Genomic DNA, 41,307 nt, shown 5'->3' on the forward strand with positions numbered 1-41,307 from the left:
GGTGGCTCAGGATCGCTGCGGCGCGGCCTACTGGAACTCTGCTCAACCTGAAAAATTGGAGTGCGAGCGCTTGATTCGGGCGCATTATTGGGATGTCCATGCCGTTTCCAAGGAGCAGCCCTGAGAAACTGGCATGGAGCTTGCATTGATGTTGTACCGCTTTCGGGCGGATGCAGACATGCATGGTTGCACGCTCGTTGCCTGGCAGCTTGTCCGGTGCGGCGTCGCTAAACTGAAATCCGTGGCTTGCCTGCGTGAGCAGCGGCAAAAATAGAGAGGACAAGATGCGCACATTCGATGAGATGTATCTGAGCTTGCCCGCCGAAGGTGGTGCGGTGCGAGACCACTATCGGGACTATGCGCAGTGGCTGGGCAAACAATCGCAGGAATATCTGCGAGCGCGCAGTGCCGAGGCGGAAATCGTTTTTCGCCGCGTGGGTATCACCTTTGCCGTCTATGGCGACAAGGACGAGAGCGGCGCCGGTACGGAGCGCCTGATTCCGTTCGATTTGATCCCCCGCATCATTCCGGCCCATGAGTGGGCCAGCATGCAGGCCGGTCTGGCCCAGCGCGTGAAGGCGCTCAACTGCTTTATCCGCGATGCCTACCATGGCCAGGACATGGTGCGCGCCGGTCTGATTCCGACGGAGCTGGTGCGCGGCAACAGCCAGTACAGGCCCGAGATGGAGGGCATTCAGGTGCCCAACGATGTCTACGCCAATATCGCCGGCATAGACATCGTGCGCGCGCCCGATGAGCAGGGCAACGGCGTCTATTACGTGCTCGAAGACAATCTGCGCGTGCCATCGGGTGTTTCCTACATGCTGGAGAACCGCCGCATGACCATGCGCCTGTTCCCCGAACTTTTCGGCAAGCATGCCGTGGCACCCGTGGCCCACTATCCCGACATGCTGCTCGACACCCTGCGTGCCAGCGCACCGTCGGGTGTGCTGGAGCCCACGGTGGTGGTGCTGACGCCGGGCATGTACAACAGCGCCTATTTCGAGCATGCCTTCCTGGCCCAGCAAATGGGGGTGGAGTTGGTCGAAGGGCAGGATCTGGTGGTCGAGAAAGACGTGGTCTATATGCGCACCACCCAGGGGCTGCAGCGTGTGGACGTGATCTACCGCCGTGTGGACGATGATTTCCTCGACCCCGAGGTCTTCAGGCCCACATCGACGCTGGGCTGCAAGGGCCTGATGCGGGCCTACCGCGCAGGCAACGTCAATATCTGCAATGCCGTGGGCACGGGCCTGGCCGACGACAAATCGGTATATCCCTATGTGCCGGAGATGATCCGCTTCTATCTGGGTGAGGAGCCCATTCTGCAGAACGTGCCGACCTGGCTGTGCCGCAAGGAGGACGACCTCAAATACGTGCTCGACCACCTGCATGAGCTGGTCGTCAAGGAAGTGCATGGTGCAGGTGGCTACGGCATGCTGATCGGGCCGGCGGCGACCAAGGCCGAGATAGAGGCTTTTCGCCGTGTGCTGGTCGGCAATCCATCGGGCTATATCGCGCAGCCCACGCTTTCCCTGTCCACCTGCCCGACCATGGTGGAAAAAGGCATAGCGCCGCGCCATATCGACCTGCGGCCCTTTGTGCTCACGGGCACCGAGGTCAATATGGTGGCCGGTGGACTCACGCGTGTGGCGCTCAAGCAGGGATCGCTGGTGGTGAATTCGTCTCAGGGCGGCGGAACCAAGGATACCTGGGTGCTGGAAGATCAAGGGGGAGCTCGCTGATGCTGTCACATACCGCAGATCATTTGTATTGGATGTCCCGCTACACCGAGCGGGCGGAAAAAAATGCTGCAAGCATTTTTTCACCAGAATACGGCGCGCGCGTTCAGCGCGTGCGGGGTTCTCTGCCCAAGGAGGGCCTATGCTGAGCCGTACTGCCGATCATTTGTATTGGATGTCCCGCTACACCGAGCGGGCGGAGAACACCGCGCGCATGCTCAGCGTGGCCTATGAAACCGCCATGCTGCCGCAGGCCATTCATGATGCGCACCGTGGCTGGCAGAGCGTGCTGTCCATCAGCGAGCTGATCCCGGCTTTCAAGGCTCAGTTTCCCGTGGTGGATCGTGAGTCGGTGCTGCAGTTCATGGTGTCGGACGAGGCCAATCCGTCCTCCATCTTTGCCTGTCTGAAGGCTGCACGCGAGAACGCGCGTGCCGTGCGCGGTGCGCTGACCACGGAGTCCTGGGAAACGCAGAATCAGACCTGGCTGGCGCTGCAGCGCCACTTCGGCAAGGATGCCTGGAAAAAGGATCCGGCGCAGTTCTTCGAATGGGTCAAATACCGCTCGCACCTGTGGCGCGGTGTGTCGCTGGGCACCATGCTCAAGGACGAGGCGCTGCACTTTGTGCGCCTGGGCACTTTTGTCGAGCGGGCCGACAACACGGCACGTTTGCTGGATGTGAAGTTCCATTCCATAGAGCGCGACTACCACGGCATGCCGCGCGGTCGCGCCCTGATGAACTTCGACTTCTATCACTGGAGCGCCTTGCTGCGCAGCGTCTCGGCCTTCGAGGTCTACCGCAAGGTCTACCGCGATGTGATCACGCCCGAACGCGTGGCCGAGCTGCTGATGCTGCGCGCCGACATGCCGCGCTCGTTGCTGGCTAGCATGCATGAGGTGGTCAAGAACCTGGAGCGCGTGGCCAACGACCATTCGCAGGAAACCACGCGCAAGGCCGGACGCTTGCTGGCCGACCTGCAATACGGTCGCATCGACGAGATACTGACCACCGGCCTGCACGCCTATCTGACGCAGTTTCTCGACCGCGTCAACGATCTGGGTTCCGGCATCAGCCGGGACTTCCTGATGCCGACCTGAGGCCGGGGTCTCCAAAGCAAAAGCGGCCCTGAGGCCGCTTTTGTCTTTCAGCGTGAAGCCGAAATTATTCGATCTCGCCCATCAGCGACTGCAGATAGTTCTGCGTGCCGACCTTGTCGATCAGGTCGAGCTGGGTTTCGAGGAAGTCGATGTGCTCTTCGGTGTCGTCCAGAATCTTCTGCAGCAGATCGCGCGAAACATAGTCGCGCACGGATTCGCAGTGTGCGATCCCGTCCTTGATGGTCTGCTGCGCCGCTTGCTCCAGGCGCAGGTCGCAGGCCAGGGCTTCCGGCACGTCCTCGCCGATCTGCAGCTTGCCCAGGTCCTGCAGATTGGGCAGGCCGTCGAGCATGAAGATGCGGTCCATCAGCGCGTCGGCATGCTTCATCTCGCCGATGGATTCCTCATATTCCTTCTTGGCCAGCTTGTCGAAGCCCCAGTGCTTGTACATGCGGTAATGCAGAAAGTACTGGTTGATGGCGGTCAGTTCGTTCTTGAGCTGGGCTTGCAGCCAGGAAATGACTTGTGCATCACCTTTCATGGTGGGACTCCTTCTCGGGCAGTTGTTGTCCGCGTCGATTGTCCATGCTTTATGAGGCAAATCAAACAAAGCCCATGCCCGCGCGAATTGGCTGCATCTGATGCGCGTTCTCGTTTAGCTTACGTGCTGCCTGACTGACCTTCCTCGCGAGGTTTGACTCAGTGATGACAACAAAAGCTATGAGCGTGATTGAAGGACTATTGGCTTGAACTACCTGGTTTCGGCCCACAATAGAAAGCTGAGCTGCACAGCGGTGCGGCTTGACTTCAGAAGCCGGGAATCTGGTTTGATAGGTTTTATAAATCAATTTAATGAAATCAATCGATTGGTTTTATTAAGCGGGCCGCTCTAAACTTCATCCTGTCTTCAAACACTAACCACAAGGAAACAGCAAATGTCTCTGATCAACACTCAAGTTCAACCTTTCAAGACCGAAGCCTATGTGAACCGCAACGGCAAGGGTGAATTCATCACCGTGACTGAAGAGAGCCTGAAGGGCAAGTGGTCTGTGGTGATCTTCATGCCCGCCGCCTTCACCTTCAACTGCCCCACCGAAATCGAAGACGCAGCCAACAACTACGCCGAGTTCCAGAAGGCCGGTGCCGAGGTCTACATCGTGACCACCGACACCCACTTCTCGCACAAGGTGTGGCACGAAACTTCCGACGCAGTGGGCAAGGCCAAGTTCCCCCTGGTTGGCGACCCCACACACCAGCTGACCAACGCTTTCGGCGTGCACATCCCTGAAGAAGGCCTGGCTCTGCGCGGTACCTTCGTGATCAACCCCGAAGGCGTGATCAAGACCATGGAAGTGCATTCCAACGAAATCGCTCGTGACGTGTCCGAAACCCTGCGCAAGCTCAAGGCTGCCCAGTTCACCGCCGCCAACCCCGGCCAGGTGTGCCCCGCCAAGTGGAAGGAAGGCGCCAGCACGATCACTCCTTCGCTGGATCTGGTCGGCAAGATCTAAGTCTGATACCTATCGGCTGAGCGTGCATGCGCTCTGAAAGCCGGACGACGTTCAGGCGAGTGCCGCCTGTCCGTCCGGCTTTTTTTCGCCCTTTTTTTGCTTTCATGGGCGGGCAAAGGCCTCAAAAGCACTTTGCTGCATTGCATCAACAACTCTAAATTCAAAGGAATCCACCATGCTTGACGATCAACTCAAAGCCCAACTCGCCGCCTACCTGGAACGCGTGCAGCAGCCGTTTGAGCTGGTGGCTTCTCTGGATGACAGCGAGACCAGTGCACAGATGCACGATCTGCTGAAGACCATCCAGTCCCTGCGCAGCGACAAGATTTCGCTGCGCACCGACGGCAGCGATGCCCGCAAGCCCTCGTTCACGCTGCAGCGCCAGGGCACGGCCACCCAGCTGCGTTTTGCCGGCCTGCCCCTGGGCCATGAATTCACCTCGCTGGTGCTGGCCCTGCTGTGGACGGGCGGCCATCCTCCCAAGGTGGAGCAGGATGTGATCGACCAGATCAAGGCTCTGGACGGCGACTTCAACTTCGAGGTCTATATGAGCCTGAGCTGCCACAACTGCCCCGACGTGGTTCAGGCGCTGTCGCTGATGGCCATTCTCAACCCCAAGGTCAAGACCACGGTGATCGAAGGTGGTGCCTTCCAGAAGGAAGTGAGCGAGCGCGAAATCATGGCCGTGCCCATGGTGTTCATGAACGGCAGCGTGTTCGGCTCCGGTCGCATGACCATCGAAGAAATCGTGGCCAAGCTGGACACCGGTGCAGCCTCGCGTGACGCAGCCAAGCTGTCGGCCAAGGAAGCCTTCGACGTGCTGATCATCGGTGGCGGTCCTGCCGGCGCGGCAGCCGCCGTGTACGCGGCTCGCAAGGGCATTCGCACCGGCGTGGCAGCCGAGCGCTTTGGCGGCCAGGTCAACGACACACTGGCGATCGAGAACTACATCTCCGTGCTGGAAACCGACGGACCCAAGTTCGCCGCAGCCCTGGAAGCCCACACCCGCGCCTATGACGTGGACATCATGAACCTGCAGCGCGCCGAGAAGCTGATTCCCGCAGCGCAGCCCGGTGGTCTGGTGGAGGTGCAACTGGCCAATGGCGGCTCGCTCAAGGCCAAGACCGTGATCCTGTCCACCGGTGCGCGCTGGCGCAACGTGAACGTACCCGGCGAAGCCGAGTACAAGAACAAGGGCGTGGCTTACTGCCCGCACTGCGACGGTCCGCTGTTCAAGGGCAAGCGCGTCTCGGTGATCGGCGGCGGCAACTCCGGCATCGAAGCTGCGATCGACCTGGCTGGTCTGGTGGCCCATGTGACGGTGGTGGAATTTGCCGATCAGCTCAAGGCCGATGCCGTGCTGGTCAAGAAGCTGCACAGCCTGCCCAATGTGACCGTCATCACCAACGCCCAGACCACCGAGATCACGGGTGCCAACGGCAAGGTCAACGGCCTGAGCTACAAGGACCGTACAAGCGGCGCAGAGCACCATGTGGAGCTCGAAGGTGTGTTTGTGCAGATCGGCCTGGTGCCGAACACCGAATGGCTCAAGGGCACACTGGAGCTGAGCAAGTTCGGCGAAATCATGGTGGATGCCAAGGGGCAGACCAGTCTGCCCGGGGTGTTCGCCGCCGGTGACTGCACCACGGTGCCTTACAAGCAGATCGTGATCGCCGCCGGCGCCGGTGCCACTGCAGCGCTATCGGCCTTCGATCATCTGATCCGCAACTAAACGGCCTGCATCGCTTGCAAGGTAAGCGATGGTAGCTATTAAAAAAGGACTGCTTGGGCAGTCCTTTTTTCTTATGGACGGCCGCGAAGAGGGGCATGGCCGCCGGGATTGTCAGGGCTGCAGCGTTCATCGGGTCGGGACAGCCGCCTGAAAACAGGCGATGGTGCAAGCCGCAGCCTTGCGCCAAGACTCAATTCCCGGTTTTGTAACGAATTCATTTGCGGTTGAGAATTATTCGCATATACTTTCTCCATTCAGCCAGCCAATGCCGTGCCAGCTACAGGCCGCGAAGCCTCTGACGTTTCGACCTGTGGCCATTGAGGTACCAATCAGAAGCCAGCTCTTGTCCATTTCTATGAATAAAGAGGGTTTCTGGTATGGCATCCGCCACCGCTTTGCACGCCCGCGCCATGCTGGCGCCACGCTCCAATCTCCGTCCGCTGGCTCTGGCCTGCGCACTGGCCTGCGCTGCCATCTCGGTTCAGGCGCAGCAAAAGTCTTCCGAATCCATTCAAGTTGCAGCGGCCCGCACCGACCGCAACACTCCCGTGCTGCGCGATGTGGTGGTCAGTGCCTCGCGCGACGAGCAGGATGCCGACAGCCTGCCCATGACGGTGGACGTCATCGATGCCAAGCAGATGGAAGAGGAGCAGATTGGCGACATCCGCGAGCTTGCAGCCAAGCTGCCCAATGTGACCGTGCCGCGCAGTCCTGCGCGTTTCACGTTGGCCGGCTCTCCTACCGGGCGCGACCAGAACAGCGGCTTCAATATCCGCGGCCTCGAAGGCAACCGCGTACTGATGCTGGTCGATGGAGTGCGTCTGCCGCGCAGCTATACCTTCAGCGCCAATGCCTTTGGCCGTGACTATCTGGACCTGGGTCTGGTGCAGCGCGTGGAAATTCTGCGCGGTGCCGTGCCTGCGCTCTATGGCTCGGACGGCATGGGCGGTCTGGTCAACTTCATCACCGTACAGCCCAGCGATCTGCTCAAGGACGGCAAGACCATTGGCGGCCGGGTCTCGGCCAGCTATGACGGCTCGGACAACGGCAAGCGCCTGGGCGCAACCCTCGCGGGCAAGGCCAGCGATGAATGGAGTTGGCTGCTTTCGGCCGGTGTGGGCCGCTCCAGCGCGCTGGAGAATATGGGCAGCAATAACACCGTGGGTGCTCTGCGTACCACGCCCAATCCCGAAAAGGACAAGAGCCATTCGCTGCTGGGGCGCCTGGTCTATACGCCATCGGCCGTGCAAAAACATGTCTTCACGCTGGAAAACGTGGACAAGCGCGCCGACTACGACCTGTTGAGCGCTCGCAGCGCCACCGTCCGTGATTCGCGTGCCGAGACCACCATGAAGCGCTGGCGCGCTACCTGGCAGGGGCAGTGGCAGCAGCTGGATACGGCACTGGCCGACGAGCTCAAGCTGATGGCCAGCTATCAAAGCTCGAGCTCGCGCGAGTTCGTGACCGAAACCCGCACCCCACCGCTGGCCTATCGCGAGCGCGATGTGACCTATGACGAGGATGCGCTGCAACTGCACGCCCAGGCCGGCAAGATGCTGCGCTGGAGCAATGGTCTCAGCGGCAAGTTCAGCTATGGCGTCGACTATCTGCGCGGCAAGGTGGTCAACGAGCAGAACGGCATCACGCCGCCGGCGGGCGAGAGCTTTCCGCTCAAGCGCTTCCCCGACACCACGGAAACCTCGACCGCGCTGTTTGCCCAGGCCGAGCTGCACTATGGTGCTTTCAGCCTGACGCCCGGATTGCGGGCCGAGCACTACAGCATCAAGCCCAAGCAGCAAGGGTTTGGCGGCACAGCGGTCAGCAATTCGGACTCTGCCGTCTCCCCCAAGCTGGGCGCCATGTTCCAGATGAACGATGCCTGGTCGGTCTACGGCAACTATGCCGCCGGTTTCAGGGCGCCGAACGCAGGGCAGATCAATGCCTTCTTCGAGAACCCGTTCATGTTCTACAAGAGCATTCCCAACCCCGATCTCAAGGCGGAAAAAAGCAATACCTTCGAGCTGGGCCTGCGTGGCCGCATGAGTGCGCTGCGCCTCGATGCCGCAGTATTCACGGGCCGCTACAAGGACTTCATTCAGGATCAGGTGCAGGTTGCGGGCGAATACGGCGATCGCAACAACCCCGCGACGTTCCAGTCCGTCAATCTGAACCGCGTGCATATCAGCGGCTTCGAGCTCAAGGCCGACTATGACTGGGGCCGGTTTGCGGGTGGCAACTGGCGCACCAATGCCGCCTATGGCTACACCAAGGGTACGGACAAGAGCACCAACAAGCCGGTGGACACCATCTCGCCGCAGCAACTGGTGCTGGGCGTGCGCTATGACCGCTCGAATGTGGGCGTGCAGCTCAGCGCCTCTCACTGGGCAGGCAAAAAAGACAAGGATGCGCCTGATCTTTCCACTGGCCGCCCCTTGCTCAGCCCATCCGCGACGGTACTGGATTTGAGTGCGCAATGGCGTATCCGTCCAGGCACGCGTCTGAATGTGGGCATCTACAACCTGACCGACAAAAAGTATTCGCGCTGGGCGGATGTACGTGGCTTGAGCCGCACGACGCAGATTGCCGATGCCTTTACCCAGCCGGGCCGCAATGTGCGCGTGTCCCTGGTTCAGGACTTCTGATTTTGTAGCTGACAGCGCTTGATGGATAAGCGCTGGAGGCCTTTTTGCTCAAGAACTACGGGAGTGTGCCATGTCTGTTTTCGAGAACGCCGCCAATGCCCAAAGTGCATCTGGCAGTCGCGATGAGGAATATCTGCTCACCGAGGGCGAGGCCCAACTGGCCACGGTGCTGGCGCTGATGACCGGTTTCAGCCAGGCCTGCTGTGCGGCGCACCGCGCGCCCATGGCTCAGAGGGTATCGACGCAACTGGGGCGCATGGCCGAAGGCCTGGACGGCTGTGAGCGCTCTGAGGGCATGCGCCACTTTCTGCAAAAGCTGGAGCAGCGTTGGGCCACGGTGGCCCGGGTGCTGGCCCAGCCTGAACCAGAGCCCGAAGCCCAGGCTTCGGCTCCCCGCTTTGACGACGAATTTTCCAACCCACAACCACATTGGCATCACAGCCCGGAGACCCTGCAATGAACGCCATCACATCCCCTGAAATCCAGACCATGACTGCGGTGCAGATCCGTGAGCAATTCGCGCAAAAGCGCGAGCAAGGCCTGCGTGCCAAGGATGCGGCCGAGGCGCTGCAGCTGAGCGAAGGCGCGGTCATCGCGGCCCATGGCGGCGAACATGACCGCACGCTCAAGGCCGTTCCGCTGCGCGCCGAATGGCTGGACATTCTTAAGGGCCTGGAAGCCTGCGGCACCGTGATGGCGCTCACGCGCAACGAATCCACCGTGCATGAAAAAGACGGTATCTACCAGAACCTCTCGGCCCAGGGCCCGGTCGGTCTGGCGCTGAGCCGCGAGATCGATCTGCGCCTGTTCTTCATGCACTGGCATGCCGGCTTTGCCGTGACCGAGGAGTCCGCCAACGGCAATCGCCCCGCCATACGCAGCCTGCAGTTCTATGACGCCGCCGGCCGTGCCGTGCACAAGGTGTTTGCGCGCGAGGTCACGGACATGGCGGCCTGGAATGCACTGGTGGAGCGCTTTGCCGAGCCCTCCGCAGGCTATGTGTTCCGCGAGCCTGCGGCCAAGCCGGCGATCAAGGCCGACGCCGAGATCGACGTGCCCGCGCTGAGCCAGGCCTGGACCGATATGAAGGACACGCATGAGTTCTTCGAGATGCTGCGCAGGTTCGGTGCCGAGCGCCAGCAGGCCTTCCGTCTGGTGCCTCAGTACTGCGAGCGCCTGAGCACCGACGCGGTCGCGCAGCTGCTGGGCGATGCGGCGGTGGACGGTGTCTCCATCATGGTATTTGTGGGCAGCAGCGGCTGCATCCAGATCCACACCGGCCCCGTGAGCAATATCCAGCCCATGGACGGCAAGGACGGCGTGCGCTGGATCAATGTGCTGGACAAGGGCTTCAACCTGCACCTGCGCACCGACCTGATAGCCAATGTCTGGGTGGTGCAGAAACCCACCAGCGATGGCGTGGTGACCTCGGTCGAGGCCTTTGATGCCGAAGGCAACAACATGGCCATGTTCTTCGGTGAGCGCAAGCCAGGCCAGCCCGAGCTGCAAGGCTGGCGCGATCTGGTGGCCGGCCTGCCGCGCAAGACTGCAGTGGCGGAGGCCGTATGAGCACGCCAGGCATTTCCCGACGCCAGGGTCTGCACTGGCTGGGCGCGGCCGTGGCGGGTACGGCCCTGCCGGCCCTGGCACAGACCGCCGCTGCCGCGCCAGGAGCGAAGCGGCTGGTGTCGCTCAGCGGCGCACTGACCGAGGTGGTCTATCTGCTCAATGCCCAGAGTCTGCTGGTGGGCACCGACACCACCAGCCTGTTTCCCGAAGCGGCGCAAAAAACCGCCAAGGTCGGCTATGTGCGCCAGCTCTCGGCCGAAGGCCTGCTCTCGCTCAAGCCCGATGCGGTGATCGCAACCAGCGAGGCCGGGCCTCCCGTGGTGCTCGATCAGATCCGTCAGGCAGGCGTACGCGTATCGCTGGTTGCGGCCAGGCACAACTGGGCCGAGGTGCAGGAAAAGGTCAAGGTCGTGGGGCGCGAGACAGGTCGTTCCAGCGAGGCCGACAAGCTGCTGGCCCAGCTCGATGCGCAGTGGAGCAGCGTCCAGGCCCAGGTGGCCAAGGCCCAGCGCAAGCCGCGCGTGCTGTTCGTGCTCTCGCACAGCGGCAGTCCGCAGGTGGCGGGCAAGGGCACGGCAGCCAATGCGCTGATCCAGTACGCGGGCTGTGTCAATGTCATCGACCAGTTCGACGGCTACAAGCCCTTGACTGCCGAAGCCATGGCCAGCGCTGCGCCCGAAGTCATCATCAACACCACGCAGGGTATCGAGGCTCTGGGTGGCGAGGCCGCCTTCTGGAAGCGGCCCGAGCTGGCACTGACGCCCGCCCATGCCAAGAAGGCACTGGTGACGCTGGAAGCCAGCCATTTGCTGGGCTTCGGCCCGCGCCTGCCCAGTGCCGTGCAGGCTTTGCATATGCGCGCTTTGCAGTGGGTGGCCTGAGCATGAGCGCAAGCATGGGGAGCGTGGCACCAAAGCCAGCAGTCGAGCTGCCCGTCGCATCACGTTGGCGCACTCCTGCTGGGCGGCTCAGCCGCAGCGCAGCCCTGCTGCTGGGGGCGGCTCTGGTGTTGCTGGCCATGGTGTGGGGCGCGGCCAGCGGGGCCTATGCCATTGCACCGGGGCAACTGCCCGGGATTGCCTGGGACGGGCTTCGCAGTCTTTTTGGCGCTGCCGTGGACAGCGGCCCCGAGCATCTGGTCTTTCTCAATATCCGCCTGCCGCGCCTGCTCATGGGCGTGGCTGCGGGTGCAGGACTGGGGCTGGCCGGCGCATTGATGCAGGGGCTGTTTCGCAATCCTCTGGCCGACCCCGGGCTCATCGGCGTGAGCAGCGGCGCGGCCCTGGCTGCCGGCATCACCATCGTGCTGGGCGGCCTGTATCTGCCCTGGCTGCCGCGTCATCTGGGCAGCTGGGCCCTGGTGGCCATGGCTTTTGGCGGCGGTCTGGCCGTGACCGCCGTGGTTTATGTACTGGGCCAGGTCCAGGGCACGACCCGCATCGGCCTGATGCTGCTGGCCGGCATTGCCATCAATGCGCTGGCCGGTGCCGGACTGGGCTTTCTGAGCTTTGTATCGACGGACGAGCAACTGCGCAATCTGCAGATGTGGTTGCTGGGCAGCCTGGGCGCCTCGCGCTGGAGTGCGGTGGCCCTGGTGTCGGTGGCTGTGGCCGTCAGCGCGGCGGCGGCGCTGGCGCTGGCCAGGCCGCTGAATGCGATTGCCCTGGGCGAAGCCCAGGCCAATCTGCTGGGCGTGGCCGTGGAGAAAACCAAGCGCCGCGCCGTGATGGTGGCTGCACTGGCCGTGGGTGCGGTGACCGCGACCACCGGCATCATCGGCTTCATCGGCCTGGTCGCGCCGCACTGGGTGCGGCTGATTGCCGGTCCCGATCATCGCGTGGTGCTGCCGGGGTCAGCCCTGCTGGGTGCGGCGCTGGTGGTCAGCGCCGATGCCGTGGCGCGCACCATCGTCAAGCCGGCCGAGCTGCCGCTGGGCGTGCTCACCGCGTTTATCGGCGTGCCGCTGTTTCTGGCCATGCTGCGCCAGTTCAGGAGCAAGGTATGAATGCGCACCACAGGCTGTCCAGCCTCGAATGCCGCAATCTGGGCGTTGGCGTAGCCAAGGGGCCGCGCCTGGCGACGGTGGATGTGCGGATTCAGGCCGGGCGCTTTACCGCCATCCTCGGCCCCAACGGCGCCGGCAAGTCCACGCTGATGTCCATGCTGGTGGGCGAGCGCGCGCCGCAGTCGGGCCAGGTTCTGCTCGACGGGCTGGAGCTGTCCGGGCATGCGGTGGAGGGCCTGGCACGTCGGCGCTCCGTCATGCCCCAGGATTGCAGCGTGGCCTTTGACTTCACGGCCCAGGAGGTGGTGGAGCTGGGGCGTTATCCGCATCGTCATCAGCCCGGCAACGGGGAGGCGCAGATTCCGGTGCAGGCCATGGAGTTGACCGGGGTTGATCATCTGGCGCAGCGCAGCATCAACACGCTGTCAGGCGGCGAGCGGGCTCGCACCCATCTGGCCAGGGCTCTGGCGCAGATCTGGCAGCCGCCCGCCGACGGCGCGGCGCGCTGGCTGCTGCTGGACGAGCCTACAGCCGCTCTCGATCTGGCTCATCAGCACCACGCCATGCGCCTGCTGCGCCAGTGGGCTGGGCAGCAGGGCGCAGGCGTGGTGGCGGTGATCCATGACCTGAACCTGGCGCTGCGCTATGCCGACGATGTGCTGGTGCTGGGCGGTGATGCCGGAGTGCATCACGGTGCGGTGCTGGATGTGCTGCAGCCTGCGCTGGTGCGCCAGGTCTGGGGCATGCAGTGCGACCCGGTGCACAGCAGCGACGGCGCGCTGCAATATATTTTTGTAGCGGATACCGCTTTGTCAGCTTGAAATTTCAGTGGACTGCATTGAATTCTGAAGCCAGTCATGCGCAGGCTGCTTCAGATTCAATAGTTCATGACCTGGCTGTCAATGGCTGTCAATGTGTATGCACGGTCAGCGCAACCAGCTTGAGCACCAGCGGCCTGACCATCATCACGCAGAAGAACGCCACCGGCATGGCCAGCGCATAGGCGCTGAACACTCGACGGACGTAGCCGGCATCAAAGCCGGTATTGGCCGCCACAATGGTGCAGCACATCAGGAAGGCCATGATGGCGGCCATGAAAAACGCGAAAACAAACGGCGTGTAACGCCTGTGCAGCTTCAGTGCGGAAAGTCTGGAGGAGAAGGAGCTGGAGTATGAATTCATGGGAACGATGCTGAAAATGCATTCGGCGTCATGGCGACTTGCGTTGCTGTGTCAAAGGCTTGAGGCCGAATGCATGGATGGGAAACAGGGTTGAACTGTAAGCACCACAGGCGGTCTGCGGTAGAGGTCCGGGGCTTGTTGTACTCATAAGCAGAACTTTCGAATTCAATTGGAGATACATTCGCAGTCATGCCGAATCTGCGAGCCATAGAAACCTTTGTCAAAGCGCTGGAGGGCGGCTCCATCGCCTCGGCTGCGCGCCAACTGGGCATTTCGCCCGCCGCTGCCAGCCAGAACATCGCGCGGCTGGAGCGCGAGCTGGGCACGCGCCTGATCACCCGCACCACCCGGTCCATGGCCTTGACCGAGGCCGGCGAGAGCTATCTGGCGCGCGTCGCTCCGGTGCTCGACGAGCTCGAAAAAGCCCAGTCCGATCTCTCGCTGATTCATGGAGAGCTGCAAGGCCGCCTGCGCATTGCCTGCATGGCAGCCTTCGGCCGCCATGTGCTGGCGCCGCTGCTGCCGGCGTTTGCCGCGCTGCATCCGCGACTGGAGCTGGAGCTCTTGATCACGGACCGGCATGTGGATGTGCTCAAGGAGGATGTGGACATCAGCGTGCGCTACCGCGATGTGCTGGAGCCCGGCATGTCGGTGCGGCTGCTGGCCTCGGTGCCACGCATTCTGTGTGCCTCGCCGCAGTACCTGCAGCAGCATGGCCGACCGCAGTCGGCACAGGATCTGCTTGAGCATCCCTGTCTGCTGTATCGGCGCGAGCGTGACGGCCGGCTCATGCGCTGGCCCTTTATGCGCGATGGCCAGCGCACCGATCCGCAGCAGAAAATTGCGGCCATAGGCAGCGATATCGATGCCCTGGTGGAGTTCGCCGCTGCCGGTGGCGGTATCGCCTGGGCCGGCAGCTTCATCGTCCATGAGGAGATGCGCAAGGGGCGGCTGGTGCCTCTGGCACTCAAGCCGGCGCGCAAGGGCCAGTTGCAGTTCGAGGATGCTCCGCTGGACTTCTTCGCCTGCTTCAAGGATCGTAAATATGTGCCGGCCAAGGTCCGCGCCCTGGTGGACTATCTGCTGAAGGAGCTGCCGCAGCAGCCCGTCCTGCGTTGAGCGAGGACAATGCGTGGCGCCTGCATTGCCCGTAGTTCTTGACGCCGGCGCGGGCTAAAGGCACGGGCTAGGTAAGGGCGGCCGAGCAAGAGCCGCCTCGCAGCGAGGGCTGCGTCCCCTTGGGGAAGCGGCGAAGCCGCTCAGGGGGAGGCTTAATGTCCCAGATGCTGCGGCAGCACTTCCTGCAAGATGGTGGTGGCAATCTCTTCGATCGACTTGGTGGTGCTGGACAGCCACTCGATGCCGCTCCTGCGCATCATGGCCTCGGCCTCGGCCACCTCGTAGCGGCAGTTGGGCAGGCTGGCGTACTTGGAGTCGGGGCGGCGTTCGTTGCGGATGCTGGACAGGCGCTCGGGCTGAATCGTCAGGCCAAACAGCTTTTTGCGGTAGGGCTCCAGCGCGGGCGGCAACTGCTTGCGCTCGAAGTCTTCGGGAATCAGCGGGTAGTTGGCCACCTTGAGGCCAAACTGCATGGCCAGGTACAGGCTGGTTGGCGTCTTGCCCGAGCGGCTCACGCCCACCAGAATCACGTCGGCGCCGCTCAGGTCGGCATGGGTCTGGCCGTCGTCATGGGCCAGCGTGTAATTGATGGCCTCCATGCGCTCCAGATATTCCTTGCTCTCGCTGATGTCGGCAAAGCGGCCCACGCGGTGCAGCGACTTCTGGCCCAGCTCCACCTCCAGCGGGCGCACAAAGGTGCCGAACATGTCGAACAGCTTGCCCTTGCAGTTGGCTTCAAGGAATTCCAGCATCTCCTGATTGACCAGGGTGGTGAAGATGATGGGCTTTCTCTTCTCCACCTCGGCCACATGGTTGATCTGGCGCACGGCCTGATGAATCTTGTCCATGGAGTCCACAAAGGGGATGCGAATCAGCCTCGGCTTGCTCTCGAACTGGGCCATGATGGCCGTGCCAAAGGTCTCGGCCGTGATGCCTGTGCCGTCAGAAATGACAAAAATTGTATGGGTATGCATGGTGCGCGCAGTTATTAGGTGGGACCTGTGCAAGCAATGCCATGTCCCGGACTCTGAATCTGGTTTGAGCCACGCGACGCTCGCCGGCTCAGCCTACAATGGCGCCCATTATTCCCAAATTCAAGCCCATGCTCGTTGACGGTCGACATCCAGAACAGCAAAGCACTGCACTCAAGCAGCATGGGTTCGCGTGCCCTGGCCATTCAGCCCAGAGCCGCCTGCGTACCGGTTTTTAACTTTGGAGCTTCCCATGTCTCAACTGTTCGAAGCGACCGCTCTGGTCGTTCCGTTTGAAAAACTGAGAATGTCTGATGTCGAGTCCGTAGGCGGCAAGAACGCCTCGCTCGGCGAAATGATCTCGCAACTGCCCCAGGGCGTACGCGTGCCTACCGGCTTTGCCACCACGGCTCATGCCTTCCGCGAGTTCCTGGCATTTGAAGGTCTGGCCGGCAAGATCTCGGCCAAGCTGGCCGCTCTGGACGTGGACGATGTCCGCGCTCTGGCCGCTGTGGGCGCGGAAATCCGCGCCATGGTGGAGAGCCAGCCTTTCCCTGCCGATCTGGAGCAGGCCATTCGTGAGGAATTTGTCCGCCTGCAAGGCGGCAATGCCGAGGCATCGTTTGCCGTGCGCTCTTCCGCCACGGCAGAAGACCTGCCCGATGCATCGTTTGCCGGCCAGCAGGAAACCTTCCTGAACGTGGTGGGCATCGAAGACGTGCTGCACAAGATGAAGGAAGTGTTCGCGTCGCTGTACAACGACCGCGCCATCTCCTACCGCGTGCACAAGGGCTTCGAGCACGATGTGGTGGCACTGTCCGCCGGCGTGCAGCGCATGGTGCGCTCCGACAAGGGCGCTGCCGGCGTGATGTTCACCATCGACACCGAATCCGGTTTCGAGGAAGTGGTCTTCATCACCTCCAGCTACGGCCTGGGCGAGACCGTGGTGCAGGGCGCCGTGAACCCCGACGAGTTCTATGTGCACAAGCCCATGCTCAAGGCTGGCAACAAGGCGCTGATTCGCCGCAATCTGGGCTCCAAGCTGATCCAGATGATCTTTGCCACGCCCGAGGAAAAGGCTGCAGACGGCAAGCTGGTCAAGACCACCGATGTGGCCCACGAACTGCGCAACCGCTATTCGCTGACCGACGAGGAAGTGCAGCAGCTGGCGCATTACGCTCTGGTGATCGAGCAGCACTACGGCCGCCCCATGGATATCGAATGGGGCAAGGACGGCACCGACGGCCAGCTCTACATCCTGCAGGCGCGCCCCGAAACCGTGAAGAGCCAGGCCAAGGGCCAGGCCGAGCTGCGCTACAAGCTCAAGGGCACGGGCACCGTGCTGGCCGAAGGCCGCGCCATCGGCCAGAAGATCGGCACCGGCCCCGTGCGCCTGGTGTCCGACATCTCGCAGATGGACCAGGTGCAGGCCGGCGACGTGCTGGTGACCGACATGACCGACCCCAACTGGGAGCCCGTCATGAAGAAGGCTTCGGCCATCGTCACCAACCGCGGTGGCCGTACCTGCCACGCCGCCATCATTGCGCGCGAGCTGGGCATCCCTGCCGTCGTGGGCTGCGGCAATGCGACCGATCTGCTCAAGGCCGAAACACTGGTCACCGTGTCCTGCGCGGAAGGCGATACCGGCAAGATCTATGATGGCCTGCTGGAAACCGAAGTGACCGAGGTCAAGCGTGGCGAGATGCCCAGCATCCCCACCAAGATCATGATGAACGTGGGCAACCCCCAGCTGGCTTTCGACTTTGCCCAGCTGCCCAACGAAGGCGTGGGTCTGGCCCGTCTGGAATTCATCATCAACAACAACATCGGCGTGCACCCCAAGGCCATCCTGGACTACCCCGCCGTTGACGCCGACCTGAAGAAGGCGGTCGAGTCCGTGGCGCGTGGCCATGCTTCGCCCCGTGCCTTCTACGTGGACAAGGTGACCGAAGGTGTGGCAACGATTGCCGCTGCCTTCTGGCCCAAGCCCGTGATCGTGCGCATGTCGGACTTCAAGTCCAACGAATACCGCAAGCTGATCGGCGGCAGCCGTTACGAGCCCGAGGAAGAGAACCCCATGCTGGGCTTCCGCGGTGCCGCGCGCTACATCTCGGCTGAGTTCGGCGAGGCCTTCAAGATGGAATGCGAAGCCCTGCTCCGTGTGCGCGAGGACATGGGCTTGACCAACGTCAAGATCATGATCCCCTTCGTGCGTACACTGGGCCAGGCCAAGCGCGTGACCGAGTTGCTGGCCGAGAACGGCCTCAAGCGCGGCGAGAACGGCCTGCAGCTGATCATGATGTGCGAAGTGCCCTCCAACGCAGTCCTTGCCGAAGAGTTCCTCGAGTACTTCGACGGCTTCTCCGTGGGCTCCAACGACCTGACCCAGCTGACCCTGGGCCTGGACCGCGACTCGGGCCTGGAGCTGCTGGCCGCCGACTTCGACGAGCGCGACCCCGCCGTCAAGAAGCTGCTGGCTCGTGCCATCAAGGCCTGCCGCGACCAGAACAAGTATGTGGGCATCTGCGGTCAAGGCCCTTCGGATCACCCCGACTTTGCCAAGTGGCTGGCCGACGAAGGCATCTCGTCCATCTCTCTGAACCCTGACAGCGTGGTCTCCACCTGGCAGAAGCTGGCTGAATAAGCCTTGCGCATCGGCATGCAGACGCATCACGCGCCCGTGCATGACGATGCTGTGTCGGATGCTCCGCGACAGGCATTCGATGCTTTGGGCAATCCGGTGGAAGTCACCTTCCCGCCGGATCTGCACGATACCTACCACCTGAGACTCAAGGCCTTGCTGCTGACGGTCTGGGTGGTATTTTCATTTGGCATCTGCTACTTTGCGCGCGATATCCAGGCGCTGGTGCCCGACTGGCCCGTGGCCTACTGGATGGCGGCCCAAGGGGCGGTCCTGATGTTCCTGCTCATCATCGTGGTCTATTGTGTGGCCATGGATTATTTTGAACGCCAGCAGGCGCGTGACGAGGCGCGCAAAGCGGCTGAGGCTCACGACGCCTCCTCTGCCGCTTCCGATCTTCATGCCTGAGCGGCCAGTTCTGAGCCGTGCCTATCACTGGCGGCTGCATCGCATCCTGTTTCTCTATGTGCTGGGAACGGCAGGCTTTCTGCTGACCATGCTCTGGGCCGAGGAGCGCGGGCTCTCTCGCCACTGGATCGGCCCCATCTTCCTGTTCTCCACGGTGATGGTGTACGCGGCCATCGGCGTGTATTCGCGCACCAGCGATGCCGAGGAGTATTTCGTCGCCGGCCGGCGCATTCCGCCTTTCTACAACGGCATGGCGGCCGCTGCCGACTGGATGAGCGCAGCCTCCTTCATCAGCCTCTCCGGTGCGCTTTATCTGCAAGGCTTTTCGGGAACCGGCACGCAGCCCGGCGGACTGGCCTATGTCCTGGGATGGACGGGCGGGTTCTGTCTGGTCGGCATGCTGATTGCACCCTATCTGCGGGCCATGAATCTCTATACCGTGCCGGATTTCTTTCAGGCGCGCTATGGCGGACGTTGGCCGCGCATTATTGCTGCGCTGGCGGCCATCACCTGTTCCTTCACCTATGTGGTGGCGCAGATCTATGGCGTGGGCCTGATTGCTGCGCGACTGACCGGCGTGCAGTTCGAGATCGGCATAATGCTGGGGCTGGGCGGCGTGCTGCTGTGCTCGTTCCTCGGCGGCATGCGGGCGATCACCTGGACCCAGGTGGCGCAATATGTGGTGATCCTGCTGGCCTTCATGCTGCCTGTCTCCTGGCTGGCCTACAAACAGCTGGGCAACCCCTGGGCGCAGCTGGCCTATAGCCAGCAACTGGGCAAGATCGGCGCCATGGAGCAGCAGTTGCTTTCCTCAGAGGCCGAGCAGTCGGTGCTGGAGGCCTATCGCACCCGTGCTCAGGTGCTGCAGGCCAAGCTGCGCGATGTGCCCAATGTGCTGGCGGCCGAACGCCAGGCATTGAGCGAGCATATCCGCGAGCTGCGCACCAGCAGCGGCAATATCGGCGCCATCATGGCTGCCAGCCGGGAGCTGGCCGCCATGCCCAAGGACGAGGCGGCGGCGCGCGAGCTCTGGAGTCGTGAGTTGCACGAGGCCTATGAGCGGGCCAAGCCGCTGGGCGGCATGCCGCTGCAAAGCCAGCCTTTCGCGGGGGATCCGGATGGCTCTCCGGCCGAGCGGCAGGCCTATGAGGAAAGTCGGCGCAATTTTCTGGCGCTGATGTTCTGCCTGATGGTCGGCACGGCCGGGCTGCCGCACTTGCTCACGCGCTATTTCACGGTTCCCTCGGTGTCTGCCGCACGTACCTCCGTGGCCTGGTCGCTGTTCTTCATCGGGTTGCTGTATCTGGGGGCGCCAGCCTTGGCCGTACTGGTGAAGTACGAGGTCATGAGCAATCTCGTTGGCACGCATTTCGATGCCTTGCCGAACTGGATAGCGCAGTGGTCAAGGGTGGACGCCTCGCTGCTGTCGGTGGAGGACATCAACGGCGATGGCATTTTGCAGTTCGCCGAAATCCGCATGGGGGCCGACCTCATCATGCTGGCTACTCCAGAACTCGGCGGCATGCCTTATGTGCTCTCCGGGCTGGTGGCTGCGGGCGGGCTGGCGGCGGCCCTGTCCACGGCCGACGGTCTGCTGCTGACCATCAGCAATGCCCTGGTGCGGGATCTCTATTTCCAGGAGCGCCAGCGCCTGGATACGCGCAAGCGCCGCATCTCGCCTGAACAGCGAGTGATTCTTTCCAAATTCGCATTGCTGCTGGTGGCCCTGTCGGCGGCGTTTGTGGCGGCGCGACGCTCTTCGGACATTCTTCCCATGGTCTCTGCCTCCTTCTCTCTGGCGGGCTCGGCTTTGGTGCCGGCCATGGTGCTGGGCATCTTCTGGCGTGGCACCACGCGTCGTGGTGCGGTGGCCGGCATGTTGCTGGGCCTGGCCGTGACGCTTTACTACATGGCCTCGCACGTTCCGGGCCTGCAAGGGGTGCTGCCATCGGTCCTCCGTGGCGAAGCGCTGTGGTGGGGTATTCAGCCCATCTCGGCCGGAGTGTTTGGCGTGCCGGTGGGCTTGGCCACCACATTGCTCGTCAGCTGGTGGGAGCAGCGGCGGGCGAGAGTTTGAAAAACTCTTGATTGGATGGCCTTCAGCGATCTTTTGGGTCGGGTTCGAGGCAGTTTTCTGCTGAATATCCGCCGTGAGCTGATCTGGAGCATGGGCGGACCAGGCTTGCAGGAAAACCCGCTTTTCAGCTCCAGCCATAACTGCCACTCTGCAGGGCGGGAAGCAATTCAATGCACAGAGGGCGGGGTCGATGTATCTAGTCAAAACACCCGAGGGCCAGCTGGCCTTCAAGGAGCGCCATGCCGATCTGAGCCAGCGGCTGCGCTCGGCCTTTTTGCTGTTTGACGGTCGTCGCAGTCTTATGCAGGTGCTGGAGGCGACCTCGGCGCTGGGGGTGAACAAGGATGATATTCTGGCGTTGGTCGGCAAGGGCTGGCTGGCCACAAGAGAGTCGTCCGCTGCGGCCGATGCAGCAGCACAGGCCCATGCATCTTCGCTCTCAAAGAGCAGTTCGGCATCGTTGGCAACTGCTGACGTCGACCCTGGCAGCGCCCAGAGGCGCTACCAGAGGGCCTATCCGATAGCGGTGTCCATCACGGGGGCTCTTGGGCTCAAGGGCTTCCGGCTGAATCTGGCGGTGGAGGCGGCCATGGGTTATGAGCAACTGGCAGCGCTGGCTCCGCGCATACGAGATGCTGCGGGTGACAAGGCCTATACGTCGTTGCACAGGGCGCTGTTTGAGGCGGATGAGACATAGGCACCATCTGTGCCGAGCCTCTCGCAAAGAAAAAAGCGGCTTCGGAGAGCCGCTTTTTTGATGATCCAGCCTGTTTTTAGACAGCCAGCAGTTCCACGTCAAACTTCAGCGTGGCGTTGGGCGGGATCACGCCACCGGCGCCGCGCGCGCCATAGCCCAGGGCGGCGGGGATCAGCAGCGTGCGCTGGCCGCCCACCTTCATGCCCTGCACGCCCTCGTCCCAACCCTTGATGACCATGCCGGCGCCCAGGGGAAAGACGAAAGGATCGTTGCGGTCCTTGCTGGAGTCGAACTTGGCGCCTTGCACGCCATTGTTGTAGAGCCAGCCGGTGTAGTGCACGGTCACGTTCTGACCGGCCTTGGCTTCGGCGCCTTCGCCCACGACGGTGTCTTCGTATTGCAGGCCGGAGGCAGTAGTGTTGAATGCCATGATGATTTCCTTTCAGCGCAAAGCAGAAAAAGGCGATGGAAAAAAGGGCCCGCCAAGCACGCTTGGGGCCCTTGGATGATAGTGGTGCACCCGCTTGCTGCCAGTCCCCCGGCCGCAACAGCGGCAAGGTTTACTTCTTGGCGCGCGCGGCAACCCAGCGGTTGGCAAAGGCTTGTACATCGGACAGACGCTTGAGCAGATCCTGCCCGGTCAGGGTGACGGTGTAGCCGTCGCTGCCATGCTCGAGCAGGCCGCACTCGCGCAGCTCCTTGATACGGGTGTTCAAGGTGTTGGGGGTGATGCCGCCCACACTGTCTTGCAGCAGTCGGAAGGTCTGGGGATGACCATCCCGCAAAGCCCACAGCACGCGCAGCGCATAGCGGCATTCGAGCTTCTCGAACAGCTGGTTGATGGCGGCGTTTTCCTTGGAGCTCATGGACGCTTCTCCTTGCGCAATGATGTTGTCGAGCTGGGCGCACTAGGCGCTTTCAGTGCCATGTCCAATGGACTATAGCGGTTAATTTATTTTGCTACAAGTTTAGTAGCTTCAAATCTTCGACTGCAACGCCTTGAAGTGATAAAGGCCACAAACAGCGCGCAAGTGTTGCGGGTCAGCCACGAATCTGAGAGAAGACTCGCTTGCTTCAGGGTTTGTAGCAATAGGGGCAGAACTGAAGCAGCCCTCGGGACGGGGTGGCAAGCCATGCCGGAAGTGTTAGTACTGGCTTAGGTGTTTCCGGGTGTAAAAATTGACTCTAGCCATTGATTTGTCAAAGCAAGCAGCTATAGAAATCATAGTTCCTGCTTTTGTGCCGGCATTTGCTTGAGTTGCACCAGCACCTGCAGCAGACGGTTGATCGGCGTGGCAATGCCCAGCGCCTGACCGCGCCGCACCACATAGCCGTTGAGATGGTCGATTTCCGTGGTCTTGCCGCGCGCCAGATCCTGGGCCGTGGAAGAGAGCTGTCGGGGCATGGTGCGCGCTATGGCCGCTACAGCCTCGTCCACGGAGGCCGGCAGCAGCACGCCGTCGGCCAGAGCTACGGCCTTGCATTCGGCGGCAATATCCTGCATGACGGCGGGTACGCCCTGCTGCGCGATCAGCCAGCCATAGGGCTGCTGGGTGAGGGCGGAGAGTGCGTTGTACACGCAGTTGATGATGAGTTTTTGCCAGAGTGCGGTCAGCACGCCGTCCGAGGTCTGGGTGGGGATGTTTGCTGCGCTGAACTGGAGTGCAATCTCGTCACCCTGCGGACAGGGGGCGATGAGCAGCTCGCCCCGGCCGAAGTGACGCACATGGCCTGGGCCGGCCATGGCGGTGGCGACATAAACCACGGCAGCAGCCACCGGCTGCTGCCCCAGTACCAGGCGCAGGCGCCGGTCGTTGTCCACGCCGTTCTGCAAGCTCAGTACCTGAGTGTGCGCTGCCAGGTGGGGTTTGATCTGTGCAGCCGCTGCTTCGGTGTCGGTGGATTTCACGCAGAACAGCACCACATCGGCGCCTGCCACGGCACTGGCTTCGGTGCTGGTGGTGATGGGGATGTTCAGATCTTCTGTCGCCGTCTGCAGTCGCAGCCCGTGCTGGCTGATGGCCTGCATATGCGATGCTCTACCGATCAGCGTGACCGGGTGGCCGGCGCGTGCCAGCAGAGCACCAAAGTAGCAGCCCACCGAGCCCGCACCCATGACGGCAATGGACAGGCGGGCGGAGGCGGCGGTGTGGTTGACCATGTTCATGAGGCTATCTCGCAAAGAGGCTCAGCTCTTGAGCTTGAGCAGATAGGTCATCAGCTGGGCAGTGGAGGTTTCGACCTCCAGAAATTCATGCAGTGCCTTGCCGGTTTGCCAGGAAGAGTTCCAATTATTGCTGACCAGGGCTTGCTTCCAGCTGTCCTGGTTGCTTGCATGGTCGATAGCAGCCAGCAGTTGCTGGGCGCGTTCTGCCGGCAGATTCTTGCCTGTAAAGACGGCACGCCAGTTCGACATTTCAGCATCCAGACCCTGGTCGCGCATGGAGGCAATGCCGAACATGGCACGGCGTGACGAAACACCGAGGGCGCGCAGTTTGCCCGCCTGCAAGGCTTCTCTGAACTCGCTGTAACCCGAGATTCCCACTTGCACCTGCTTTTGCAGCAGGGCCTGGAGCACATCGTTACCGCCGGCAAAGGGTTTGTATTGCAGTTGCTCCGCATTGGCCTTGGCCAGGCGGGCCAGCATGCCTGCGTACATATGGTCCACACCGCCTGCAGAGCCTCCGGCAATGGTCAGTGCCGGCAGGTTCTCGCGCATGGCCTTGGCCAGTGCCTTGGGGTTGGCAAGCGGCGAGTCGGTGGGCACGGCCACCACCAGATAGTCGCTGGTCAGGCGCGCCAGGGGCTGCACCTGCTGCAGCTCTGCTGACTTCTTGTTCAGTGCCAGGGCGCCGACCATGACCATGCCACCGATCAGCAGGCTGTTGGGGTCGCTGCCATAGCGTTTGGTGTACTCGGCCAAGCCTATGGTGCCGCCCTTGCCGCCGATGTTTTCATAAACGACCTTGTCCACCATGCCGCTGCTGGTCAGCACTGCGCCCAGGGCGCGGCCAGTCTGGTCCCAGCCGCCGCCGGGGTTGGCGGGGATCACGATACGCAGCTGCGTGCCAAGGCGCTGGGGCGGATTGGCGATGGCTGCAAAAGGTGTAGACAGCAAGGCAGCGCAATAGCTTAGCCAGTGGCGGCGTGTCAGGGCATTTTCCGAGTGGGGGGTATTCATGTCTGTCTCCGTTGTTATGTGTCTTTTGGTGTGTTTGGCCGCAAGCGAAGGCTTGCTGACCTGGGCTGCATGCGAAAAAGCCCCGACCTGGGCAGGTCGGGGCTTTGAGTAGCAGGGAGCCGGCGAGCCGGTTCCTCGGACTGACTTTACAGCGAGTCGATGAAGCTGCGCAGCTTGTCGGAGCGCGAAGGGTGCTTGAGTTTGCGCAGCGCCTTGGCTTCGATCTGACGGATGCGCTCGCGCGTCACGTCAAACTGCTTGCCAACTTCTTCCAGCGTATGGTCGGTGGACATTTCGATACCGAAGCGCATGCGCAGTACCTTGGCTTCGCGAGGCGTCAGGCCGTCGAGAATGTCCTTGACCACATCGCGCAGACCGGCCTGCATGGCGGCGTCGATAGGCGCCGTGTTGTTGCCGTCCTCGATGAAGTCGCCCAGGTGGGAATCGTCGTCGTCGCCGATGGGGGTTTCCATCGAGATCGGCTCCTTGGCGATCTTCATGATCTTGCGGATCTTGTCCTCGGGGATCTCCATCTTGGCTGCCAGGATGGACGCATCAGGCTCGAAACCAAACTCTTGCAAGTGCTGGCGCGAGATGCGGTTCATCTTGTTGATGGTCTCGATCATGTGCACGGGGATGCGGATCGTGCGGGCCTGGTCGGCGATGGAGCGCGTGATGGCCTGACGAATCCACCAGGTTGCATAGGTCGAGAACTTGTAGCCGCGACGATATTCGAACTTGTCCACGGCCTTCATCAGGCCGATATTGCCTTCCTGGATCAGGTCCAGGAATTGCAGACCGCGGTTGGTGTACTTCTTGGCGATGGAGATCACGAGACGCAGATTGGCCTCGATCATTTCCTTTTTGGCATCGCGGCTGGCGCGCTCGCCGCTGTTCATGCGCTTGTTGATGTGCTTGAGCTCTTCCAGAGGCACGACCACGCGGGCCTGCAGGTCGATCAGGTTCTGCTGCAGCTCCTGCACGGGCGGGATGTTGCGCTCCAGCACAGCGCTGTAGTTCTTGCCTGCCGCCACTTGCTTGATGACCCAGTCCAGGTTCAGCAGATTGGGCGGGAAGTCCTTGATGAACTGCTCCTGGGGCATGCCGCACTTGTCCACGATGATCTTGCGCAGCTCGCGTTCCTTCTTGCGCACGTCGTCCACCTGGGCGCGCACCAGATCGCAGAGCTTCTCGATCGTCTTGGCCGTGAAGCGAATGGTCATCAGCTCTTCGGTGATGGCCTTCTGCACCTTCATGTATGCCTCGGTGCCGTAGCCTTCCTTGTCATACACCTTGTGCATCTTGTCGAAGAGTTCGCGCATGGAGTCAAAGCGACCCAGGGCTTCGTTCTTCAGCTCTTCGAGCTTCTTGGTCAGAGCCTTGGAGCCGCCCTTGCCGTCGTCGTCGTCTTCTTCGTCGTATTCGTCGAAGTCTTCCTCGGCCACATAGTCGTCGTTCTCGTTGGCATTGACGAAGCCGTCCACCACGGTGGAGATGACAACCTTGCCTTCGCGGATCTCCTCGGCCATGTTGAGGATTTCGGCGATGGTTGCGGGGGAGGCCGAGATGGCTTCCATCATGTCCATCAGACCGCCTTCGATGCGCTTGGCGATTTCGATTTCGCCTTCGCGTGTCAGCAGTTCGACGGTGCCCATTTCACGCATGTACATGCGCACGGGGTCGGTGGTGCGACCGAATTCGGAGTCCACAGTGGACAGAGCCGCTTCGGCCTCTTCTTCCGCTTCTTCTTCGGTGGTGGCCGACTGGCCGGTGTTGTTCAGCAGCAGGGTTTCCGCATCGGGAGTCTGCTCGTATACGGCCACGCCCATGTCGTTCAACATGGAGATCACGACTTCCAGCGTTTCGGCATCGACCAGCTTGTCGGGCAGGTGGTCGTTGATTTCGGCGTGGGTCAGGTAGCCGCGGGTCTTGCCCAGCTTGATCAGCATCTTCAGACGCTGACGGCGGGTGTTCATTTCCTCTTCGGTCAGAACAGTCTCGTCCAGGCCGAATTCCTTCATCAAGGCGCGTTCCTTCGCCTTGCTGATCTTCATGCGCAGAGGCTTGGCCTTTTCGGCAGGAGCAGCAGACGCTTCGGTCGATGCCTCCTCTTCGACTTCGCCTTCCAGATCGCTGTCGATATCCGACAGGTCTGCATCATCCATGTCCTCGTCGGCCTCCTTGGCCTTGGGCTTGCGGCCGCGCTTGGCGGGAGCCTTGTCGGCATCGGCACTGGCAGCTGGGGCCTTGACGGCGGCAGCCTTCTTGGCAGCAGGGGCCTTTTTGGCGACAGTCTTCTTGGCGGCAGGAGCGGCAGCTGTGTCGTCGTCTTCTTCGGCCTTCTTGCGGCCGCGCTTGGGAGTTGCCTGCGCCAGCAGCGCATCGGCCATGGCTTTGAGTTCGGCTTGTGACTTGGTAACCACGGTGGTGTCTTTCTTTGCTTCGGCTGCAGATGCAGCACTCTTCTTCACAGCAGGCTTGCTGGCACTGGCCTTTTTCGCGGGCTCTGCTGCGGAAGTGGAAGTTTTAGAGGTCTTGGGCTTTGCTGAAGCTTCTGGGGCCTGCTTGGACTTCACGGACTTTGAAACGGGCATGAACACCTCTCACGGTACGAACACACACAAACACACAAAGGAAAACGGAAAATGCAAACAAACGCCATGAAAGCTGGCGCAAGAACAGGCCTAGCCTGTCCGGTGGAGCACAAAGACTCCATGGCAAGATGTTGGGGCGATCATTTGGTATGCAATCCTTGCGAGAAATGGGCCATGCAGTTGCTGCCATCACGTGATTTCTTCACGGTGCCCGGGTCGGAGGTGTTGCTGTCGCTCTTGCCTATATCCACTAAATTATACCTTTTTTAAAGATGTCAAGAGGTGGAGCTAATAATTACAGATAAATTTTTTCGCCGCTGTTGAAACTCAATGTAACGTCTTGCCGCGGTGGGGTCCGTAGCAATTTCCTTGAGGGCCTTGGCTTCTTCGCGCTTGAGATGATCCACCAGGATCAGATTGAGAGTGCCGCGCAACTCCTTGCGCAACTCGTCCACCTCGCCCTCGGGGTTGGCATGGGCGCCGCTCATGAGCTTTTGGGCCAGCGGCTCGCAGGGAGAGCCTTGCAATTGCTCGCGCAGCACTGCCCAGGAGCGCGGGCCGGATTCGGTGAACTGGGCCTCCAGCCAACGGAACAAGGGGGCATGGCTTTGGTTGCAGCGAGCCAGGGCATCGAAGTCCTCATGGGTCATCTCTTCCATGAACTCCATGTGACACATCAGCAGGCGTGCGGCCTGGTCTTCGCGGCTGACCGGCGTGGGGCGCGGGCCCAGCTGCGGCGGGTTCCAGTCCTCACCCTTCTTGCCCCAGGGTTTGCGCTGGCGGCCGAATTCCTTGCGGCCCGACCAGTTGCCACCGCTGCCCTGGCTCGGGTAGGAGGGAGCCGGTGCTGCGGCATCGGCCCAGTCGGGAGCGCTTTCCCAGTTGCCCGCAGGCGCATCCCATTCCGGTGCCTGAGGGCCGGGGGGCGCAGGCGCGCGGCGGGCAATGGGGGCGGTGCGTGCCGCCTCCTGCGCCCAGATATCGGAGAGGTCGCGCGAGTCCAGCTGAGCCAGGGCTGCGATTTCGGAGAGCAACTGGCGCTTGAGCGCGCCGTCGGGCAGCAGCGACCACAGCGGCCGGGCGTTGCTGGCCATATGGGCACGGCCTTCTGTCTGTCCCAGGTCGCAGCCTTCGCTGGCCGATTCGATGAGAAAGCGGCTCAGCGGCGTGGCATCGCCCACATAGCGCGAGAAGGCCTCGGGGCCGAATTCGCGGATGAAGCTGTCAGGGTCATGTTCCGAAGGCAGGAACAGGAATTTGATGGAGCGCGTGTCCGTCGCCAGTGGCAGGGCCGCATCCAGCGCCTTGCGGGCGGCGCGCCGCCCCGCCCCGTCACCGTCGAAGCTGAAGACCACGGCATCGGTGAATCGAAATAGCTTTTGCACATGCTCTGGCGTGCAGGCCGTCCCCAGCGTTGCCACGGCATTGGCAAAGCCCAGTTGGGCCAGTGCCACCACGTCCATATAGCCTTCTGTGACCAGGGCGTAGCCCATGTCGCGCAGGGCCTGCCGGGCCTCGTAAAGGCCGTAGAGTTCGCGGCCCTTGTGGAAGACCGGGGTTTCGGGCGAGTTCAGGTATTTGGGTTTTTCATCGCCGAACACCCGCCCGCCAAAGCCTATGCACTCGCCTTTGACATTGCGAATCGGGAACATGAGCCGGTCGCGGAAGCGGTCATAGCGGCGACTGTCGTCCTCGCCCACGATGACCAGCCCGCATTCTTCGAGCTGCGGGTTGTCGTACTCGGCAAATACGCTGGCCAGACCATGCCAGCCTGCAGGGGCATAGCCCAGGCCAAAGCGCTTGGAGACTTCGCCGGAGACGCCGCGCTTTTTCAGATACTCGATGGCTTTCGGAGCTGCCTTGAGCTGCTTGCGATAGGACTCGCCGGCTTTTTCCAGCAGATCACTCAGTGTTTCCGCCTTTTGCTTTTGCTGAGCCTGGCGCTGGCGCTCGGCAGGACTGATGTCGTCCTGCGGCACTTGCAGGCCGCATTGGTTGGCAAGCTCCTGCACGGCTTCGACAAAGCCCATGCCGGCATGCTCCATCAGAAAGCCGATGGCATTGCCATTCTTGCCACAGCCAAAGCAGTGAAAGAACTGCTTGCTGGGGCTGACGGTGAAGGAGGGCGACTTCTCGCTATGGAACGGGCATAAGCCCATGAAGTTGGCGCCGCCCTTTTTGAGCTGCACATAGCGGCCCACGATGTCGACCACGTCGACGCGGGATAGCAACTCTTGGATGAATGATTGGGGAATGGCCACCCGCGTATTCTGCCTTTTTCGGCAATGGCCGAGGGCGCGGCAGGAATGGAGCAGGCGGGCAAAAAAAAGCCTGCACCCATGGGTGCAGGCTCAGGTCTCCTGATGCCTGGGTCATTGCCAGGCTCTCCTCTAAAACGTCTCCTCCGCCACTCAGTCTTGAGGCTTGCGACCGGCTCCGTGCGGGCAGAGATGCCGGTCTTGCACTGCCGATGCAGGCAGTCATGTACTCAAAACATGTGCGCATTCTAAAAGCGATTCGAAGTCCTGGTGATTGGTCTGTCAGATAAATGATGTCTTATAGATGACTTGCATGAGTTGGCCCTGCCTGGGGAATGAGGGAATTTTTCAATAGGATTCCATGTGGTTGATTTCAAATGAATTTATCGATTTTCAGAAGCTGTTGAAAGTACTGTCTCGCTGAATGACCTTTTGCATTGCTCTGGTTTGTCTGCGCATGTCGCATGCCGGTTTGCCGGCGCGGTGCAGCCATTTCGGGCGCAACTGCTTGATCCCGATCACAACAAGCCTGCATGGCGCTCGGTTGTAAGCCTGGCGTGACGGATGCTGGAGTACAAAACGCTCAGGAGACAAACATGACAAGTTCTTTCGATCTGAACCTCGCCCCAAATACCGCCAACCATGCCGCGCTGACGCCGCTGAGCTTTATTGCCCGCACGGCCGAGGTCTACCCCGAGCGCCTGGCCATTGTTCACGGCGACCTGCGCCAGAGCTGGGCGCAAACCTATGCGCGTTGCCGTCAGCTGGCCAGCAGCCTGCAGAAAATCGGCATCGGCAAGAACGACACCGTGGCCGTAATGCTGCCCAATACGCCGCCCATGGTGGAGGCGCACTTTGGCGTGCCCATGGCCGGTGCCGTGCTCAACACGCTCAATACCCGGCTCGATGCCGAGACCCTGGCATTCATGCTGGATCACGGCGAAGCCAAGGCCTTGATCGTGGACCCCGAGTTCGCGCCTCTAATGACCAGGGCGCTCAAGCTGCGACAGAGCACCGTGCCCATTTATGTGATCCAGGTCGAAGACCCGGTTTACGGCGAAGCGGCCGAGCAGATCGGTGCCATCGACTACGAGAGCTTCGTGGCCCGGGGCGATGCCGGTTTCGACTGGCAGTTGCCCGGCGACGAATGGGATGCGATTGCGCTGAACTACACCAGCGGAACCACCGGGAACCCCAAGGGCGTGGTCTACCACCATCGCGGCGCGCACAACAACGCCATCAGCAATGTGCTGGAGTGGGACATGCCCAAACACGCCGTCTATCTGTGGACGCTGCCCATGTTCCACTGCAACGGCTGGTGCTTCCCCTGGACGGTGGCCGCACGCGCGGCGGTCAATGTCTGCCTGCGCCGGGTGGATGCACAGGCGATTTTTGACGCCATTCGCAACCATGGCGTGAGCCATTACTGCGGCGCGCCCATTGTGCACAGCCTGCTGGTGAATGCGCCGGCTGCCATGAAGCAGGGCGTGCCCGCCGGCGTCAAGGCCATGGTGGCAGGGGCCGCGCCACCCGCATCGATGATCGAGGGCATGGAGGCCATGGGCTTTGACATCACCCATGTCTACGGCCTGACCGAAACCTATGGCCCAGCCACGGTCTGCGCCAAGCATGAAAGCTGGAATGCGCTCGATATCGGCGAGCGCGCCCGCCTGAACTCGCGCCAGGGCGTGCGCTACCACCTGCAGCGCTCTGCGGCCGTGCTGGACCCCGAAACCATGCAGCCCGTGCCGCGCGACGGCCAGACCATGGGCGAGATCATGTTCCAGGGCAATATCGCCATGAAGGGCTATCTCAAGAACCCGCAGGCGACGCAGGAAGCCTTCCGCGGCGGCTGGTTCCACAGCGGCGACCTGGCCGTGCAGCATCCCGACGGCTATATCCAGATCAAGGACCGCAGCAAGGACATCATCATCTCGGGCGGCGAGAACATCTCGTCCATCGAAGTGGAGGATGTGCTCTACCGCCACCCCGCCGTGCTGGCTGCGGCCGTGGTGGCCAAGCCCGATCCCAAATGGGGCGAGACGCCCTGCGCCTTCATCGAGCTCAAAGCCGGAGCCGAGACTACGGCCGAAGACATCATTGCCCACTGCAAAAAGCATCTGGCCGGCTACAAGGTGCCGCGTGCCGTGGTCTTCGGCGAGCTGCCCAAGACCAGCACGGGCAAGATCCAGAAGTTCGAGCTGCGCAAGCAGGCAGGCTCGGCTTCCGCGATCTCGGTCTGAGATCCCGCAGTTGACTCCAAGGTCCGATGCCTTAGTTCTGTTGGCAGCGGGCTCTGGGTGTCTGCCGGTTCAGTAAATTTGATAGCTGCTAGCGCTTGTTATTCATAGAACTTGGATAGTTTTCAATATGAAATCTATGAATGGCAAGCGCAAGAAGCTCTGAATTGGATAGCGCCAACTGGGGCGGCGCGTCAGGCCAGCTCGGGCGGTATGCGCTGCCAGCCTTCGGGCGTCACACGCAGCACCTCGGCGCGACGCGTATCGGCATCGATATGCCAGTCGCTGAGCACGATGCGCCATTGGTCATTGCCCAGTGCGTGGTCGGCGGGCTGATGAGTGTGGCCGTGAATCAGCCAGGGCGCTTGCGCGGCCTGCATCCAGGTGGCACTCATCTGCGCGTCGGCATCCGCGTAGGGTGCGCCGCTTTGCTTGCGTTGCTCGCTTTCGCTGCGTGCCGATCTGCCGATCGCGCGGCGCATGGCCAGGGGCTGGGCCAGCAGTTGCTTCTGCCAGGCGGCGGAGCGCGAAACAGCACGAAATTGCTGGTAATCCACATCGTCAAGGCACAGCGCATCGCCATGGCTGAGCAGGATGCTGGTGCCTGCCCACCGCAGCACCGTGGGGTCGGAAAGGCCGGTCATGCCGCTTCGGCGCAGAAATTCGTCACCGGCCAGAAAGTCGCGGTTGCCGACCATGAAGAACAGCGGGCGCTGCTGCGCCGCCTCGCGCAGCACGGCAGCACATTCGGCTTCGAAGCTGCCGGGCTCATCGAGTGCATCGTCACCCACCCAGACTTCAAACAGATCGCCGAGGATAAAGATGGCGTCGGCCGTGCTGCGTGCCAGATAGCTGCGCCAGGCTTCAACCGTCTGCGGCTCCGAAGGCTGCAGATGCAGGTCGGAAATGAAGTCAAGCGTGCGCCAGTGGGACTCAGCCTGGAGCTGCGCGACTTGAGGAGCGGCAGTGCGTGGATCAGAAGATTCAGCCATGAATGAAAAGTGCGCAGCCTGAAAACAATAACGGCCTCACAAAGAGACGGCAAGCAAGGGCCGCCCCGCAGCGAGGCCGTCGTCCCGGCCGGGGGCGCCTTGCATCTGCGTCACTTGAGGCGCAGTCGCGTGGGAATCAGAATGAACGATGGATTCAGTCATTTGAACAAGTGAGGACTTGCGCAAACAAGAATGCAACAACAGCCTGCTTCCAGAGGCAGTCATCCTGCCTGAACCCGTTTTTGCGTAAGTCGTGAAGTAAGCGGTTCCTAAAACCACAACGGCCTCGTGCGAGAGACGGCAAGCAAGGGCCGCCCCGCAGCGAGGCCGTCGTCCCCCTCAGGGGGAAGCCGCAAAGCGGCTCAGGGGGATCAATTTACAGGGCCACGGCCTTGTCGATCACCACGGCGTCGAAAGGCACGTCGTCGTGGAAGCCCTTGCGAGTGGTGCGCACCTTCTTGATGGCGTCCACGACTTCTTCACCCTTGACCACCTTGCCGAACACGGCATAGCCCCAGCCCTGGCCGGTGGGGGCGGTGTGGTTCAGGAAGCCGTTGTCCACGGTGTTGATGAAGAACTGGGCGGTTGCGCTGTGAGGATCGCTGGTGCGAGCCATGGCAATCGTGTACTTGTCGTTCTTCAGGCCGTTCTTGGCTTCGTTCTCGATGGGAGCAGCAGTGTCCTTCTGCTTCATGTCGGCCGCAAAACCGCCGCCCTGGATCATGAAGTTCTTGATCACGCGGTGGAAGATGGTGCCGTTGTAGAAGCCCTGGTTCACATAGTTCAGGAAGTTCTCGGTGGACTTGGGCGCGTTCACGGCGTCCAGTTCCAGCGTGATCACGCCCTGGGTTGCGGTGTCAGCCACGTTGATGGTCACGTGCAGTTCGACTTGGGGATTGCTCATGTCTGTGCTTTCTAGAGGATGGAGTAAAGAGGCGGGCGCGGCCCGGCAGGTGCAGCGCCGCCGGGTTGTTTACTTGATTTCGGTGGCGGAAAGGATTGTTACCGGCGTCGTGGGCACATTCTGGTGCATGCCACGGTTGCCCGTAGCCACGGCGCGGATTTTGTCCACCACATCCATGCCCTTGACGACCTTGCCGAAGACGGCATAGCCATGGCCGTCGGGCTTGGGGGCGTTGAGCATGTCATTGTTCACCACATTGATGAAGAACTGCGAGGTGGCGGAATTGGGGTTGCCGGTGCGCGCCATGGCAATCGTGCCGCGGTCGTTCTTGAGGCCGTTGCTGGCTTCCAGCGGAATCGGGGCGCGTGTGGGCTTTTCGTTCAGATTGGTGTCCATGCCGCCGCCCTGGATCATGAAGCCGTCGATGACGCGGTGGAACACCGTGCCGTCATAGTGCTTGTCACGCACATACTGCAGAAAATTGGCCGCGCTCTTGGGGGCCTTGGCATCGTTGAGCTCGACCACGATATCGCCCATGCTGGTCTTGAGCTGCACCTTGGATTGCGCCTGGGCCAGGCCGGGGATGGCAAAAACAGTGGCTGTCAGCGCAATGGCAGACAGGGCCTTGAGGCTGTTTCGACGGAAATTCAGCATGGTCATATTCCTGGGTAAGTGGGCCTTGGGCAGGGCCGCAGGGATGGCGGCTGCGAAAAACAGGCTTGAGGCAGCTGAGGGCGCCGGCCGGCTTCATAAGAGGGCGGTGATTGAAAAAACGGTTCAGCGCTGTGCAGGCAGGGCCGGGGCAGGCGTGGCGAGAGAGGTCGCAGGCTGCAGCAAGTCCTTGAGCTGCTTGAGCTTGGGGTTCAGGGCTGCGGGGCGACCGCCCTTGGCCAGGGACTGCGCATAGGACTGATAGGCCAGGCGGGCATAGATATCGCCCAGGTTCTCGTGCGCCACGGCATAGTTCGGATTGTTGCGCACGGCGGCTTCGAGCGCGGCGCGGGCGCGATCCAGGTCACCCTGGCGTGCATAGATCACGGCCAGGTTGTTATAGGGCTCGGGCAGCTCGGGATAGTCCTCGGTCAGCTGGCGAAACGCTGCAATCGCGTCCTCGGTCTTGCCGTCATTGCTCAGCGCGATGCCGCGCAGAAAACGCATCTGCGGGTCGCGTGAATTCTTGGCTAGATAGGTGTCTGCTTTTTGCAGCGCCTGCTGTGTCTTGCCGCTCTTGAGCAACTGGGCAACATCCGTGTAATCGTCGGCGTAGGCGCTACCTGCAGCGAGCAAGGCAGCCAGGGCTGCCGCACGCGCTGCGGTACTGAACAAGTTGCGTACAGGCATGTAGGTGCTTTCATGGCGCCGCAAAACTGCGCTGCGGCGGGAGCTTATACTGCGGGGAATTGTAGCTGAGGGGTGTGCGGCGCTTAGGCGTCTGGCCGGACCGGGATGTGTCTGGATGCTAGTGCGCATTTTTCAGCCTCAGGGAATGGCAGGCATGGTTTATGCATCGCAGGCATGACCAGTGCTGCTGCTCGCCACCCTCTCTCCCTATTTCAAGATTCATGAGTTTGCGTATCTACAACACGCTGTCGCGTGCACTGGAATCGTTTTCGCCGCTTGAGCCGGGCCATGTGCGTATGTACGTCTGTGGCATGACGGTCTATGACCTCTGCCACCTGGGCCATGCACGCTCCATGGTGGCTTTCGACGTGGTGCAGCGCTGGCTGCGCGCCAGCGGCTACAAGGTGACCTATGTGCGCAACATCACCGACATCGATGACAAGATCATCAAGCGCGCGGTGGAAAACGGCGAGACCATACGCAGCCTGACCGATCGCATGATCGATGCGCTGCACCAGGACGCGGATGCGCTGAGCATCGAGCGCCCCACGCTGGAGCCGCGCGCCACCGAATACGTGCCGCAGATGCTGGGCATGATCGCCCGTTTGCAGGACAAGGGCCTGGCCTATCAGGCCGGCAACGGCGATGTGAACTACGCCGTGCGCAAGTTTCCGGGCTACGGCAAGCTCTCGGGCAAGTCGCTGGACGAGCTCAACGCCGGCGAGCGTGTGGCCGTGGCAGACGGCAAGCACGACCCGCTGGACTTTGTGTTGTGGAAGTCGGCCAAGGCCGACGAGCCGGCCGATGTGAGATGGCAGAGTCCGTTTGGCGAAGGTCGCCCCGGCTGGCATATCGAATGCTCGGCCATGGGTTGCGAGCTGCTGGGCGAGAGCTTCGACATCCATGGCGGCGGTGCGGATCTGCAGTTCCCCCACCACGAGAACGAGATTGCCCAGAGCGAAGGTGCGACCGGCAAGCCGTTCGCCCGGACCTGGATGCACAACGGCTTCATCAACGTGGACAACGAGAAGATGTCCAAGTCGCTGGGCAACTTCTTCACCATCCGCGACGTGCTCAAGGAGTACGACGCCGAGACCATCCGTTTCTTCGTCGTACGCAGTCACTACCGCAGCCCGCTGAACTATTCCAATGTGCATCTCGATGATGCGCGCGGTGCGCTCAAGCGCCTCTATACCGCGCTTGACCTGGTGACGCCTGCCGAAGTGCTGATCGACTGGAGCAATCCCTATGCCGCCCGCTTCAAGGCGGCGATGGACGAAGACTTCGGCACGCCCGAGGCCGTGGCCGTGCTGTTCGAGCTGGCCGCCGAGGTCAACCGCAGCAAGTCGCCCGAAGTGGCTGGCTTGCTCAAGGCTCTGGGGGCCTGCCTGGGCCTGCTGCAGGCCGAGCCGCAGAAGTTTCTGCAGGCTGGTGCCGAAGGGGTGGACGCGGCAGCGATCGAGGCGCAGATTGCCGCACGCGCAGAGGCCAAGGCTGCCAAGAACTGGGCCGAGGCCGACCGCATCCGCAAGGAGCTGCTTGATCAGGGCATCGTCCTCAAGGACTCGGCCGCGGGCACGACCTGGGAAGCGGCCGCCAAGGGCTGAGGCTGCATGCAATATTCCATCAACTGTGTGAGCAGTGCGGAGAGTCGTGCATGAGTGCGGCCAAGCATCTGGACACCATGGAGTTTGAACAGCTGCCGCTGGTGGCTGATCTGCCCGTGCCCATGGGGCCGGCTGCGCCTTTGCCTGTAGCGCCTTTGGGGGCCGCAGCCATTGCTCAGCCTGCGGGTACAACTGCAAAGCAGGCAGTTGCGTCCAAAGCGGCCGCTCCAAAGATCCATCTGGATTTGCCTGATGGCGTGCCCGCCTATTGGGCTGAGGCCTGTCGTCAGCTCATGCGCCGCGACCGTGTGCTCAAGCGCCTGATCCCGCAACTCGGCAGCCAGGCGCTGTTGCCTTGCGGGCAGGAGCAGGCCTTTGCCACCTTGGCCCGGTCCATCATCGGGCAGCAGATTTCGGCGAAGTCCGCCAAGACCTTGTGGAACAAGTTCGTCAGGCTGCCTGCTGCCATGCAGCCCGAGCAGGTGCTCAGGCTCAAGGTGGACGATATGCGTGCGGTGGGATTGTCGGCCCGCAAGGTGGACTATCTGGTCGATCTGGCTCTGCACTTCACCGAGAACCGTCTGCACATGGATGAATGGGCTCAGATGAGCGATGAAGTCATCATTGCCGAGCTGATGTCCATACGCGGCCTCAGCCGCTGGACGGCCGAGAATTTTCTGATTTACTGTCTGGGGCGGCCCAATGTGCTGCCTCTGGATGATGCCGGTTTGATACAGGGCATCTCTCTCAATCATTTTTCGGGCGATCCTGTCAGTCGCAGCGATGCCCGTGAAGTTGCCGAGGCTTGGAAACCGTGGTGTACGGTTGCAACTTGGTATATTTGGCGCTCGCTCGAGGCGCAGCCTGTGGCTTGATGACATCTGTCCACTGGCCGATTGCAAGGATTGCAACAGGCTGGCACAAGGAGAAATACGTTGGCGAAAAAGAACTTTCTGGATTTTGAGCAGCCCATTGCCGAACTCGAATCCAAAATCGAAGAACTGCGCTATGTGCAGACTGAAAGCGCAGTAGATATCTCGGAAGAGATCGATCAGCTCAGCAAGAAAAGCCTGCAGCTGACCAAGGACATCTACAGCGACCTGACCCCCTGGCAGATCACCAAGATCGCACGCCATACCGAGCGCCCCTATACGCTCGACTATGTGCGCGAGTGCTTTACCGACTTTGTCGAAATGCACGGCGACCGCCACTTTGCGGATGACCAGTCCATCATCGGTGGCCTGGCGCGCTTCAACGGCCAGCCCTGCATGGTGATCGGTCATCAAAAGGGCCGCGATACCAAGGAGCGTACGCTGCGCAACTTCGGCATGACGCGTCCCGAGGGCTATCGCAAGGCCTTGCGTCTGATGAAGACGGCCGAGAAGTTCAAGCTGCCCGTGTTCACTTTCGTGGACACGCCCGGCGCCTTCCCCGGCATCGATGCCGAGGAGCGTGGCCAGTCCGAGGCCATCGGTCGCAACATCTACGAAATGGCTCAGCTGCAGACCCCCATCATCACCACCATCATCGGTGAAGGTGGCTCGGGCGGTGCGCTGGCGATTGCCGTGGCCGACCAGGTGCTGATGCTGCAGTACTCCGTGTACTCGGTGATCAGTCCCGAAGGCTGCGCTTCCATTCTGTGGAAGACCGGCGAAAAGGCCCAGGAAGCAGCGGACGCCATGGGCATCACTGCTCACCGCCTCAAGGCGCTGGGTCTGGTGGACAAGATCGTCAACGAGCCTGTGGGCGGTGCTCACCGCGATCACAAGCAAATGGGGGCCTTCCTCAAGCGTGCGTTGGGCGATGCCTATCGCCAGTTGACCGATCTCAAGCCCAAGGAGCTGCAGGATCGTCGCTACGACCGCATTCAGAGCTATGGCAAGTTTGCCGACACCAAGGCTGACAACCGCTGATCCAGCGGGCTTGATGCTGCTTGCGCACAATGGCTCCTTCGGGAGCCATTTGTTTTTGCCGAAAGGCTTTGAGTGAAGTGTGTTTCTAGCCCTTTTGGGGTAAGCGCTAGCTGCTATTGAATTGGAAATAGGGAGTCTGTTGTTCATGCAAGCCCAGTCAGATGCTGACTTGTTGCGGGCCTCGGCTGCTCGGGTGGATGCAGCGATGGCGGCATTCGAGCCGCCGCTGCCACTGGCCGTGGCCTTTAGCGGCGGAGCCGATTCGTCGGCTCTGCTGCTGGCCTGCCATGCGCGCTGGCCGGGGCGGGTGAGGGCGATTCATGTGCACCACGGTTTGCAGGCGGCGGCTGATGAATTTCAGCGGCACTGTGAGCAACTGTGTGCCCGGCACGGCATTGCCCTCAAGGTCTGCGCCATCGATGCGCGCAATGTGCAAGGCCAAAGCCCCGAAGATGCGGCGCGCCAGGGGCGTTATGCGGCCTTGATTCAGGCGGCCCGGCAGCCTTGGCTCGATGCGCAGGGCGCTGCGCTGGATGCGGTGCGCTCCATGGCGCTGGCTCAGCATGCCGACGATCAGGTCGAGACCTTGCTGCTGGCGCTCTCGCGCGGTGCCGGTGTGGCCGGTCTGGCGGCCATGCCAGGGCATTGGCAAAGAGCAGGGCTGGAATGGTTCAGGCCCTTGCTGGAGGTGCCGGGGCAGGCGCTGCGCGACTGGCTGCGGCTCAGGAATTTGAGCTGGGTCGAGGATCCGACGAATGCCGATCCAGGCTACACGCGCAATCGCATCCGGGCTCAGTTGCTGCCGGTGCTGGAGCAGGTCTTTCCGCAGTTTCGCAGCACGTTTGCACGCAGCAGCGCCCATTGCGCCCAGGCGTCGCAGTTGCTGGATCAGCAGGCTGCGGCAGATCTGCTGCTGGTGGGGGTGCCGCCCGTCATCAAGGCATTGCAGGGTTTGAGCGAGCTGCGTCTGGGCAATGTCCTGCGTTATTGGTTGCGCACCGAGCATGGCACGACGCCGACGGCGGCCCAGCTTGCGCAGCTCATGGCGCAGCTCGGCGTTTGCACTACGCGAGGGCACCGCATCCACATCAAGGTGGGGCGAGGTTTTGTAGAGCGCCAGGGGGCAAGTCTCGGTTGGTACAATTCCTAGGTTTTGGTTTTTTTACCTGTACGAAAACCGCCGGCGCGCCAAAACCTTTGTGATCTGCGCCGTGGCTGCTGTTTCGTCACCCTTTAGTATCCAATGGCACTGATCGTTCATAAATACGGCGGCACCTCGATGGGCTCGACAGAGCGCATCCGCAACGTCGCCAAGCGTGTGGCCAAATGGGCTCGGGCAGGTCACCAGTTGGTGGTTGTGCCCAGCGCCATGAGTGGCGAAACCAACCGTTTGCTGGGTCTGGCCAGCGAACTGGCTCCCAGCCACGCCAAGAGTTCGTACTATCGTGAGCTTGATATGCTGGCCGCCACTGGCGAGCAGGCATCCTCGGCGCTGCTGGCCATTGCGCTGCAGGCCGAAGGCATGGAATCCGTCAGCTATGCGGGCTGGCAAGTGCCCGTGCGCACCGATAGCAGCTACACCAAGGCTCGCATCGAGTCCATCGACGACAAGCGCGTGCGCGCCGACCTCGAGGCAGGTCGTGTCGTGATCGTGACTGGCTTCCAGGGTATCGATCCCGAAGGCAATATCACCACGCTGGGACGTGGCGGCTCCGATACTTCGGCCGTGGCCGTGGCTGCCGCCCTGAAGGCTGCCGAATGCCTGATCTATACCGATGTGGATGGCGTCTACACCACCGATCCCCGTGTGGTGCCTGCTGCCAAGCGCCTGGGTACGGTGAGCTTTGAGGAAATGCTGGAAATGGCCAGCCTGGGCTCCAAGGTGCTGCAGATCCGTTCCGTGGAGTTTGCAGGCAAGTACAAGGTGCCCATGCGCGTGCTGTCGAGCTTCACGCCCTGGGATATCGATCTGGAAGAAGAAGCCAAGTCCGGCACGCTGATTACTTTTGAGGAAGACGAAAAAATGGAAAAGGCTGTCGTATCCGGCATCGCTTTCAACCGTGGCGAGGCCAAGATCTCCGTGCTGGGAGTGCCTGATACCCCCGGCGTGGCTGCTGCCATCCTGGGCCCCGTGGCTGATGCCAACATCGAAGTCGATGTGATCATCCAGAACATCTCCAAGGACGGCAAGACCGACTTCAGCTTCACCGTGAGTCAGGGCGACTACCAGCGTGCCATGGAACTGCTGCGTGAAAGCGTTGTTCCTGCACTGGGTGCTTCCGAAGTGGTGGGCAATCCCAATATCGCCAAGGTCAGCATCGTCGGCATCGGCATGCGCAGTCATGTGGGCGTGGCCTCCACCATGTTCCGTGCCCTGAGCAAGGAAGGTGTGAACATCCAGATGATCTCGACTTCCGAGATCAAGACTTCGGTCGTGATCGACGAGAAGTACCTGGAGCTGGCCGTGCGCTCCCTGCACACAGCCTTCGGTTTGGACAAAAGCGAATAATTTTCGCAACTTTCCAAAAACGAACAAAAAAGCTGTTTACAATAGCGTCATTCCGGAAACGTGACCGAGTGGCCGAAGGTGCTCCCCTGCTAAGGGAGTATGGGGTGTAGAGCCTCATCGAGGGTTCGAATCCCTCCGTTTCCGCCAAATCAAAGAAAAAGCCGCAAGGCTTTTTCTTTTTGTCAAGATCTTTTGGGTGTTGACAAAAAGTTTCAAACTTTGATTTGAGTCTGGTGAAAACAGGCTAGAATGCAAGGCTTCGCTGATCTCAGCAAGCAACAAGATTCAAGATCGGGTTTTCCGGTTTTGCACTCGGTTCCTTAAAAAAATACAGCCGATAAGCGTGGGCGTTTGAGGGCAAGCAGCCAGTTCT

At 61.5% G+C, this 41,307-nt stretch carries 36 protein-coding genes and 1 tRNA gene (1 of these 37 running past the window's edge); 24 read left to right on the top strand and 13 right to left on the bottom strand.

Translation table 11 applies throughout. The annotated features are described in order from the left end of the window. The 4 genes from JAO85_RS05550 to JAO85_RS05565 all read left to right on the top strand — a co-directional run. Positions 1 to 124, top strand: partial view of a DNA internalization-related competence protein ComEC/Rec2 gene (locus JAO85_RS05550; protein WP_202787642.1) — the final stretch only. Its footprint begins 2,366 nt before the window's first position; only the last 124 of its 2,490 coding nucleotides appear in the window; its start codon lies beyond the left edge, outside the window; the stop codon is at positions 122 to 124. A 160-nt stretch (positions 125 to 284) separates the two neighbouring features. Next, on the top strand, positions 285 to 1,745 hold the full coding sequence (locus JAO85_RS05555; protein WP_034392114.1) for a circularly permuted type 2 ATP-grasp protein: 1,461 nt from the start codon (positions 285 to 287) through the stop codon (positions 1,743 to 1,745). Then, on the top strand, positions 1,745 to 1,891 hold the full coding sequence (locus JAO85_RS05560; RefSeq protein WP_080692907.1) for an alpha-E domain-containing protein: 147 nt from the start codon (positions 1,745 to 1,747) through the stop codon (positions 1,889 to 1,891). The genes JAO85_RS05555 and JAO85_RS05560 overlap by 1 nt, the downstream gene beginning before the upstream one ends. Continuing rightward, positions 1,885 to 2,841: an alpha-E domain-containing protein gene (locus JAO85_RS05565; RefSeq protein WP_003057653.1), complete on the top strand. Its 957-nt coding sequence runs from the start codon at positions 1,885 to 1,887 to the stop codon at positions 2,839 to 2,841. The genes JAO85_RS05560 and JAO85_RS05565 overlap by 7 nt, the downstream gene beginning before the upstream one ends. Positions 2,842 to 2,905: 64 nt before the next feature. Here JAO85_RS05565 and bfr read toward each other — a convergent pair whose 3' ends face one another. Continuing rightward, entirely contained in the window at positions 2,906 to 3,382 is a 477-nt protein-coding gene (gene bfr, locus JAO85_RS05570; protein ID WP_012837398.1) for a bacterioferritin, read from the bottom strand. 394 nt (positions 3,383 to 3,776) lie between these two features. On the opposite strand from bfr, the gene ahpC reads away from it, so the two are divergent. The 8 genes from ahpC to JAO85_RS05610 all read left to right on the top strand — a co-directional run bounded on the left by ahpC (position 3,777) and on the right by JAO85_RS05610 (position 13,121). After that, entirely contained in the window at positions 3,777 to 4,352 is a 576-nt protein-coding gene (ahpC, locus tag JAO85_RS05575; protein WP_003057651.1) for an alkyl hydroperoxide reductase subunit C, read from the top strand. 175 nt (positions 4,353 to 4,527) lie between these two features. Then, a complete protein-coding gene (gene ahpF, locus JAO85_RS05580; protein ID WP_202787643.1) occupies positions 4,528 to 6,084 on the top strand; it encodes an alkyl hydroperoxide reductase subunit F in 1,557 nt (518 codons plus the stop codon). A 377-nt stretch (positions 6,085 to 6,461) separates the two neighbouring features. After that, complete coding sequence (locus JAO85_RS05585; RefSeq protein WP_202787644.1) at positions 6,462 to 8,726, top strand: TonB-dependent hemoglobin/transferrin/lactoferrin family receptor; 2,265 nt, start codon at positions 6,462 to 6,464, stop codon at positions 8,724 to 8,726. A 70-nt stretch (positions 8,727 to 8,796) separates the two neighbouring features. Beyond that, positions 8,797 to 9,186 carry a hypothetical protein gene (locus JAO85_RS05590; protein ID WP_012837400.1) on the top strand — a complete coding sequence of 130 codons (390 nt, stop codon included), beginning with the start codon at positions 8,797 to 8,799 and terminating at the stop codon, positions 9,184 to 9,186. Beyond that, complete coding sequence (locus JAO85_RS05595; RefSeq protein WP_202787645.1) at positions 9,183 to 10,295, top strand: hemin-degrading factor; 1,113 nt, start codon at positions 9,183 to 9,185, stop codon at positions 10,293 to 10,295. Before JAO85_RS05590 ends, JAO85_RS05595 begins: the two co-directional genes overlap by 4 nt. Continuing rightward, a complete protein-coding gene (locus tag JAO85_RS05600; RefSeq protein WP_202787646.1) occupies positions 10,292 to 11,176 on the top strand; it encodes a hemin ABC transporter substrate-binding protein in 885 nt (294 codons plus the stop codon). The genes JAO85_RS05595 and JAO85_RS05600 overlap by 4 nt, the downstream gene beginning before the upstream one ends. Before the next feature lie 14 nt (positions 11,177 to 11,190). Next, positions 11,191 to 12,300 (top strand): iron ABC transporter permease, encoded by a 1,110-nt coding sequence (locus JAO85_RS05605; RefSeq protein ID WP_202787665.1) that lies wholly within the window; start codon positions 11,191 to 11,193, stop codon positions 12,298 to 12,300. Continuing rightward, positions 12,297 to 13,121 (top strand): heme ABC transporter ATP-binding protein, encoded by an 825-nt coding sequence (locus JAO85_RS05610; RefSeq protein WP_202787647.1) that lies wholly within the window; start codon positions 12,297 to 12,299, stop codon positions 13,119 to 13,121. Before JAO85_RS05605 ends, JAO85_RS05610 begins: the two co-directional genes overlap by 4 nt. 88 nt (positions 13,122 to 13,209) lie before the next feature. Here JAO85_RS05610 and JAO85_RS05615 read toward each other — a convergent pair whose 3' ends face one another. Beyond that, on the bottom strand, positions 13,210 to 13,482 hold the full coding sequence (locus JAO85_RS05615) for a DUF2798 domain-containing protein (RefSeq protein ID WP_087865271.1): 273 nt from the start codon (positions 13,480 to 13,482) through the stop codon (positions 13,210 to 13,212). A 189-nt stretch (positions 13,483 to 13,671) separates the two neighbouring features. Here JAO85_RS05615 and JAO85_RS05620 point away from each other — a divergent pair, with 189 nt between their 5' ends. Next, complete coding sequence (locus JAO85_RS05620) at positions 13,672 to 14,601, top strand: LysR family transcriptional regulator (RefSeq protein WP_202787648.1); 930 nt, start codon at positions 13,672 to 13,674, stop codon at positions 14,599 to 14,601. A 152-nt stretch (positions 14,602 to 14,753) separates the two neighbouring features. Here JAO85_RS05620 and JAO85_RS05625 read toward each other — a convergent pair whose 3' ends face one another. Then, positions 14,754 to 15,575 (bottom strand): pyruvate, water dikinase regulatory protein, encoded by an 822-nt coding sequence (locus JAO85_RS05625; RefSeq protein ID WP_003057637.1) that lies wholly within the window; start codon positions 15,573 to 15,575, stop codon positions 14,754 to 14,756. 250 nt (positions 15,576 to 15,825) lie between these two features. Here JAO85_RS05625 and ppsA point away from each other — a divergent pair, with 250 nt between their 5' ends. The 4 genes from ppsA (at position 15,826) to JAO85_RS05645 (ending at position 21,395) form a co-directional block, all read left to right on the top strand. Beyond that, the gene (gene ppsA / locus JAO85_RS05630; RefSeq protein WP_012837405.1) at positions 15,826 to 18,216 is read left to right on the top strand and encodes a phosphoenolpyruvate synthase; all 2,391 of its coding nucleotides are present in this window, start codon (positions 15,826 to 15,828) and stop codon (positions 18,214 to 18,216) included. 15 nt (positions 18,217 to 18,231) lie between these two features. Further along, the gene (locus JAO85_RS05635) at positions 18,232 to 18,621 is read left to right on the top strand and encodes a DUF4212 domain-containing protein (protein WP_034349047.1); all 390 of its coding nucleotides are present in this window, start codon (positions 18,232 to 18,234) and stop codon (positions 18,619 to 18,621) included. After that, positions 18,614 to 20,698 carry a VC_2705 family sodium/solute symporter gene (locus tag JAO85_RS05640; protein ID WP_012837406.1) on the top strand — a complete coding sequence of 695 codons (2,085 nt, stop codon included), beginning with the start codon at positions 18,614 to 18,616 and terminating at the stop codon, positions 20,696 to 20,698. Before JAO85_RS05635 ends, JAO85_RS05640 begins: the two co-directional genes overlap by 8 nt. A 190-nt stretch (positions 20,699 to 20,888) precedes the next feature. Then, positions 20,889 to 21,395 carry a hypothetical protein gene (locus tag JAO85_RS05645; protein ID WP_039049881.1) on the top strand — a complete coding sequence of 169 codons (507 nt, stop codon included), beginning with the start codon at positions 20,889 to 20,891 and terminating at the stop codon, positions 21,393 to 21,395. A gap of 76 nt (positions 21,396 to 21,471) precedes the next feature. Here JAO85_RS05645 and JAO85_RS05650 read toward each other — a convergent pair whose 3' ends face one another. From JAO85_RS05650 to dnaG, 6 genes are all read right to left on the bottom strand, one after another. Next, entirely contained in the window at positions 21,472 to 21,825 is a 354-nt protein-coding gene (locus JAO85_RS05650) for an FKBP-type peptidyl-prolyl cis-trans isomerase (RefSeq protein ID WP_003070674.1), read from the bottom strand. A 130-nt stretch (positions 21,826 to 21,955) separates the two neighbouring features. After that, positions 21,956 to 22,261 carry a helix-turn-helix domain-containing protein gene (locus JAO85_RS05655; protein ID WP_003057624.1) on the bottom strand — a complete coding sequence of 102 codons (306 nt, stop codon included), beginning with the start codon at positions 22,259 to 22,261 and terminating at the stop codon, positions 21,956 to 21,958. Positions 22,262 to 22,617: 356 nt separating this feature from the next. Further along, complete coding sequence (locus tag JAO85_RS05660) at positions 22,618 to 23,562, bottom strand: ketopantoate reductase family protein (protein ID WP_012837407.1); 945 nt, start codon at positions 23,560 to 23,562, stop codon at positions 22,618 to 22,620. 21 nt (positions 23,563 to 23,583) lie between these two features. Beyond that, positions 23,584 to 24,576 carry a tripartite tricarboxylate transporter substrate binding protein gene (locus tag JAO85_RS05665; RefSeq protein ID WP_012837408.1) on the bottom strand — a complete coding sequence of 331 codons (993 nt, stop codon included), beginning with the start codon at positions 24,574 to 24,576 and terminating at the stop codon, positions 23,584 to 23,586. Positions 24,577 to 24,722: 146 nt separating this feature from the next. After that, on the bottom strand, positions 24,723 to 27,170 hold the full coding sequence (gene rpoD / locus JAO85_RS05670; RefSeq protein WP_003076272.1) for an RNA polymerase sigma factor RpoD: 2,448 nt from the start codon (positions 27,168 to 27,170) through the stop codon (positions 24,723 to 24,725). Between the two features lie 275 nt (positions 27,171 to 27,445). Further along, positions 27,446 to 29,431 carry a DNA primase gene (gene dnaG / locus JAO85_RS05675; protein WP_039049878.1) on the bottom strand — a complete coding sequence of 662 codons (1,986 nt, stop codon included), beginning with the start codon at positions 29,429 to 29,431 and terminating at the stop codon, positions 27,446 to 27,448. A 593-nt stretch (positions 29,432 to 30,024) separates the two neighbouring features. On the opposite strand from dnaG, the gene JAO85_RS05680 reads away from it, so the two are divergent. Beyond that, positions 30,025 to 31,671, top strand: coding sequence for an acyl-CoA synthetase (locus tag JAO85_RS05680; protein ID WP_202787649.1), 1,647 nt, complete (start codon positions 30,025 to 30,027; stop codon positions 31,669 to 31,671). Positions 31,672 to 31,862: 191 nt separating this feature from the next. Here JAO85_RS05680 and JAO85_RS05685 read toward each other — a convergent pair whose 3' ends face one another. The 4 genes from JAO85_RS05685 to JAO85_RS05700 all read right to left on the bottom strand — a co-directional run bounded on the left by JAO85_RS05685 (position 31,863) and on the right by JAO85_RS05700 (position 34,905). Further along, on the bottom strand, positions 31,863 to 32,660 hold the full coding sequence (locus tag JAO85_RS05685; protein ID WP_202787650.1) for a UDP-2,3-diacylglucosamine diphosphatase: 798 nt from the start codon (positions 32,658 to 32,660) through the stop codon (positions 31,863 to 31,865). A gap of 376 nt (positions 32,661 to 33,036) precedes the next feature. Further along, complete coding sequence (locus JAO85_RS05690; RefSeq protein WP_003070690.1) at positions 33,037 to 33,564, bottom strand: peptidylprolyl isomerase; 528 nt, start codon at positions 33,562 to 33,564, stop codon at positions 33,037 to 33,039. Between the two features lie 69 nt (positions 33,565 to 33,633). Next, positions 33,634 to 34,218 carry a peptidylprolyl isomerase gene (locus JAO85_RS05695; protein WP_003070692.1) on the bottom strand — a complete coding sequence of 195 codons (585 nt, stop codon included), beginning with the start codon at positions 34,216 to 34,218 and terminating at the stop codon, positions 33,634 to 33,636. Between the two features lie 123 nt (positions 34,219 to 34,341). Continuing rightward, positions 34,342 to 34,905: a tetratricopeptide repeat protein gene (locus tag JAO85_RS05700; RefSeq protein ID WP_039049875.1), complete on the bottom strand. Its 564-nt coding sequence runs from the start codon at positions 34,903 to 34,905 to the stop codon at positions 34,342 to 34,344. A gap of 221 nt (positions 34,906 to 35,126) precedes the next feature. On the opposite strand from JAO85_RS05700, the gene cysS reads away from it, so the two are divergent. From cysS to JAO85_RS05730, 6 genes are all read left to right on the top strand, one after another. After that, positions 35,127 to 36,512, top strand: a complete 1,386-nt coding sequence (cysS, locus tag JAO85_RS05705) for a cysteine--tRNA ligase (protein WP_039049874.1) — start codon at positions 35,127 to 35,129, stop codon at positions 36,510 to 36,512. Positions 36,513 to 36,562: 50 nt separating this feature from the next. Further along, positions 36,563 to 37,387 (top strand): DNA-3-methyladenine glycosylase, encoded by an 825-nt coding sequence (locus tag JAO85_RS05710; RefSeq protein ID WP_039049873.1) that lies wholly within the window; start codon positions 36,563 to 36,565, stop codon positions 37,385 to 37,387. A gap of 60 nt (positions 37,388 to 37,447) precedes the next feature. Next, positions 37,448 to 38,425, top strand: a complete 978-nt coding sequence (locus tag JAO85_RS05715; protein ID WP_003057594.1) for an acetyl-CoA carboxylase carboxyltransferase subunit alpha — start codon at positions 37,448 to 37,450, stop codon at positions 38,423 to 38,425. Between the two features lie 139 nt (positions 38,426 to 38,564). Next, the gene (tilS, locus tag JAO85_RS05720; RefSeq protein ID WP_080771230.1) at positions 38,565 to 39,575 is read left to right on the top strand and encodes a tRNA lysidine(34) synthetase TilS; all 1,011 of its coding nucleotides are present in this window, start codon (positions 38,565 to 38,567) and stop codon (positions 39,573 to 39,575) included. Positions 39,576 to 39,668: 93 nt separating this feature from the next. Further along, complete coding sequence (locus JAO85_RS05725) at positions 39,669 to 40,934, top strand: aspartate kinase (protein ID WP_003057587.1); 1,266 nt, start codon at positions 39,669 to 39,671, stop codon at positions 40,932 to 40,934. 54 nt (positions 40,935 to 40,988) lie between these two features. Beyond that, positions 40,989 to 41,081 (top strand) — tRNA-Ser (locus JAO85_RS05730). Positions 41,082 to 41,307 lie beyond the last annotated feature (226 nt).

Source organism: Comamonas sp. NyZ500, from assembly GCF_016772095.1.
Taxonomy (GTDB): domain Bacteria; phylum Pseudomonadota; class Gammaproteobacteria; order Burkholderiales; family Burkholderiaceae_C; genus Comamonas; species Comamonas thiooxydans.

Bases quoted from the DNA above. Each gene is read 5' to 3' on its own strand.
- JAO85_RS05650 (WP_003070674.1), bottom strand. From the start codon at position 21,825: ATGGCATTCAACACTACTGCCTCCGGCCTGCAATACGAAGACACCGTC.
- JAO85_RS05690 (WP_003070690.1), bottom strand. From the start codon at position 33,564: ATGAGCAATCCCCAAGTCGAACTGCACGTGACCATCAACGTGGCTGAC.
- JAO85_RS05625 (WP_003057637.1), bottom strand. From the start codon at position 15,575: ATGCATACCCATACAATTTTTGTCATTTCTGACGGCACAGGCATCACG.
- JAO85_RS05710 (WP_039049873.1), top strand. From the start codon at position 36,563: ATGAGTGCGGCCAAGCATCTGGACACCATGGAGTTTGAACAGCTGCCG.
- JAO85_RS05590 (WP_012837400.1), top strand. From the start codon at position 8,797: ATGTCTGTTTTCGAGAACGCCGCCAATGCCCAAAGTGCATCTGGCAGT.
- bfr (WP_012837398.1), bottom strand. From the start codon at position 3,382: ATGAAAGGTGATGCACAAGTCATTTCCTGGCTGCAAGCCCAGCTCAAG.
- JAO85_RS05555 (WP_034392114.1), top strand. From the start codon at position 285: ATGCGCACATTCGATGAGATGTATCTGAGCTTGCCCGCCGAAGGTGGT.
- cysS (WP_039049874.1), top strand. From the start codon at position 35,127: ATGAGTTTGCGTATCTACAACACGCTGTCGCGTGCACTGGAATCGTTT.
- ppsA (WP_012837405.1), top strand. From the start codon at position 15,826: ATGTCTCAACTGTTCGAAGCGACCGCTCTGGTCGTTCCGTTTGAAAAA.
- JAO85_RS05665 (WP_012837408.1), bottom strand. From the start codon at position 24,576: ATGAATACCCCCCACTCGGAAAATGCCCTGACACGCCGCCACTGGCTA.
- JAO85_RS05685 (WP_202787650.1), bottom strand. From the start codon at position 32,660: ATGGCTGAATCTTCTGATCCACGCACTGCCGCTCCTCAAGTCGCGCAG.
- JAO85_RS05605 (WP_202787665.1), top strand. From the start codon at position 11,191: ATGGGGAGCGTGGCACCAAAGCCAGCAGTCGAGCTGCCCGTCGCATCA.
- JAO85_RS05560 (WP_080692907.1), top strand. From the start codon at position 1,745: ATGCTGTCACATACCGCAGATCATTTGTATTGGATGTCCCGCTACACC.
- JAO85_RS05725 (WP_003057587.1), top strand. From the start codon at position 39,669: ATGGCACTGATCGTTCATAAATACGGCGGCACCTCGATGGGCTCGACA.
- rpoD (WP_003076272.1), bottom strand. From the start codon at position 27,170: ATGCCCGTTTCAAAGTCCGTGAAGTCCAAGCAGGCCCCAGAAGCTTCA.
- ahpF (WP_202787643.1), top strand. From the start codon at position 4,528: ATGCTTGACGATCAACTCAAAGCCCAACTCGCCGCCTACCTGGAACGC.
- JAO85_RS05695 (WP_003070692.1), bottom strand. From the start codon at position 34,218: ATGCTGAATTTCCGTCGAAACAGCCTCAAGGCCCTGTCTGCCATTGCG.
- JAO85_RS05595 (WP_202787645.1), top strand. From the start codon at position 9,183: ATGAACGCCATCACATCCCCTGAAATCCAGACCATGACTGCGGTGCAG.
- ahpC (WP_003057651.1), top strand. From the start codon at position 3,777: ATGTCTCTGATCAACACTCAAGTTCAACCTTTCAAGACCGAAGCCTAT.
- JAO85_RS05635 (WP_034349047.1), top strand. From the start codon at position 18,232: ATGCAGACGCATCACGCGCCCGTGCATGACGATGCTGTGTCGGATGCT.
- JAO85_RS05700 (WP_039049875.1), bottom strand. From the start codon at position 34,905: ATGCCTGTACGCAACTTGTTCAGTACCGCAGCGCGTGCGGCAGCCCTG.
- JAO85_RS05640 (WP_012837406.1), top strand. From the start codon at position 18,614: ATGCCTGAGCGGCCAGTTCTGAGCCGTGCCTATCACTGGCGGCTGCAT.
- JAO85_RS05645 (WP_039049881.1), top strand. From the start codon at position 20,889: ATGTATCTAGTCAAAACACCCGAGGGCCAGCTGGCCTTCAAGGAGCGC.
- JAO85_RS05655 (WP_003057624.1), bottom strand. From the start codon at position 22,261: ATGAGCTCCAAGGAAAACGCCGCCATCAACCAGCTGTTCGAGAAGCTC.
- JAO85_RS05585 (WP_202787644.1), top strand. From the start codon at position 6,462: ATGGCATCCGCCACCGCTTTGCACGCCCGCGCCATGCTGGCGCCACGC.
- JAO85_RS05610 (WP_202787647.1), top strand. From the start codon at position 12,297: ATGAATGCGCACCACAGGCTGTCCAGCCTCGAATGCCGCAATCTGGGC.
- JAO85_RS05680 (WP_202787649.1), top strand. From the start codon at position 30,025: ATGACAAGTTCTTTCGATCTGAACCTCGCCCCAAATACCGCCAACCAT.
- JAO85_RS05615 (WP_087865271.1), bottom strand. From the start codon at position 13,482: ATGAATTCATACTCCAGCTCCTTCTCCTCCAGACTTTCCGCACTGAAG.
- JAO85_RS05565 (WP_003057653.1), top strand. From the start codon at position 1,885: ATGCTGAGCCGTACTGCCGATCATTTGTATTGGATGTCCCGCTACACC.
- JAO85_RS05660 (WP_012837407.1), bottom strand. From the start codon at position 23,562: ATGAACATGGTCAACCACACCGCCGCCTCCGCCCGCCTGTCCATTGCC.
- JAO85_RS05600 (WP_202787646.1), top strand. From the start codon at position 10,292: ATGAGCACGCCAGGCATTTCCCGACGCCAGGGTCTGCACTGGCTGGGC.
- JAO85_RS05620 (WP_202787648.1), top strand. From the start codon at position 13,672: ATGCCGAATCTGCGAGCCATAGAAACCTTTGTCAAAGCGCTGGAGGGC.